This window comes from Candidatus Marimicrobium litorale, from assembly GCF_026262645.1.
GTDB classification, from domain to species: Bacteria; Pseudomonadota; Gammaproteobacteria; order Pseudomonadales; family Halieaceae; genus Marimicrobium; species Marimicrobium litorale.
Genome location: NZ_SHNO01000003.1, coordinates 1 through 57,671, shown reverse-complemented (window position 1 = coordinate 57,671; position 57,671 = coordinate 1). Strand labels below are relative to the sequence as shown.

Sequence of the window (57,671 nt, the reverse complement as noted above, 5' to 3'; positions counted from 1 at the left end):
TTTGCGCTCTGTGCGAGCGAGAGCGTATTCCTCTTTGGTATCCGGGTGCAGAAATACGGGGAAATCCTTGCCGACCTGCTGAAAGCCCCGCGTCAGCAAGTCCTCTGGTCGCGCACCGACCACCACCCAGTCGCGCTCGGCGACCGGGTAATCGAGCAGGCTATCACGCACTGCGCCACCAACAAGATAGGTTTCCATCGTTGCAGTGTACCTTTCCACTTGGTCTGCGTCATGATGTGTGCGCCTCTTGGCACTTTCCATCTTCACAGCGGCAACGGGTCCACTGCCCGCTGTCGAGGTCGTAAAGCGACAGGGCACCACCCCAGACACAGCCCGTATCGAGAGCTATTGCGCGGGGGTTATCCGTGACGCCTTCAAGGCTGGCCCAGTGGCCGAAAAGAATGCGGTCCTTGGCGGCCTTGCGGCCCGTGTGATGAAACCACGGAATCATGGCGGATGGGGATCGATCGCTTTTTTCTAGCGGCGGCCCTTTGCTTTTGAAGTCAAGGGTGCCGTCTGCACTGCAGTAGCGCATTCGGGTGAAGTAGTTGGTGATAACGCGCAGGCGCGCGGTGCCTGCCAGGTCATCGGACCAGCAATCCGGTTGATTGCCGTACATATCGGTGAGAAATGCCAGCTTGTCTCGGCCCTGCAGGGCGGACTCTACTTCGCGTGAAAACGCCAGCGACTGTTTGACACTCCACTGGGGGGGGATGCCCGCATGAACCAGGGTATAGTCTTTTTCCCGGTGAACGAGGGGCAGGCTTGCCAGCCAGTCGAGTAATTCGTCTTTATCCGGTGCATCGAGAATCGCGTCGAGCGTGTCCGACGAACCGGGTTTTCGAACTCCGGCCGCGACCGCCAACAGGTGCAAATCATGGTTGCCCAGTACCGCCACTAACTGATCGCGCATGCGGTAGAGAAAACGCAGCGTCTTCAGAGATTTTGGCCCTCGGTTGACGAGGTCACCGACGCACCACAGGGTGTCGCGACCGGCTTTGAAGGAGACGGCTTCGAGAACGCATCTGAGGGGCTGCAGGCACCCCTGTATGTCGCCAACGACATAGGTAGCCATTTAGTTGAGCGCCGTCGGAGTGTGCAGGGAAAAAGCGGGAATTGGCACCTCGAAAGTGGGCAGGTCTTGCGGAGAGATCTCCGGGGGCTCTCGCACGACCATAAAATAGCGGCCCTCCATATATCCCACAGGCGTCTCCAGTGTCGCACCGCTGCTGTAGTGAAACGAGCCATTGGGTGCAATAACGGGCTGCTCACCCACGACACCGTCCCCTTTCACTTCCTGCACCCGACCTCCGGCATCAGTGATCACCCAGTGGCGTGACATTAACTGAACCGGCAGGTCGCTACCGTTACTGATGGTGATGCTGTAGGCAAAGGTATATTGATCATACTGGGGGTTTGAGTGGGCGGGCAGGAACGCCGTTTTCACGTGAACTCCTACCAGTGACGGCTTGAAGGTTTTATCAGACATCGATGGCATTGGTTATGCTGATCAGCTGCTCCAGATCGAGTGTTTCGGCTCGTGCGCCGGGATCAATGCCCAGTCGCTCCAAGCCCGCGCTATCGATAAGTCCTTTCAGGTTATTGCGCAAGGTCTTGCGGCGCTGGGCGAACGCGGCTTTGGCCAGTTTGCCAAGGGCAGCAGCATCACATTCGGGCCACGGCGATGTGTTCCGAGGCGTCATCCGCACAACGGCGGACTGTACTTTCGGCGCTGGCCGAAACGCCTCCGGTGGCACATCGAACACGTGTTCCACGTTGCACAAATACTGGGCCATGATGCCGAGGCGTCCCCACTGTTTATTGCCTGGTGTTGCCGCAAGTCGCTCCACGACCTCTCGCTGCAGCATGAAGTGCATGTCTTTGATGATGGCACAGTCCTCGAGAAGCTTGAAAATCAATGGAGTAGAAATGTTGTAGGGCAGGTTGCCCACCACCCGCAGTTGTTCCCTGTGGTCGGCCTGCAGCAGGGAGTGGAAATCAAAATCGAGCGCATCGGCGTTGTGCAACTGGAACCTTGGTTTGAGGCTGAACGCAGCCAGTAGTCCGGGGATCAGATCCCGATCGAGTTCTATTACATCCAACGCGCAGTCGCTCTCGAGCAAGACGCCGGTTAGAGCACCCATGCCGGGGCCAATTTCGACCAGACGCTGCCCGCTCAGCGGATATATTGCCTCGTTAATTTGCTCAATGACAGCGTGGTCGTGCAGGAAATTCTGCCCGAAGCGTTTACGTGCCCTGTGCTGTCTGGGTGCCTTGCTCATAGGTACCATTGTAATGCTTGTGGTGGGTATTAATACCGTTGACTGGTTCTGATATGGCGGTTTTTGTTACACTCAGAGAGATTCTAACAACCACAGTAGACCGCCAAGCAATGCCGCTTTTGCAATATTTTCGCCTGATAAACATCATGGCGCGCATGGCCCTTCGGGCCGATGCGTCAAGACTTTTCCTTGGCTATATCTGGTGGGTGCTAGAGCCTCTGCTGTGGGTCGGGGTGTTTTATGTGGTCTTCGTGATTATTCTGGGCACGCGCGAGGCAGATTTTTTGCCCTTCCTGATGGTAGGCAAACTGAGTTTCGTCTGGTTTTCCAAGTCGGTCACCCAGGCGTCCAACAGCATCGTTGCAAGCAAGGGCTTGGTGGGTAAAATCAATGTGCCAAAGTCCCTCTTCCCCATGGCAGCGGTGCATGAGGGCCTGTACCGTCAGGCCGCTGTTTTTGCCATGATGTTTACCTACGTGCTGATTGACGGCTACGCGTTCACCGCGACCTGGGTTTACCTCATCCCAGTCATGTTGGTGAACTATGTGATGATCATCGCCTGCGCCCTGATCGGTGCCTGCGCGGTCTGTATGGCAAGAGATTTCGCTCCGCTGATCGGTCTGAGCATGATGTTTCTGATGTTTACCTCCGGTGTATTCTGGGATGTTCGAGAGCTTGCTGATACCGCCACCGCGGACATGGTCCTGACGCTCAACCCTTTGGCCTTTCTGCTGGATGCATACCGACAGGTCTTGATGTACGGCGTGCCGCCGGATATCGGGCACTTGTTGTCAATTGGCGCGGGTTTTGGTGCTGTCTTGTGTGTCACGGTGCTGGTAATGCGGCGCGCATCCCACTACCTGGCTCTGAAGGCGTTGACGGCATGAGTACCGAAGCACAAGAGGTGATGCTGGAGATGGAGTCGGTGTCCTTGAGCTATCACACCGGCAAGAAAACATTCGATGCGGGCACACACCATGTACTCAACAATGTGTCGCTGACGCTCTGCAAGGGTGAGGCCCTTGGAGTGATCGGCCGCAATGGTGTGGGCAAGACCACGACGTTGCGCCTGATGGCAGGCATCCTCGCGCCGACCAGCGGGCGGGTCAAGGTGGCGGAGGGTAAATCTGCGTCATTGCTGACGCTCGGTCTGGGCTTCAAACCCGATCTGTCTGGTCGTGACAATGCTCTGTTAGCAGCCATGTTGCAGGGCTCCTCGCGGAAGGAGGCAGAAGCCTTTCTGGGCGATATCAAGGCGTTTTCCGAGCTTGGAGAGTCCTTCGAGCTGCCAGTTAAAAACTACTCCGCAGGTATGCGGGCGAGGCTGGCGTTCACTGCCGCGCTGATGACCCACGTTGATATTCTTTTGATTGATGAGATTCTCAGCGTGGGTGACGCCCAGTTTAGGGGCAAGGCACTCAACGCCATGCAGAACCGTATCAGCGGGGAGCAGACGGTGGTGTTCGTGTCGCATATGACTGATCAGGTGAAAGTGCTGTGTGATCGGGTGATATGGCTCGAACACGGCAAGGTGGTTGCCGAAGGGCCTGCAGAGGAAGTCGTCGACGCCTACACGAGGCAGGTAAGCATAGAAAATAAATACGTGCCTGAGGACGAAGAGGGTGGGCAAGCTTCCGGATAATTCAGCGCCGGGCCGCATGCCGAATCATTCAAGGACGCCACTCTTTAACGCCGCGTATTTTGACCCTGCGACAGTTCACAGGCGATTAGAATCGCCTGCTCCAGACTGCGCCAGTCAGCCTCACCGCTTCCTGCCAGCTCCAACGCTGTGCCATGGTCTACCGATGTGCGCACCAGGGGAAGGCCGAGTGTGATGTTGATCGCCTCGCCAAAGCCTGCGTATTTCAACACAGGCAGGCCCTGGTCATGGTACATCGCAAATACCGCATCGCTGTTGTCCAGCACCTTTGGGTTGAAGGCGGTGTCTGCGGGCAATGGTCCTGTCAAATCCATGCCGTCGGCCCGCAGGGCCTCCATGACCGGAATCAGTGTGTCAATCTCCTCGCGGCCCATATGCCCGCTTTCTCCGGCGTGAGGGTTGACACCCAGCACAGCAATTCTGGGTGAGGGGATACCGAATTTATCTCGGAGATCGGTGTGCAGTATGTTCAGTGTGCTCGTGAGTAGTTCAGGCGTAATGGCGTTGGCTATTTCACGCAGTGGCAGGTGAGTGGTTGCCAGTGCGACGCGCAGTTGCCGTGTAGCCAGCATCATGACGACCTGCGGTGTCCCGCAGGCCTCCGCCAGAAACTCAGTGTGGCCAGTGAAGGGAATCCCCGCGTCGTTGATCACCGATTTTTGCACCGGGCCTGTGACCATCGCCTGGTAGATATGTTTCTGGCAGCCTTTGACGGCCTCGCGTAACGTCTCGATAACGTAGGGCGCGTTCGCCGGATCCAGCTTGCCGGCACGGGTGGGGTGGTGCAATGGAACGGGCTGGATACCGAGGGTGCCTGCCGGCCGGATTTCTGCTGGAGCGTTTGGGTCCAGTGGTGACAGCGTGATGTTAAGCCCCAATGCCTGCGCTCGTTCGTGCAGCAAATCCGGATCGGCAATCGCGACCAACTCGGCATCCCAGGTGTGTTGTGCAGCTGTGAGAATGACGTCCGGCCCAATCCCGGCTGGTTCACCGGCCGTGAGCGCTATCCTCGGGACGTTCACGGGATCACCTACTTGATGTCGACGAAGGCTTCGTCGCGAATTTGTCGCAGCCAGGCGTCGAGCTCTTCCTGGTACTTGCGGTTGTGCACGTAATCCATAGCCTTATTGCGCGTTGCCAGGTCAGACATGTCCTCGTCGCGTCGGCCCTCCACCTTAACGACGTGCCAGCCGAACTGGGTGCGCACGGGTTCTGCAATCTCGCCAACTGGGGTTTTTTGCACAGTGGCCTCGAATTCGGGCACCATTTGTCCGGGCGTGGTCCAGCCCAACTCGCCTCCCTCCTGAGCGGAGCCGATATCCTCTGAATACTCCTGCGCCAATTCACTGAAATCCTCACCTGCCAGCACTCTGGCGCGCAGGTTGGCTGCCAGTGCTTGAGCCTGTGCGTCTGTCATTATCTCTGAGGGCTTGATCAGAATATGGCGTGCCTTGGTCTGTGTGACAACCTGCTCGCGCCCCCTGACTTCCACGAGGTTGATGATATGAAAACCGCTGTCAGAGCGAATCGGTTCTGAGGTTTCTCCCGGCTTGAGAGCCGGGGCGACATCACCGAACAGTGAGGGCAGATCTGCCAGTTTGCGCCAGCCCAGGTCACCACCGGTGAATTGGTAGGGGTTGGTACTGTCTTGCACCGCCTGTGCGAAATCCGTGCCCGAGCGAATGCGACTGAGCACAGCCTCAGCTTGGCGGTTGGCGGCTGAAACCTGTTCGGGAGACGCATCAGAAGGCAGCGCAATCAGCGCGTGGAGCAGGCGGAACTCCGGTTGGGTCAGGTTTTGACCCTCGCGAGTCGACATGAAGTTCCCGACCTCCTCCTCGGTAATCTGAACGCGCTGGTTGATATTGCCCATTTGCACGCGTCTGATCATCATTTCGCGGCGCACCTGCTCCCGCATGTTTTCGTAGGACTGACCCCGCGACTGCAGTGCTGCCTGAAACTGTTCCAGGGTCATGCGGTTTTGGGCTGCGATGCGCTGGGTGGCGCGATTGATCTCTTCGTCGGAAATGCGAACGCCTGCACGCCTGCCCATTTGCAGCTGGATATTTTCGAGGATGAGTTGATCCAGGGTCTCGCGAATCAGGGTGTCTTCCGGCGGCATCTGGACGCCTCGCGATTGCAAGCTCTGGGTCAAAGCGCTGACCCGTTCGCGCAGCTCACTTGCCATAATGATGTCATCATCGATTATCGCCACGACCTGGTCGATGACCTCAGTAGCGGCCTGTGCAGGCGCCGTTGCCAACAGAGCGAGCAGCAGGCACAGCGAGAGGTGCAATAGTCTAGTAATCACGTTCTTCATAGCCTCGAATCATGTCGTCCATAACTTTAGTTACGCGGTTGCCAAAGCCCCCCATGCCCTTCAGGACAAACTGGAACTGGATGGTATGTTCCCGTTCCAGGTCGGGATCGTTGAAATTGGTAAATGTGGAGACGTTATTGTAGTAACGCAGCTGCAGGAGTCGAACTGTCCAGCAGCAACTATCATATTCGACCCCGATCATATCTTCTATGCCGATACTGTTTTCCAGTGAATAGCGTATAGCCCCAAAGATACTCCAGTTATTGTCCAGGGGCAGGAAACTCGATGCGCTGGCCTCGTCTGTCTTTGTTTGCGCGAAAATGCCTGTGCCAGTGGGGCGTCGGAAAGTGTAGCCGAGGTTAAATACGCTGCCATTATCAGGCTTGTAGCTGGCCAATGCGAATCCGGAATCGACCTGATCCTCGTTGGGATCCCAGACCAGGCTGGATCGCATTACGAGGTCGCGGGTGGGCGTTATTGTCAGATTGCCCGCTATCTCGGAGCTTTTTTCGTCCAGAGGTTCTGCCACGCGGTTTAGTCTCACCTTGCGGTCCTCGAAATAATAGATTTGTCCAACGCTTGCTGACAGCAATGCGCGGCCGGAGTGATCATCAATCAGCCGACTGGTCACCCCAAGCGATATCTGGTTAGCGTCATCCAATCGGTCGTGGCCGGAGAAGCGCGTATCGCGGAATAACTGGGAGTAGCCGAAGGTAAGCTCTGCACTGTCGAAGACGGGCTGGTCAGTCTGGTCTGCGCGCTCGCTGTAAAGATAGTAGACGCGAGGCTCAAGCGTCTGCAGCAGGCTTTTGCCGGCAAAACGCATATTGCGCTCGAAAAACAGCCCACCGTCGAGGTTGGCCACCGCTGAGCCGGCAGACGGGGTGTTGTCGGGAAAGGTGGTCGCGTCGCTCAAGTCGTAAGCCACCTGGCGGTATTTCAGCTCCGGGGTCAGGAAGCCGAAAGGCCAGGCCATTGGGTAGCTCATGCCCGCTTCCCCGTAAAGACGCTCCCCTGTGACCACGTCGCGGTCAGCGCCAAAATTGGAATACTGCGTCATCGCTATAGGTTGCAGCGAGAAGGGTTGACCACTGCCGCGATACCGGGTGGTGATTTGAGGCAGGATCTCGTACTGGTTGGAAATATCGTCTGCCAGGGACTGGAAGCTTTGTACTTTCGCGTTAGTGAGCCAGTTGTCACCCAGATAGTCGATGGCGCCCAGTTGCAGCAGGTTGGTTCTGCGCAGATCGTCGATATTGGCGGTCTCCAGATCTTGCATGTAGTCGACGTCGCTGGCCTTGCTGTAATTGATTCTGGAGCGCCAGCGTTGCTGGAACAGGCCGCTTTGCCTGAGGACCCCAAGCCAGCGATCTGAACTTGCGTCGGGGACCCTGTCTTTGTATTTGTCGTCATCGTGCAGATAGGCGCCACCGGCGAACCAGTCACCCACCAGGGGGTTGGTGTAGCGCAACTGGAGCTGGTGATCCAGTCCTCGCTCCTCGATATAGCGAGGCGCGTAGGTGGCGTCGTAATTGGGCGCCAGATTGAGGTATATGGGTACGCTGACATCCAGCCCCCCGTTGGAGTCGTTGCCCCACGAGGGCCACAACAGACCAGTGCGTCGCCTGTCATCCAGTGGGATGCGCAGCCAGGGGGTATAGAAAACCGGGGTGCCAGCGGCTTCGATCCGCGCACTGCGTGCGGTGGCCAGGCCTTCTTCCAGGTCGATCACCATGTCCTTGGAGTAAACCACCCAGTCGTCCTCACCGGGCGGGCAGTAGGTGAAGCTGCCATTGTGCACATGAATCAGGCCGTCTTCATCTCGCTCCAGGATGTCTGATGTGCCGCGCATGTGTTCCCGGTGCAAAACGAATTCACCATTAAAAACGGTTGCTTCCCCCGTCCGGGACTGGATTTCTGCACTGTCGCCACGCACTTTGATGCCCGGTTCTCGCAGAATCACATTGCCGCTGAGTATGGCGGACTCTTCCTCACGATCGACCACCAGCTTGTCGGCGCGCATGTCACGAGCACCCTGCGTGGCGTTCGCATTGCCGATGAGGATGACTTCGCTGCCCTTCAACCAGGAGCTGTCTGCATCCGCGTTGATGTCTCTGGGGCGGTCTGTTGGAACGGCATCCTCAGCGAGAGGATCGATATACCGACCGCCACAGATGATGCACTCTCGGTCTATCAGGGACTCGGGTACGGTATCCAGGGACCACCAGTCCAGCGCTTTGAAAGTGGCGGCATCCGCGTGCTGTCCGCCTGTATCGCAGCCCTGCAATTTGCCTGCATCGGTAGCGTTACAGTCCGGTTGCTTGTTATCCTCGGCGCGGGCTAACAGGGCAATCATCAAGCCCAGTGCCGCCAGGGCCAGATGCAGGGCCGCACGGAGAGCATAAGAATGGGGGCTGGCACAGGCTGGTGTCATTAATGAAAAAGTCAGGTTACTTACCAGAGGGGAAGTCTAAAGCATCCCCTTTGCCTTGTCCGTCAATTTTTGCGGGGTCGTACTGAATGGCCGGACCTAGCGTGCCGAGCGCGTTGCTGCCCTGGGGCTTATCCATGCTGGGCGTGGACGAGTCGTCAGGCGGACTGATGCCTGTGGCTGGAGATGCCAGTACCAGGCGCTACTTCCGTTTCGTTCATGGCGGCGTCAGCTACGTACTGGCCGAGGCGCCGCCGGCCAGTGAAAACAACGAGGCTTTTGTGCGGGTGCGGGCTTTGCTGGCGCAAGCCGGTGTGCGTGTGCCTGCTTTGCTGGGGGTGGATTACCAGCGAGGTTACTTGTTGCTGGAGGATCTGGGTGATCGCCTGCTGCTGCCGGCGCTGACGCCGGAGGCCGCAGCAGACTGCTATCACCGCGCCTTTGACGTGTTGTTGCACCTGAACGCTGCCGGTCTTAAGGGCAGCGGGCTGGGTGCCTACGACCGCACTCTTTTGGCTGAGGAATTGAGTCGCTTTCCTGAGTGGTTTGCTGAGGGGTTGCTGGGTTGTCGGCTGGATAAGACTGAGAGCGGCCTGATAGAGGCGCTTCACCAACAGCTCATTGGCAGCGCTCTTGAGCAGCCCACAGTGCTGGTACACCGGGATTTTCACAGCCGCAATCTGATGCTGCTGTCTGCGGATGAACTGGCGTTAATTGATTTTCAGGATGCGGTAATCGGACCGGTGACTTACGATCTCGTGTCACTGCTGCGCGACTGTTATATCCAGTGGCCACCCGCGCAGGTCGAGGCGTGGGCATTAGCCTACCGTGAACGTCTGCTGGCCCGTGGACAATTGTCGGGAGTGAGCGAGGAGACCTTTTTGCGCTGGTTCGACTGGATGGGTTTGCAGCGACACTTGAAGGTGTTGGGCACGTTTGCGCGTCTGTACCTGCGAGATGGCAAGGCAGCTTACCTGGCGGACTTGCCACTGGTCATGGCTTACGTCCTGCAGATACTGGACCGCTACGCTCCCGAATTACCCGTTTTTGCCACATTTGCACACTGGTTCAGGCAGTCCCTGTTGCCCCTGGCTCAGGCTCAGGACTGGGGGCCTTCCTCATGAAGACCATGATTCTCGCTGCGGGCAGAGGGGAACGCATGCGCCCGCTGACGGACAACACACCCAAGCCACTGCTGCCGGTGGCGGGCGTGCCGCTGCTTGAGCGCCATATTCGTCGTCTCGCTGCAGCGGGCTGCGCGGAGCTGGTGATCAATGTTTCTCACCTCGGTGAGCAGGTGATGGATTTCTGCGACGATGGCTCGCGATGGGAGGTGGACATTCGCTATTCTCCGGAGCGAGAAGCACTGGAAACCGCGGGCGGTATTATCGCAGCACTGCCACTGCTAGGAGACGAGCCGTTTCTCGTGGTCAACGGGGATATCTGGACGGACTTTCCTTTTACGCGTTTGCTGAACAGCGATTTGGCCCCCTCTGAGCGGGCGCGGCTGGTGATGGTTGATAATCCCCCACAGCACCCACGGGGTGATTTTCAACTGGACGAGTCCGGTTGGTTGCATCCCGTGCCCTTCGGGGGGCGCGGCTGGACTTATGCCGGTCTCGGTATTTACACGCCCGCTTTCTTTGCGGGGGCGACGCCGGGCAGGTTACCCCTGCGCCCCTTGCTGGAGAGTGCGATGGAAAAAAATGCGCTGGGTGGCGAGGTCTTTCGAGGAGCCTGGCACGATGTGGGCACGCCAGAGCGACTGCTGGCGTTGGATGAATCCCTGTCGGGGGCGCGCTGACCGTCGCGAGTGTGTATATAACCGTGTCTCCAATCGGTTTAGCCGTTAGAATAGGCAGCGCCTACTGACCGGAGTGCCCTATGGCCGACTACCACATTGCACCTTCTATTCTCTCCGCCAATTTCGCCCGCCTGGGCGAGGAAGTCGATGCGGTGCTGGCCGCCGGTGCCGATATTGTGCATTTCGACGTCATGGATAATCACTACGTACCCAACCTCACTATCGGGCCTATGGTGTGTAAGGCCCTGCGGCAACATGGCATCAGCGCACCCATCGATGTGCACCTGATGGTCAGCCCTGTAGATCAACTTATCCGTGACTTTGCGGAGGCGGGTGCTACCTACATCACGTTCCACCCGGATGCGTCCACTCATGTAGACCGCTCGCTGCAATTGATTCGTGATGCGGGCTGCAAGGCGGGCCTCGTGCTGAACCCGCACCAGGGTCTGTATCCCTTGCGCTATGTGATGGACAAGCTGGACATGATCCTGCTGATGTCGGTTAACCCGGGCTTTGGCGGCCAGTCTTTTATTCCTTCGACCTTGTGTAAGCTGAGCGAGACCCGCGAGCTCATTGACGCTTCAGGGCGCAACATCCGCCTCGAAGTAGATGGTGGCGTGTCCCCCGCCAATATTGCGGAAATAGCTGCTGCCGGCGCCGATACGTTTGTCGCTGGCTCGGCCATCTTCAACCAACCCGATTACGCCGCTGTGATTGATGAGATGCGCTCAGCCCTCGCTGGAGTGGCGGTCTAGCCACCCTTCCGGCGGGCGGAGACCGGGCGTGAAATTGCGCGGTTGCTGCGCGGCCTCCCCGGCAGGGCTCACTGGCGGTATCATTGTCATGCAAACGATTGCCGTTCTAACCCGATTGCGATCGTGCGACTGTTCTGTACAATAATGGCTCGTTTATCCTGGAGAGCGCTGTGAAAACAGCTATGCGTCATCGCGTCGGCCTGCTGTCGATGCGCGAGGTCACCCGCTGGCGATGGTAGCCCGGGCTTTTGCACGACCTGAAAACGCAACCCTAATCTCCGAGGACACCCCATGAATCAGCAGGATTTTGCTGCGCTCGCGGCGCAGGACTACAATCGCATCCCGGTCAGCACCGAAGTGTTAGCCGACCTTGAGACCCCGCTCAGTGCCTATCTGAAGCTAGCGGAGGGGGCCTATTCTTTTTTTCTTGAGTCGGTACAGGGTGGTGAGAAATGGGGCCGATACTCGATCATCGGCATGCCCTGCCGCACGGTATTTAAAGCCTTTGGTCATCGGGTGGAAATCTGGGTTGATGGTGAACTGAGTCAGGTCGAGGAAGTTGACGATCCTCTGCGTTTCGCCGAGGAATTTCAGCAGCGTTTTCGATGTGCCCCCAGGGAGGAGCTGCCTGTGTTTCACGGTGGCCTGGTGGGTTACTTTGGTTATGACACGGTGCGCTACGTAGAACCTCGATTGCAGCCGGGCATGCCTGAAGATCGTCTGGGAAACCCGGATATTCTTTTGATGGTGTCGGAGGAAGTACTGGTTTTTGACAACCTCGCGGGAACGATTCGTCTTGTCGTTAACGCAGATCCGGCACAGCGGGATGCGTTGTCCTGCGCCAGGGTCCGTCTGGACGAGTTGGTGTTGAAACTGCGGCAACCGGTGCCACCCCTGCCTGATCTGGACCTCGCGGCTGCCGGTAGCGCCGAGCTGGAAAAGAGTGCGGCGTCGGATTTTACCCAGGCGATGTATGAGACAAGCGTAGAGCGGATCAAGGAGTATGTGTTAGCGGGAGACGTGATGCAGGTGGTGCCCTCCCAGCGCATGAGTATTCCGTTCGCCGATCCGCCGCTCAACCTTTACCGCGCCCTGCGTAACCTTAACCCGTCGCCCTACATGTTTTTTCTGGATCTCGATGATTTTCATGTTGTCGGGTCCTCCCCGGAGATTCTCGCTCGCCTCGAGCAGGGTGAGGTGACCGTAAGGCCCATCGCCGGCACCCGGCGCCGGGGGCACACGGAGGAAGAGGATCGGGCGCTGGAAGAGGAGCTGCTGGGCGATCCGAAGGAAATCGCTGAACACCTGATGTTAATCGATCTGGGTCGCAACGATGTGGGTCGCATTGCTGAGACAGGTTCGGTGGTGTTGAGCGATAAAATGACCGTAGAGCGTTATTCGCATGTCATGCATATTGTGTCGAACGTCACCGGCGAGCTGAAGGCCGGTAAATCAGCTTACGATGTGCTGCGTGCCACGCTGCCGGCGGGCACGCTCAGCGGCGCCCCCAAGATACGTGCCATGGAAATTATCGATGAACTGGAGCCCGTCAAGCGGGGTGTTTACGGTGGCGCCGTCGGGTATATCTCCTGGGCGGGCGATATGGATACGGCCATTGCCATCCGCACTGCGGTCATCAAGGATGACACCCTTTACATACAGGCCGGTGGTGGCGTTGTGGCCGATTCGATACCGGAGCTGGAATGGAAGGAAAGCCACAACAAGGCCCGCGCTATGTTTCGTGCGGCGTCCATGGTGACGGGAGGGAGCGACGATGCTGTTGATGATTGATAATTATGATTCCTTCACTTACAACGTGGTGCAGTATCTCGGTGAACTGGGTGCCGAGGTTGTGGTGGTGCGCAACGATGAAATTGCAGTGACCGACATCGCTGCGATGGACCCCGAAAAAATTGTGATCTCACCGGGACCCTGCACTCCCAATGAGGCGGGTATTTCCATGGAGGTGATCCGCGAATATGCGGGCAAGGTGCCCTTGCTGGGTATTTGTTTGGGTCACCAGAGTCTCGGCCAGGTGTTCGGAGGCGAAGTTGTGCGTGCGCGTCAGGTGATGCACGGCAAGACATCCCCGATATACCACCGAAGTGAGGGTGTTTTCGCGGGTTTGAGCCAGCCCTTTGAAGCGACCCGCTACCACAGCCTGGTAGTGGAGCGCGATAGTCTGCCGGATTGCCTTGAGGTGACGGCGTGGACCCAGAACGAGGCGGGCGAAGTGGATGAAATTATGGGATTGCGTCACCGCGAGTTGGCGGTGGAAGGGGTGCAGTTTCACCCGGAGTCTATCTTGACCGCGCACGGGCACGACCTGCTGCGTAATTTTTTGGAACAGTAGGGGACTATCCCATGGATATACAACATGCTCTGGTAAAAGTCGCGGAGGGTGAGAGCCTTAGTCGGGACGAAATGCAATTGGTCATGCGGCAGGTGATGAGTGGCGATGCCAGCGATGCGCAGATAGGGGGCTTGCTCGTCGCGTTGCGTATGAAAGGCGAGAGCACCGAGGAGATAGCGGGAGCGGCGCAGGTGATGCGAGAGCTGGCTACTCCGGTGCAGGTCAGCGATCCGCACCTGGTCGATCTGGTGGGTACCGGCGGCGATGGGGCCAATCTGTTCAACGTATCAACAGGGTCCTGTTTTGTCGCTGCCGCGGCCGGCGCGAAGGTGGCCAAACACGGCAACCGCGGTGTATCGAGCACCAGTGGCAGCTCCGATGTATTGGAAAACCTTGGTATGCCGCTTGATCTTTCGCCTGAACAGGTTGCCCGCGCTATTAATGAGGTGGGCGTCGGCTTTATGTTTGCCCCTTCACACCACAGTGCGATGCGCTATGCCATTGGTCCCCGGCGCGAACTCGGTATGCGCACGGTCTTCAATATTTTGGGCCCGCTTACCAACCCTGCGGGGGTAAAGCGGCAGGTTATCGGTGTGTTCTCCGCAGACTTGTGCCTGCCCCTGGTGGAGGTATTGAAAATGCTCGGTGCCGAGCATGCGATGGTGGTGCATTCCGATGACGGGCTGGACGAGATATCCATTGCGGCGGCCACGCATGTCACAGAACTACGCGATGGCAGCATTGAAAGTTACCAGATTTCCCCGGAGGATTTTTCCCTCGAACCACAGGACCTCCAGGGGCTGTCAGTCGCCAGTGTGGGCGCTTCTGCGGACCTTATTCGCCGGGCGCTTTCTCCGGATGACGACCCCGTTGCTCGCAAGGCCTCAGCCATGCTGGCGTTGAATGCGGGTGCGACTATTTATGTCAGTGGAATTGCTGCCACGCTGGCCGACGGCGTGGCGATGGCGGAGGACGCATTGGCCTCTGGTCTGGCCGGAGAAAAGCTCTCCCAGTTTGTTGATTTCACCCAGATGATGCGCGGTCAGGGGTGAGCAGAGTATGAGTGCGCCAACAATTTTGCGTGAAATATTGTCGCGCAAAGCCGATGAGGTGATGCAGTGTAAATCGCGCCGCACTTTATCGCGCTTGCAGGAAGTCGTGAACGAACAGACAGCGCCACGAGGTTTTTTGCGTGCACTGCAAGTACCTGTTGCAGAGACCAGACCCGCGGTCATCGCTGAAATAAAAAAGGCTTCGCCCAGCAAGGGAGTTATCCGTGAAGATTTTTATCCAGCGGAAATTGCCCGTAGCTACAGTGAGGGCGGTGCAGCTTGCCTCTCGGTGCTGACTGACCGGGATTTCTTTCAGGGAGCAGACGCCTATCTGCAGGAGGCCCGTGCAGCGTGTAACCTGCCGGTATTGCGCAAGGATTTCACCATTGATCCCTACCAAGTGGTAGAGGCCCGGGCGTTGGGTGCTGACGCCGTTTTGCTCATTGTCGCTGCGCTGGAGGACGGACAGATGGCCGAGTTGTATGCCGCCGCATGTGAACTCGGGCTGGATGTGCTGGTAGAAGTGCACAACCGTGCCGAGTTGGACAGGGCGCTGGATCTGCCCCTGTCTATGGTAGGCATCAATAACCGTAACTTACATACGTTTGATACCAGTCTCGATACCACGATTGATTTGCTGCCGCATATACCGAAGGATTGTCTGGTGGTGACGGAAAGCGGCATTCACACGGCGGATGATGTATCGCGAATGCGTTCTGCCGCCGTCTATGCTTTCCTGGTGGGCGAGGCATTTATGCGTGCAGAGGAGCCGGGGGCCAAACTCAGGGCGCTTTTTTCCTAGCACAGGCCGCACAGTCTGGCTGGCTTCGCCGCGCGCCCTAGCGGGTACCGAAGACGACCATGGTTTTACCGGACACTGACACCAAACCATCCTGCTCGAGGTTTTTCAACACGCGGCCCGCCATCTCGCGGGAGCACCCGACGATCTTGCCCAGTTCCTGACGAGTGATCTTGATTTGCATGCCATCCGGATGGGTCATCGCGTCGGGTTCCTTGCAGAGGTCCAGCAGCGTGTGCGCGATGCGCCCGGATACGTCTACGAATGCAAGGTCCGCCAGTTTGCGAGTCGTCTGGCGCAGGCGTGAGCCCAGTTGCCGGGATACCGCATACAATATGTCGGGAAACTGTTCGCGAACCTTGTGAAACTTCTCGTAGCTGATTTCAGCCACCTCGCACTGCGTCTTGGCTACGACCATGGCGCTGCGTTGCGGTGGTACGGCGTCGAACAGGCCCATCTCGCCGACAAAGTCTCCTGGGTTGAGGTAGGCCACAACCAGCATGTGCCCGGGATCCGATTGATCTTCGATCTGCACGGAGACAGAGCCCTCGAGAATCAGCAGGAGTGAGTTGCCTGTTTCCCCTTGTGTCAGAACGGTGCTCTTGGCCTTGAAGTCCCTGCGCTGGCAATGTCGCAGGAAGTTTTCCGCATTGGGCAGGTTCTGGATTATTTGTGGTTTGAGCAAGGTAGAGCCCTCTCAGTATTTGTATTATCTACCAGAGTCTAACGTGCTGGCGGGTCAAGTAAAATGTAACTTGTTGTGCTAACATTTTGCGCCTTTTTGGCTGGAGCGGTTAATAGGAGCAATCAGCGAGTGAAAGCGACAGTTAAATGGTCCGATGGGGCCATGTTCGTCGGTGAGTCAGGCAGCGGGCATACCGTAATCATGGATGGGCCGCCAGATCTGGGTGGCCGTAATCTCGCGGCTCGACCCATGGAGATGTTGTTATTGGGCACCGGTGGCTGCTCTATCTACGACGTGCTGAGTATGTTGAAAAAATCTCGCCAGCAGGTGGTGGATTGTCGTGTAGAAATTGAGGCAGAGCGCGCCGATGCGGTGCCCGCTGTATTTACACGGATTAATCTCCACTTTTTGGTGACCGGCATTAACCTGAAAGAGAGTCACGTCAAGCGAGCGGTAGAATTATCGGCTGAGAAATACTGCTCTGCCTCCATTATGCTGGGCGCAGCCGGAGTAGAAATTACCCATAGCTACGCGTTAATTGAAAGTGATCCTGCCGGCAAGCTGGCAGCGGCCTTGCCCGCGCCAACCGGTTAGACGGAGGCGCGCGACACGGCCCACTGTCGTCAGAAGGGGTGTGAGCGATAAGGTTAAATACGATAGCTGGCGCTTGTCATCACTGTCGCTACCGCACTCATGGCGTCCTTTACCGGCCTGGGGAAATCCCGGCCTCCGGCCTCAAGTGCCTTGTCACCATGGTGCTGTTCGTCTGCCAGCATTTGCTGCAGAATTAATTGCGACTTGCGGTCATCGTCGGGAAGTTGCTGCAAGTGGTCCTTCAGGTGTTTGCAAACGCGCTCTTCGGTTGCTGCGACAAAGCCCAGGCTGACCTCGTCACTGATTGCGCCTGCCAGCGCACCGAGAGCAAATGACAGACCGTACCAGGCGGGATTCAGGTAGCTGGGTTGGCTGCCCAGTTCTTGTAGTCGCTCCTCGCACCAGACGAGATGGTCGACCTCCTCGCGGGCGGCCTGTTGCATGTCGTCCCGTACGTCCGGCAAACGGGCGGTCATTGCCTGCCCCTGATACAGTGCCTGCGCGCAAACTTCCCCTGTGTGGTTCACCCGCATCAGCCCTGCGACGTGACTGCGCTCGGTCTCCGTTAGCACGGTATCCTCGTGATGCAGTGCGGGAGAGGGGCGCTCGGCCTGATTGGCTTGACCGGAAACGGTCCTCAGCACGGCGTCCGCTTCGCTGATAATACGATCCAGCAGGGAAAGGCGACGGTTTGTCATGGCGGTTTCTCTCAATACACAAACTAACTATAGCGTTCTATGGCGCGCCAACCAATGTCCCGGCGCAGGGTGACCCCCTCCCATGAGATGCGGTCGACCGCGAGGTAGCAGCTTTGCTGGGCTGCGGCGATATTTTCACCCAGTGCGGTAACGCACAGAACCCTGCCTCCGTTGGTGACAGCGTGTCCATTCACGCTTCGAGTGCCCGCATGGAATACCTTGACGGTCTCGCTGTCCACGTTATCCAGTCCACTAATGACGGCTCCCCGGTCATAGTCGCCCGGATAGCCGCCAGCCGCCAGAACCACCCCGATGGCGCAGCGATCGTCCCATCGGGCCTGAACCTGGTCGAGTCGACCCTCAAGGGCAGCCTCGCAGAGAGCGACCAGGTCGGATTGCAGGCGCATCATGATGGGCTGGGTCTCGGGGTCGCCAAAGCGGCAATTGTATTCAATGACTTTGGGTTGGCCCTCTCCGTCAATCATCAGGCCCGCGTAAAGGAAACCGGTGTAGTCGTTACCCTCAGCGGCCATGCCCCTGACGGTTGGCATGATGACCTGGTCCATGACACGCTGGTGCACGGTCTTGTCGATGACCGGGGCAGGGGAGTAGGCGCCCATGCCGCCGGTGTTTGGCCCGGTATCACCTTCGCCAATGCGCTTGTGATCCTGGCTGCTCGCCATCGCAAGAACGTTTTTTCCATCTGCCAGAACGATGAAGCTGGCCTCCTCTCCCGCCAGGAATTCCTCGATCACGACGCGACAACCCGCGTCGCCGAACGCGTTGCCGGACAGCATATCGGTCACTGCGGCCTCGGCCTGCTCGAGCGTTTCTGCGACGATCACGCCTTTGCCCGCTGCAAGGCCATCTGCCTTGACGACGATAGGAGCCCCTTGCTCGCGCAGGTAGGTCAGCGCTGGCTCCAATTCTGTAAAATTGGCATAGGCCGCGGTGGGAATGTTGTGCCTGGCCAGAAAATCCTTGGTAAACGCCTTGGAGCCCTCCAGTTGAGCCGCGCCTTTCCCTGGGCCGAAGCAGCGCAATTTTCGCGACTGGAAATAGTCCACAATGCCGTCCACCAGCGGTGCCTCCGGTCCGACAATCGTGAGCCCAACCTCATGCTGCTCGGCAAAGTCGGCAAGCCCTGCAAAATCCATCGTATCGATCGCTACGTTTTCGAGCCCCGCCTCTCGCTTTGTGCCGGCGTTACCCGGTGCCACATAGACGGTGTTTACGTTGCTGGCCTGCGAGGCCTTCCAGGCCAGCGCGTGTTCGCGACCGCCATTACCAATAACCAAAATATTCATCAGCGTTTACTCGTCGTCCGCGGTGGAAGTGGAAGATATCCCGTCGCAACCTGACCTGACCTGACTGGCAGGAGCGTTAATGCGGGGCTGGCGTGTCGCGGTGGTGGCGGTCAGCCCCTTGTTATCGGATGCCGTGATGGGCCGATTACCGCGCCCTAGTGGCGGAAGTGTCGCATGCCCGTGAATACCATGGCCATGCCGTGCTCATCTGCTGCTGCGATGACTTCCTCATCCCTGATCGAGCCTCCGGGTTGAATAACTGCGGCGATGCCTCGCTCGCCGGCACTGTCAATGCCGTCGCGGAACGGGAAAAATGCATCAGAGGCCATTACGGAGCCCGCGACTGCCAATCCGGCGTGCTCGGCCTTGATTGCTGCGATCCGGGCGGAGTTGATGCGGCTCATCTGACCGGCGCCCACGCCTACGGTCTGGCCCTCCCGGGCGTAAACAATAGCATTGGACTTTACGAACTTGGCCACCTTCCAGGCAAACAGGAGGTCCTGCAGTTGCTGGTCTGTGGGTGCGACCTTGCTGACGACTTTTAGATCGGCGGCGGAAATCATTCCGAGGTCCCGATCCTGTACCAGGAGTCCGCCGTTGACGCGTTTGTAATCCAGCGCAGCTCCTGGCTGTGACCACTCGCCGCAGGCCAGCAGTCGCACGTTCTTTTTCTCTGCGACCAGCGCCGCTGCCTCATCACTGACGGTGGGGGCAATAATGACTTCCACGAACTGCCGTTCCACGATGCATGCTGCGGTCACCGCATCCAGCTCCCTGTTGAAGGCGATAATGCCGCCGAAGGCGGATTCGCTGTCGGTAGCGAAAGCCAGCTCATAGGCCTGGTCGATAGTGGAGGCGACTGCCACACCGCAGGGGTTGGCATGTTTGACAATGACGCAAGCGGGATGGTCGAAATTTTTGACACATTCAAGTGCCGCGTCTGTGTCTGCCACGTTGTTATACGACAGCGCTTTGCCCTGTATCTGGGTTGCCGTTGAAATGCCGGTCTCGCGAGGCGAGGACTCGACGTAAAACGCGGCTTGCTGATGGGGGTTTTCGCCGTAGCGCATCTCCTGCACCCGGTGGAACTGGGCGTTGAAGGTGCGCGGAAATTGCGCTGAGCCCCCGGAGACTTTGCCGCCAAAGTAATTGGCAATGGCACCGTCGTAAGACGCGGTGTGCTCATAGGCTTTAATGGCGAGATCGAAGCGCGTGGCCAATGAAGTGCACCCATCGTTATTTTTCATTTCAGCGATGATGTCGGCATAATCGACGCTGTTTACGACAATGTTAACAAAAGCATGATTTTTTGCGGCTGCGCGCACCATGGTCGGACCGCCGATATCGATGTTTTCAACGGCGTCCTCCAGCGTGCATTCAGGGTTGGCTACGGTGGCTGCAAACGGATAGAGATTGACGATTACCATGTCGATCGCGTCAATACCGTGTTCGGCCATCACGGCGTCGTCTTTGCCCCTGCGACCGAGGATGCCCCCATGAATCTTCGGGTGCAGGGTCTTGACTCGACCATCCATCATTTCCGGGAATCCGGTGTGGTCGGCTACTTCGGTAACGTGCAGGCCAGCATCCTGCAGCAGCCTGTAAGTGCCCCCGGTGGACAGGATTTCCACGCCCATGTCCTGCAGGGACCGGGCGAAATCGGCGATGCCTGATTTATCGGAGACGCTGATCAGGGCGCGCCTGACCTTGACGAGATTCTGTTCGCTCATGAGGGTACCGGCTATTAATCGCGGGAGGAAATGAGGTGGTATTGCTTGAGCTTCTTACGCAGCGTGCCACGGTTCAGGCCTAGCATCAGAGAGGCTTTGGTCTGGTTGTTGCGTGTGTAGCTCATAATTTCTTCCAGCAGCGGTGCCTCGACCTCTGCCAGCACCATCTGATAGACGTCGGTAGACAGTTGTCCGTCGAGCTCGTCCAGGTACGAAGCGACCGCGGTTCTAACAGCGTCCTTGAGATTATTGGTTTGCATGGCGGCCTGTGTGTCGTCAGCGGCGGCTGCAAGCGTGTCTTCCTTGGGGGGGTGGAGGGGTTCTACCCGTGTCATGCTGCAAGTTCCTTTTTGTGTTGAAATCCGATGTGCCGGTCTATGTAGTGTAGCTGTTCTTTGGGATGTGCAAGTTGATTGAATAGTCTGCGTTGTGTTTTCGGGTAGCCGTGCGCGTCCAGAAACCACCCAACGTGTTTTCGCGCGGTGCGCACGCCCAGATACTCGCCATAAAAAAGATGTAACTCGGAAACATGCCGGCGAATGATTGCCAGCTTGCTCTCAGGCGAGAGGTCTGCCGGGGTGACGCCGGTTTCGAGATAGGTGGCGATTTGTCCGCATAGCCAGGGCCTGCCCTGAGCGGCTCTGCCAATCATTACGCCTGCGGCGCCGGTATAGTCCAGAACGGCGGCTGCCTGTTGTGCGCTATCGATATTGCCATTGGCGTAAACAGGGATGTCCACCGCCTCTACCATGCTCGCCAGGGTGTCGTATTCCACAGGGCCGGTGAAGGCGCAGGCCCGGGTCCGGCCATGCACTGCAAGTGCCGCCACGCCCGCGTCCTCCGCCATGCGGGCGATACTGACCCCGTTGCGCCGCTGCGGTGAAACACCGGTGCGCAACTTCAGCGTCACGGGAACCGTGACGGCACCGACAACCGTGCGCAAAATGGACTGGACCAGCGATTCGTCGGCCAACAGGGCGGACCCTGCGGCCTTGCGGCAGACTTTTTTAGCCGGACAGCCCATGTTCAGATCGATGATTTGTGCGCCGCAGGCAACGTTGTAGCGCGCAGCTTCTGCCAGCAACTGTGGATCACTGCCCGCAATTTGCACGGAGCGCGGCTCAATTTCCGGATCGTGCCGACTGCGCCACCGAGTTTTTCTCGAATCCCTCAAGCGCGGGTTAGCGCTGATCATTTCCGAGACCACAAGGCCCGCGCCGAATTCGGAACACAGACGACGAAACGGCAAATCAGTCACACCCGCCATGGGAGCGAGGGCGACTCGGTTGGGCAATGTGTAAGGGCCGATTTGCAACATGAGTGGCGTTTAAAAATCGTATCGAAAAACAGCCGGCTATAATACTCGCTCACTGTCGCGCGTGGAAGAAATTCAGCTCAAAAAAACAGCACTATTTTTTGTCTGGCTCAGTCGGCGGACGGGCGTTTTCCGCGCAGGCATACCCAGTCGTCCTGCTGGTCAACCACCGAGAGCTGAACGACGGGTGTGTAATGTGCGCGAAGAGTTTCAGACTGGCTGCTAAGCAGGCCGGCTATGAGAAGGTCTCCACCGGGTTTCAGGAATGAAATCAGGGTATCGGAGAGGTCGACCAGCGGACCGGACAGAATATTGGCGACGACCAGGTCAGCTTGCTGGCCCCAGTCCGCCATTGCGACCCGTTGCGGCAGTGCGACCTTGAATTGTGCCTGCTGCACCCCATTGCGCCGGCTGTTCTCCGCACTGGCGGTGAGTGCTTGGGGGTCGTTGTCCACGCCCAGTGCGCGGGCGGCGCCCAGTTTAAGGGCGGCAACCGCGAGGATGCCGGAGCCGCAGCCATAGTCGACTACTGTCTGGCCTCGCAGGGGCATGCCATCCAGTTGGCGCAGACACATGGCGGTGGTTGGATGGGTGCCCGTGCCAAAGGCAAGGCCAGGATCCAGCAGCAGGTTGACCGCTCCGGCGTGCGGGGGCTCCAGCCAGCTGGGGCAGACCCAGAGCTGCTCTCCGAAACGCATGGGTTGGAAATGTTGCATCCATTCCCGCGCCCAGTCTTTGTCTTCAAGAATCTCGACGCGATGATTTTCGAGCACTTGGGCAGGCAATTGCGCGAGGACCGCATGCATGTCGGAGTCAGCGGGGTACAGACCCGTCAGGCGCGTCTGGTTCCACAGGGGCGTTTCACCTACGCCCGGTTCCAGCAGGGGCTGGTCTGCATTGTCTTCCAGTGTGACAGCGACGGCACCGCAAGCCAGCAGCTGATCCTCCAGAGTGGCAACCGAATCGCGCTGTGTATACAGGCGCAGTTGTAGCCAGGTCATGGGTGGCTCAGTGTCAGCAGACGTAGTGGGCGCCTTGCGCTAAGTGGGCTCAACGGCGAAACACGCCTAGCCTTCCAGAAGTTTTTCGAGATAGTGAATGCTAACGCCACCCGCTTTGAACGCGTCGTCTCGCACCAGGTCCCGGTGCAGGGCGGTATTGGTGCGGATACCCTCAACTACTAACTCGTCGAGGGCCTGCCGCATCCGGGCAAGGGCGGTCTCGCGGTCGTCTCCGTAGCTGATCACCTTGGCGATCAGTGAATCGTAATAGGGGGGTACGGTATAGCCATCGTACAGGTGCGAGTCTACCCTTACGCCGAGCCCGCCGGGTGCGTGGAACGTGGTGACCGTGCCGGGACTGGGCATGAACGTGGTCGGATCTTCGGCGTTGATGCGGCACTCGAAGGCGTGCCCGCTAAACTTGATATCCTGCTGTGTCACGGACAGGGCGCGGCCACTGGCGATGCGCAGTTGCTCGCGCACAATGTCGAAATTGGTGACCATCTCCGTGACCGGGTGCTCTACCTGCACCCGCGTGTTCATTTCAATAAAGTAAAAACCACCATCCTCGTAAAGGAACTCGAAAGTGCCTGCGCCCCGGTAACCAATTTCCAGGCAGGCATTGATGCAGGATTCAGCAACTTGCTGCCTCAGGTCCGACGGAATATCGGGTGCTGGCGCTTCCTCCAGTACCTTTTGGTGGCGGCGCTGCAGTGAGCAGTCCCGGTCACCCAGGTGAATTGCATTACCCTGGCCGTCTGCCAGAACTTGTACTTCGACATGTCGGGGGTGTTGCAGGAATTTTTCCAGGTAGACCACACTCGAGCCAAATGCCGCTGCAGCCTCTGACTGGGTGACCTGCACGGCGCCCGGCAGTGATTCTTCGTCGTGCACGACGCGCATGCCGCGACCGCCGCCACCGGCGGCGGCTTTGATAATCACGGGAAACCCGATTCGACGCGCGATCTCCAGCGTTCTGCCGTCATCTTCCGTCAGCGGGCCATCGGAACCCGGCACTGTCGGCACGCCTGCTTTCTTCATCGATTGAATCGCTGAGACCTTGTCGCCCATGAGGCGGATCGTATCGGCTTTGGGGCCAATAAAAATAAAACCACTTTTCTCAACCTGGTCAGCGAAATCAGCATTTTCTGCCAGGAAGCCGTAGCCCGGGTGAATGGCGGTGGCGCGAGTGACTTCCGCCGCACTGATGATGGCCGGTACATTGAGATAGCTCTCTGTTGATGGCGCAGGCCCTATGCATACGGCCTCGTCAGCAAGGAGTACATGCTTCAATTCGCGGTCTGCCTTCGAGTGCACCGCCACTGTAGCGATATCGAGCTCTTTGCAGGCTCTCAGCACACGCAGCGCGATTTCACCTCGGTTGGCGATGAGTACTTTTTCCAGTGTGGGCATGCTTGCGTCCTCTGCTGGGCTGTACTTGCGACTAGGCGATGGTGAACAGGGGTTGGTCGAACTCAACCGGTTCGCCGTTTTCAACCAGGATCGCGGTAATCTTGCCCGACTTGTCGGCCTCGATCTGGTTCATCATCTTCATCGCCTCGACGATGCAAACAACATCTCCCGCTTTTACGGACTGGCCTACCTCGACAAAGGAGGGTGACGTGGGGGACGGTGAGCGGTAGAAAGTGCCGACCATAGGTGATCGCAGATGATGTCCGTCGCTGGCCGCTGCAGGCTCAGCGGATGGCGGCGGGGCAACGGGCGCGGCGACGGGTGCCTGTGGCATTACCGGTGGTGCCTGTAACACCTGCGCCGGCGCGGCGGCCATAGTCAGGGCTTTAGCGCCGTTGCGACTGATGCGCACCGACTCCTCGCCCTCTTTGATCTCGATTTCGTCGATATTGGACTCTTCCAGTAATTCGATCAGTTTTTTTACCTTGCGAATGTCCATAGCTCAGTCTCTTTGGTAGCTGTTAGTGTGAATCCAGTGTGTCGAGTGCGGCCTGCAGTCCAAGGCGATACCCGGCAGCGCCCAATCCGCAGATAACGCCGCTCGCGATGGCAGAAAAATAGGAGTGATGCCGAAACTCCTCTCGCGCATGGGTGTTTGACAGGTGTATCTCGATGAAAGGAATGTCGACGGCGGCCAGCGCATCGCGCAGGGCAACACTGGTATGGGTAAACGCGGCGGGGTTTATCAGGATGAATTTCACTCCTTCTTGTCGGGCTGCCTGCACCCGGTCAACCAGTTCGGCCTCGGCATTACTCTGGAAGTGGAGCAACTGGTGATGGCGCTCGGCGGCTAGCTGCTCCAGCGTGCGGTTGATGTCATCCAGGGTGGTGCTGCCATAGACATCGGGCTCACGCTCGCCGAGGAGATTGAGGTTGGGGCCATGCAGTACAAGAATTGCGGCCATTGTCTGGCTCTCCCGGGGGGCGCGATCTGTGGAGAGTCTGGCGCAAATCGCAGGGGCTGTCTATATTTTTTGGTGTTTTGTGACATTTGGCAGACTATAGCGTCTTTTTTTCAGAAGTTAGCTAGTTTTAGCGTTCGCCAGGTGCGGCGCCTGCGGTGCAAGCGTAAGAGCGACTGAAAATACCGAATTGCAGGGAAAAGCGCGAAAATCAGTCGTAAATTGCGACAATAGGGGAGCTTTTCACCGAAACCTCTTCCAGCGCATCAATTACCATCCGTTTGGTGAGCAGTTGTGGCAGGATCAGGGGCGCGGCAGTAGGGTCTGCAGGGTACATTAGGTACAATGGAATGCCATTTCGCTGATGTTTTTTCAGAAGTTCGGCGATTTTAGGGTCTTCATTCGTCCAATCGGCAATCATGTAGACGACACCGTGCTCGGCAAAGGCCGTCGTTATATCATCGGTGAACAAGACAGTCGTCTCGTTCGCCTTGCAGGTAATGCACCAGTCCGCCGTAACATCGACAAACACCGGTCTGCCAGACTGCCGCAGGGCGGCCACTTCGCTCCCGGACCAGGGCAGGTAGTCGGCGGACAGCGCGGTCGAGCCCGTGTCCGCTCCATCCAGCCCGCGCATCGAAGCCAGCGCAATCGCCCCCGCTAGGCAAGCCAAGGCCAGGCTGCGCCGCCACCAGTTTACGCGCCAGAGCCACAGTCCGAGTGCCAGCAGCAGCGCACCGAGGAGAGCCGCAGCCATGGTGTTGACGCCGGTTTGCCGTCCGGCGACCCACAGAAGCCAAATAGCGGTGGCATACAGGGGGAAAGATAGAAACTGCTTAAGCGTTTCCATCCAGGGGCCGGGCTTGGGCATGATGGCGCGTGCCGCGCCGCTGTAGCTGAATACAAGCAGGGGCGCGGCCATGCCGGCGCCCAGTGCGGCAAAAACGGTTAGTCCGATGAGGGGAGGCTGGCTTACGGCGAAGCCGAGTGCCGTGCCCATGAAGGGCGCGGTGCAAGGGCTTGCGACCACAACGGCCAGCACACCGGTAAAAAAACTACCGCCAAGGCCGCTTTGATCCGCAAGGCCGCTGCCCGTGTTCATAAGGTTGCTGCCCAGTTCAACCATACCGGTTAGCGAGAGGCCCATAGCGATGAACAGGTAGGCCAGGGCGATGACGAATCCAGGGGATTGCAGTTGAAAGCCCCAGCCGATGGCTTGTCCGGCCTGCTGCAGAACGATAAGCAGCGCTGCGACCGCGACAAAACTGCTGATAACGCCCGCGGTGTAGACCCAGCTGTGCAGGTGACGGTCGTGGTCAGTGTTGCGGGCGAAGCTCAGTACCTTGAGCGACAGCACGGGGAAAACGCAGGGCATCAAATTGAGAATAGAGCCGCCCACGAATGCCAGTATCAGCATGTAGGCCAGTGTAGCGCCGGTGCTGGCGGGTGATGTATTGGGTGTGTCACGCGGCTGTGGGGCGTCAGGTCTCGGCGCAGGGATTACCGGCGTTACTGCGCCGGTCTCAAAATTCAGGTCGAAATGGAGCGTGTAGGGCGGATAGCACAGCCCTGCATCCGCGCAGCCCTGGGAAGTCGCGGTCAGAGTAGCGCGCCCGGCATCTCGCGACAGATCCAGTGTCATGTCTACGCCGTGATAATAAATCTGCACTTCACCGAAGAAGTCGTCGGTGTGGGTAATGGCAGCGGGTAGTTGAGCCTCGACACCAATGTCGCCTTGTTCATCCTGCAGTGTGAAGTCGAATCGATGCTGGTACAGGTAATAGTCGGGTGCGATACGCCAGAACAGACGCAATTGGCGCTCGCTGATGACCTCCACCTCAAGTCCATAGGCCTCTGCAACCGGAAGAAACTCGGACGTCGCCGGCCCCTTGAACGGATCCTGGCTGCTGCTGTCGACGGCCTGGGCGAAGCAAACTGTGCTGGCTAGCAGCAAGCCCGCGAGAATCAAACGCATGGTGGCTCCTGTGGGAAAAGGGCACCGCGCGCGGCGCTCAATGGGTATTGTATCAATAGTTGCGATAGTTTCGATAGTTGGCGCAGACCGGTGTCAAATCGTTCATGAGTGGTACAATACGCCGAGATGGTGGGTCGGTCGAAGTGTCCTTGTTGGAGTCGCAAATTGAAACGGATATGGTTAACGGTTCTGGTCGCTGGCCTGTGTATGCCCGCCCTGGGGGCTGAGCCTGCAGCGGGCGTTGTCTTTGAGGATGTATGGATCAGAGCCATGCCGCCTTTCCAGCCTAACTCTGCGGGTTACATGACGATCAGCAATAGCAGGGAGACTGCCATCGGTATAGTCGGCGCCAGCTCCAATGTGTCGAAGAAGACCGAGATACACACGACGCGGCAGGTCGATGGTTTGATGCGTATGGAGCAACTTGACGGTGTGGCTCTGGCGCCGGGCGAGCGGCTCGAACTTGCCCCCGGGGGCACGCACCTGATGCTGCTGGGCCTTGAGTACAGGCCTGTGGCGGGTGATGACATCGAGCTGTGCCTGCACCTCGTGACCGAGGAAACCCTCTGCACCTCCGCGGAGGTGCGCAAGAGCGCAGGCTCATCCGCGGGCGGGCACGAACATCACTGACAGGAACGTTCTATGAATTCAGCTAAAGAGGCCAGCGTTGGCTGGCGAGATACGCTTTCGGGCCTTATGCCGGTTGGCGGCAAAAGTAAATTAGTGGCGCTCGCTCTGGTTCTGTACCTGCTTATCGCCATCATATTGGGTATGTACTGGAGCATCATGCCAGGCCCCGGCGATGTTAGGGCGGAGGCACAGGCTTTGGCTGCCGAGGGTGGTGGCACGGTGGTGACGGGTTCGGTTACCACAGCAGCCCTGATTTCGGTGGTAGAAAAGATGCTGCATAAACCCGGAGGATACATTCGTAACGACCGCTTCCCCCCTGGAGTATGGTTGGACAATATTTCCAATTGGGAGTTCGGCGCCCTGATTCAGGTGCGTGATCTGTCGCGGGCCATGCGTGAGGCGTTCAGCCGCTCCCAGTCACAGTCGAAAGAGGATGTGGATTTGGCCGAGATGGAACCCAAGTTCAACTTCGATTCCACCAGCTGGATACTGCCCTCGTCCGAGTCGGTGTATGAAGACGGGCTGACCTATGCGTATCGTTATTTTGAGCGACTGTCCGATGACAAAGCGCCCGAAGCGCAGTTTTATGCCCGCGCAGATAATCTACGTTATTGGTTGGCCACCGTGGAAACTCGTCTGGGTAGTTTGTCGCAACGTTTGAGCGCCAGTGTCGGAGAGAGACGTATCAACACAGACCTGGCCGGGGATGCGGAGGCCAGCCAGTCGACCCGGACCGCTGCGGAGCAGTATATCCAAACGCCCTGGACCGAGATCGACAATGTGTACTTTGAAGCACGGGGAACCGCCTGGGCACTCATTTATTTTCTCAAGGCAGTGGAAGTGGACTTTGAGGACGTCCTGCGCAAGAAAAATGCACAGGTGAGTTTGCAGCAGATTATTCGTGAACTGGAGGCAACTCAGGAAATGCTGTGGAGTCCCATGGTGCTTAACGGCAGTGGCTTCGGTCCCCTTGCCAACCATTCCCTGGTCATGGCGTCCTATATCAGCCGGGCCAATGCCGCGATCATCGATTTGCGCGATCTGTTGTCTCAGGGCTAGGCGTCTTCAGCGACGATGGTAGCGCAGCCGGGTGCCTGTCTCGAGGGACAGGCGCAATTCTTGCGGGTCGATTTCTTCCGGGAAGTAAGTGCCTGACAGCTTTGCATCCAGCAGGCTGGCACCTTCCAGATCTGTGTCGCGGAAGTCGATACCGCTGAGGTCGGCGTTGCGAAAATAGGAATTGCTGAAATCCAGGCCTGCGGCGTTCATGTTGCGCAGATCGCGTCCGCGATAATCGCCACTTTTCAGTTCGCTGGTATCCAGTTGATCGCGCTGCTCGTTGAAGCTCTTGATGTCCTCATTACGCAGCAACTGGTACAACGGGTCCTGCTTGATGACGGGCTTGTCCATGGGATTACCTGTTTCGTTGCTGTGGGGAGCGACTGCCTGGCATGCTGATGTCACAATGACCTGGCAGCTAAAGGATACAGCTTAAGCTACCGGGAGGGGCAATCCCAGCCCCCGTCATGAAACTAAAGGTGCAGTTTGACTGAGCGGACTTTTGAGGGCTTTCTACTGACGCGCAATTGGCGGGACACCTCGGACGGTGTCGAGCTGGAATTCTGGTTCAGCAGCCCTGACGGCCCTCTGTGCATTATGGTCTCTGGAGAAAACAGTGTCTTTTTCCTCGCCGCGTGTGACTTGCCCCGCGCTCGGGAGGTGCTGGCACGCACGCCGTATGTGGATTTTCGCGCACTCTCTCTCAGAACGTTCGGTATGCAGGCGGTGACAGGTGTGTATTTCCGCCAACATCGCGCTGCGCGGCGCGCTGCTGATGCATTGCGCGAGGCGGGTTTGGAGCCGCTGGAGGCGGATATCAACCCCGCCGAGCGCTACCTGATGGAGCGTTTCGTCGCGGGCTCAGCGTTGATCCGTGGCCGTCCAAGGCGCCGGGGCAGGCACTGGTTACTGCAAGACCCAGCGGTGAAAACGGGCGATTACAGGCCGACACTGCGGGTAGTGTCTTTTGATATTGAAACCGCGATGAAGGGGCATGAGCTCTACTCGATCGCGGTGCATGGCAAAGAAGAGGGCGGAGAGGCTCGCAAAGTATTTATGGTGGGCAAGGGCGCCCGGCAGGACTTTGTCGAGGCATGCGCCACCGCCGATGACGCGCTTCAGTGTTTCCTTGACTGGATAGACGAATTCGATCCCGATGTGCTGATCGGGTGGAATGTGGTGAATTTCGATACCCGCTTCCTGCAGCGTCAGGCGGACCGGTCCGGTCGTCGGTTGCTGTTGGGTCGCGTGCGGCGCGGAGGCTACTGGCGAGAGCTCGATGAAGAGGGTGAGCGCTTTACCGTGAACTTTCCGGGGCGCGTCGTACTCGACGGCATTGAGTTGCTGCGCGCGGCGTTTTATCGCTTCGAGAGCTTCTCCCTCGAAAACGTTGCCCGCGAACTGTTGGGCGAGGGTAAGCTTTTGCAGGGTGGTGGGCGCGGGGAACAGATTGGCCACCTCTTTAGTGAGGACAAGAGTCGACTTGCGGCCTATAACCTCAAGGATTGTGAGTTGGTGTCTGCTATTTTTGAGACTACTGCCCTGATGGATTTCGCGGTAGCACGCAGTGCCATGACTGGCCTCAATCTGGATCGTATGGGCGGCTCGGTGGCGTCGTTTGATAACCTGTATTTAGCTCGCCTGCACAGGGCGGGTTACGTCGCGCCAAACGCAAGCCGCGAGCAGACTGCCAGCCCCGGTGGTTTTGTGCTCGACTCACGGCCGGGCATTTACGACCACGTGCTCGTACTGGATTTCAAGAGTTTGTACCCCAGCATTATCCGTACCTTTTGTATCGACCCCCTCGGTCTGGCGCTTGGACTCTCGGATGAATGTCCTGAAGGGGAGACTGTAGAGGGTTATGTCGGCGGACGATTTGCCCGCCGCGGACACATCCTGCCTGCGGTGATCAAGGCGCTATGGCAGCAGCGTGATCAGGCGAAGTCAGTCGGGGATGAGCCGCTATCTCAGGCGATCAAGATTATTATGAACAGTTTCTATGGCGTGCTGGGCACCCCCGGCTGTCGCTTCTTTGATTCGCGGCTCTCCAGTTCGATCACTCTGCGGGGACATCAGATACTGGGTCGTACCCGGGATTATATTGAATCGCGGGGGCATCGGGTCATATATGGCGATACGGATTCTGTTTTTGTCTGGATTCAGGACGCGACGTCGGACGCCGCTGCTGTCAGCGCTGGTCAATGCCTCGAATCCGACTTGAATGCTTGGTGGCAGGCTCAAGTTCGCGAGGAATTTCAACTCGAAAGTGCGCTGGAAGTACAGTTCGAAACCCACTACAAACGATTCCTGATGCCCACCGTGCGCGGGTCCGACAAGGGCAGCAAAAAACGCTACGCGGGTGTAGTTGAGACCCGAGGGGGTGACCGGCTGATATTCAAGGGACTGGAGACTGTGCGTACAGACTGGACGAGGCTGGCACGGGAGTTTCAGGAAGAGTTATACCGCCGTATTTTTATGCAGCAGGATTACGCTGACTATGTCAAAGCTCTCACGGCCCGGGTGTTGGCGGGTGAGCTTGATGACCAGCTTGTCTACCGCAAACGCCTGCGCCGAAAACTGGCGGACTACGAGCGCAATATTCCTCCTCACGTGCAAGCCGCGCGCCTCTGCGAGGTGCGTGGCATAGCCGTGCCTCAACGTGGTGACTGGGTGGAGTACGTCATGACCACCAGCGGTGCAGAGCCGGCGACGGCACCACTAGCGCCCATCGACTATCAGTACTATGTCGATCGTCAGTTGGCGCCGGTGGCCGATGGTATTCTGGGTTTCGTAGATGCATCGTTTGCCGACCTGACGGACAAGCAATTCGGATTGTTCGGACAACCCGAATGAGACGCTGCGGACATTCTTGTTCACCAATTACTTGACAAAGAATTCCTCTCGCAGGGCCTTGTAATCTCCGGCGGGCAGGCGTGGACCGAAGTTAGCCACAATTTTACCGGCCGCGAGGCTGGCGAAGCGCCCCGCGGTAGGAAAATCTTCGCCGTTGGTGATGGCATAGAGAAAGGCGCCCGCAAACATGTCGCCCGCACCATTGGTGTCCACTGCGTCTACCTTGTTCGACGGTATTTCGGCGAGCTCTTTGCCGTCAAAGGTCAGTGCGCCCTCGGCGCCCCGCGTGATTACGAATGTCTCGGCAACTTCCTTGATTTTCTCTACCGCGACATCGATGTCATCGCTTTGCGCCCAGCCCAGCGCTTCGTCCTCATTACAGAACACAAGGTCCAGTCGACTGCCAATGATCTCCGCAATACCCTCCCGGAAAAATTCCACCATACCCGGATCTGAAAAACTCAGGGCTGTTTTAACACCGGCAGCCTCGGCGATTTCGCGAGCCTTGACGGCGGCTGCCAGGCCGGTCGGAGAGGTTACCAGGTAGCCTTCGATGTAGAGGTATTCGGAATCGGCTATGGCGTCGGAGTCCAGTTGCTCGGTGGACAGTGTTTCACTGATTCCGAGATAGGTATTCATGCTCCGCTCCGCATCCGGTGTAATCAGTACGAGGCATTTACCGGTTACGCCATCGCTGCGCTCACCACTGAAACAGTGGTCGACGCCCGCTGCTTCAAGGTCTGCGATATAAATATCGCCGTCGCTATCATTCGCCACCTTGCAGGACATGAACGTCGGGCCGCCAAATTGTGCTGTCGCAATCATGGAGTTGCCGGCACTGCCGCCACTGGCGTGGCTTGCCTTGACCAGATGCCCTTTCAGATGCCCCAGCAATTCCTGCTGCCGTGCCTGATCAACGAGGGTCATCAAGCCCTTTTCAACACGCATCGTGTTGAGTTCGCCATCGTCTACCTTTATTTCTGTATCTACGAGCGCCGCGCCGATGCCATAGGCTTTATATTTTTTCATTGTTTGGATTTTCCGCTAAAATAAAGTCAACGCCCATTATCCTGATTCGACGCTGTATTAAAAGCATCGAGTGTTCATTCGTACGATTCGATCTCCGCCGGGTTTCTGTTCTATCTGCTAATCAGATGCCAACGTTTCGCGGCAGCTGGTGTACACTCGAGTCCCATGTTTCGTACCAGCCACCTGTTCCTCAAACTCAGCCTGTTCTTCGCGGTAATCGGTGGATTGTTTGTTATTTACCTCGACGCGCGGATCACGGCAACATTCAGCGATAAAATGTGGGATTTGCCCGCCAGGGTCTATGCCAGGCCGCTTGAGCTTTTTGAGGGTGCGCCTGTAAAGGCGGATGATTTTGCCTATGAGTTGCGCGTACTGGGCTATCGTGCCGTCAATTCACCCCGTAATCCCGGCGAGTTTTCCCGTTACCGCGACCGATTTGACCTGTACACACGTGGTTTTGACTTTCCAGGTGAGCGAGAGGCGTCGCGTCGCGTTCTGATTGAATTCGCTGATCGAAGAGTCCAGCGTCTCTCGGCGGCAGGCAGTGGAGTGGATCTGATGCGCCTCGACCCGGTGCACATTGGCGGTATTTACCCGCAGCACGGTGAAGACAGGGCGCTGGTCCGGCTGAACGAGGTGCCCGAGACGCTCACGCTCGGTCTGATGGCAGTTGAAGATCGCGACTTCTATCAGCACTGGGGCTTTTCGATCACCGGAATAGCACGAGCGGCCTGGAGTAATCTGCGTTCAGGGCGTGTTGTGGCCGGTGGCAGCACCATCTCTCAGCAACTGGTGAAGAACTACTACCTGACCTCTGAGCGCACCATTGTGCGCAAGCTGGTAGAGGTCGTAATGGCGGTGTTGCTTGAGCTGCACTACGACAAGGATCAGATACTCGAAAGCTACATCAACGAGATTTACCTCGGGCAGGAAGGGCGTCGCTCGGTGCATGGTTTTGAACTCGCGTCGCAACACTACTTCGATGCGCCCCTGGCCACGCTGGGGCTTGCTCAACAAGCGCTTTTGATTGGGATGATCAAAGGTCCTTCCCTGTATAACCCCGAGCGTAATCCCGAGCGTTCGATTGAGCGTCGTAACGTGGTGCTGGGCGTGATGGCAGAGCAGGGTGTTATCTCCGTCGAGCAGGCGGCTGTGGCGAAAGCCATGCCCCTGGGGCTCAACCGGCAGCACAGTATTCGGGGTTCATTTCCCGCATTTCTGGACCTGGTGCGCCGACAACTGCGCCGCGAGTACCGGGATGAAGATCTGGCCACCCGGGGGCTCAGTATCTTTACCAGTTTTGATCCTGTACTGCAGCGGCAACTAGAGCGCAGCACTATCGCGGTGATGGATCAGCTGGACAGCAGCGGCGAATTACAGAGCGCCGCTGTGGTGACCCGTTTTGATACAGGCGAAGTGGCGGCATTGCTTGGCGGGAGGCGGGCAAAGTTTGCGGGCTTTAATCGGGCGCTGGATGCCAGGCGTCCGGCCGGTTCGCTACTTAAACCAGCGGTTTATCTGGCGGCGCTGGAGAAACCTGCTCAATACTCACTGGCCACTGAGTTGTCCGACACGCCCCTGACGGTCAAGACGCCCGGATCGACACCGTGGCAACCACAAAATTTTGACCGTCGATCACACGGGTCGGTGACACTTTACGAGGCGCTGGCCAAGTCCTATAACCTCGCCAGCGCAAGGTTGGGTATGACATTGGGACTGGCAGACGTAACGGACATGTTGGCGCGTTTGGGGGTTGAAAAGGGTGTGCCGGCGGTTCCTGCCCTGCTGCTGGGCGCGGGTGAGTATGCGCCTATCGATATGGCGGTTATGTACCAGTCTATTGCGGCAGGCGGTTTTCGTATGCCCTTGCGCAGCATCCGGGATATCGTTGACGCCAATGGCGAGCCCCTGCGACGCTATCCGCTGGAATATGATCGCACCGCGAGTCTGCAGTCCGTGCACCTGCTGCACTATGCATTGAGGGCCGTTATGCGTGAGGGGACCGGGCAAGGCGCTTATCGCTATCTTGGGGAAGGGTTTGACGTTGCCGGCAAGACGGGCACTACCAACGAGGGTCGGGACTCCTGGTTCGCGGGATTCTCGGGTGATTTACTCGCCGTGATTTGGATCGGTCGTGACGACAACGGGAGTACCCGGCTCACTGGCAGCAGTGGTGCATTAAAAGTCTGGGCGCATTTCATGTCGCGCTCCAGTCGCCAGCCTCTGGCCTATCGCATGCCAGACGGTGTTGAGCCCCATTGGGTTGATGAGCGCAATGGCTTTTTGACCGGCAAGGGTTGCCCCCGTGCCAGACTGCTGCCCTTCATTAAGGGCTCGGAGCCTGACTCGCGCACTGATTGCGCCGGTGCACAAAAGAATAATGGCATTCGAGACTGGTTTGATACCTTGTTTGGGGGAAAAGATTGATGACGTTTATACGTGCGATCACGGGCTCGCTGATCCTCGTTTACGCTGTGGTGTTGGCTGGTTGTTCCAGTCTTACCAAGCCAACTGATTCTGTGCCCGTGAAGACGCCAGCGGGTGAGGGTGTCCCCGCCCCAATGCCGGAGGCGCACAGGTCAGGGTCGCCCTCGGCCAGCGCTGCATGGAAACCCCTGCTGGAGAAGGCGCAGTACGCAACGCGTCGGGGCGACTACGAACAGGCCTTTGCCTACCTGGAGCGCGCGCAGCGCATTGACCCGGACAGCGCGGAGGTCTACCTCGGCATGGCACAAGCGCATCGTGCACGCGGTGACAGTGCGCGAGCAAGCGCGACCGCAGAACGCGGGTTGTTGTATTGCACAAGCAATCGGTTGTGCGACGCACTGCGTGGGTTCGTGCAGTAGCGGGTAGTCAGCTTTCCACTGACCAGCCGCCACCCAGCGCGGCATACAGTCTCACAATCGCGGTGTAATACCGTTGCAGGCTCTGCGATTTATCAAGCTCCGCGTTAAACAGGGTGCGTTCCGTATCCAGAACCTCGAGATAGTCTACAACGCCACCGTTATAGCGTGCCCGGGAGAGTTTGGCCGCCTGGGTCGCAGAATGAGCCCGGCGGGATTGTGCGGCGTGCTCGTCGCGATAGGTGCGCACCGCGACGAGGGAGTCCTCCACCTCGCGGAAAGACTCCTGCAGGGTTGCCTCATAAATCAGTAACGCCTGCTCCGCTCGCTGTCGGGCCGCCTCAGCCTGGGCCTTCAGCAGCCCCGAATTAAAGATCGGCGCGAGGATATTGGCGCCGATATTCCAGGTTTCCGCATCGCCGGAGTTGAGGTCTGAAAGGTCAGTACTCTCTGCGCCAAATCGACCGGTGAGGGAAATGCTGGGGTAGCGCAGCGCTTCTGCCACACCCACCCGGGCTGTCGCGGCTTCCAGTTTTGCTTCTGCGCTCACTACGTCTGGGCGTCTCTGCAGCAGCGCCGAGGGTAGACCCGCGGGGATTACGGGGGGGAAAATCTGGCTATCGAGGGCTGCGCCGCGGGTGACGGCACCCGGATTCCGCCCCAGCAGGATACGCAGCGTGTTTTGTGTCTGTATGACCTGTCTCTCGAATGAGGCGATAGCGGCCTCAGCAACGAAGACCTCAATTTGCGCTTGATGTACATCGAGTTCAGAGACAGTGCCTTGCTCGAAGCGAGCCCGGATGATGCCCAGGCTTTGCAGCCGGGTTTGCATTGTGTTCTCGGATACCGCCAGGCGCGCATCCAGATCGCGCAGCAGCAGGTAATTGCTCGCTACATCGCTCACCAGGGTGATCGTAATATTGCGGTAGGCAGATTCCGTTGCCAGAAGGTCGGCGCGTGATGCCTCGGTCGCCCTTTGAAACTCACCCCACAGGTCGATCTGGTAGCTCAGGTCGCCGGATATCAGAAAGCGGTCGTTGGAGCGCGCGCCGGGCACCAGTTCACGACTGAGTCGATCACGTCCTAGCAGGCCCGACATATTCAAAAAGGGGAACTGATTGGCCCTGACTGCAATAACGTTCAAGCGCGCCTCTTCAATGCGCGACAAAGCTACTCCCAGGTCCTTGTTTTCCTCGAGTGCCGAGCTAATGAGCAGCTGCAACTGTTCGTCCTGAAACAAATTCCACCATTCCATGTTGGCAATAGATTCCCCTGAAGGATCCTCTGGTCCAAAGGTCTCGGGAACGTCGAGTTCGGGTCGCTCGTAATCCGGTGTAAGGGTACACCCACCCGACAGGGTTGCCAGTAGCAGGAATGCAGGGAGCCTCCACATATTAGCCACTCTCCGCTGCGTCGTGCGCAGGTTTAGGTCGCGCAATGTAGCGTTCCACGATGACGTAAAGCGCGGGCACCACTAACACGCCGATCAGTGTGGCGACGAGCATGCCACTGAATACTGTCATGCCCATTACCTTGCGAGCTTCCGCGCCGGCGCCGCTGGCGACCAACAGGGGCAGTACGCCCAGGATAAAAGAGAAAGCCGTCATCAGGATTGGGCGGAAACGCAGTCTGGCGGCTGTCATGGCAGCCTCTACAGGGTCTTTGCCTTTTTCCGTTTCCAGCTTGGCAAATTCGACGATCAGGATCGCATTCTTGGCGGCGAGACCAATTAGCATCACCAGCCCGATTTGCGCAAAGACGTTGTTGACGTAGCTTTCGCTGAACAGTCTGGCAATCCATAGGCCACCGATAGCACCGAATACGGCGATCGGTGTTCCCAGTAGCACAGACAGTGGCAGAGACCAGCTCTCATACTGCGCAGCAAGAATAAGGAATACAAACACCAGTGCCATGATGAAGACGACGGAGCCCGAACCTTCCGCCGCTTTTTCCTGGTAAGACATATCTGACCAGCTGTAACCCATGTCGCCAGGGAGTGTTTCGTTCGCGACCTCTTCGAGCGCGGCCAGTGCCTGGGACGAGCTGTAACCCGGTGCTGGTTGTCCGGTTAACTTGGCGGAACGGAACAGGTTGAAGCGATTGGTGAATTCCGGACCCCAGGAGCGCGAGGTTTCAACGAGAGTAGACAGCGGTACGGAGTCACCCTTGTTGTTGCGCACGTAAAACATATTGATGCCATCAATTGAATTCCGGTACTCGGGCTCTGCCTGCACATACACTTTATACAGTCGGCCAAACCGGTTGAAGTCATTAACATAGGCACCGCCCAGGAAGGCGCCCACCGACGTATTGATGTCGCGCAGGGGAACGCCCAGTTTGAGTGCCTTGCCGTCGTCAATATCGAGAAAGATCTGTGGTGAACTCGGGCGGAACAGCGTCTGGATGCCGCTGATCTCCGGGCGCAGGGCCGCGGCCTCGATAAAGCGCTTGGATTGTTCGAACAGGTATTGCGGTGAATTGCCGCCTCGGTCTTGCAGCATGAGTGTGAAGCCCGAGCCCGTGCCGAGTCCGGGAATCGCCGGTGGCCCGAACGCAAAGGCCGCGCCTTCATTGATGTGCATGGCCAGGTCAACATTCAGTCGTCGCACCAGTTCCGTGGCGTGATCCTCGGCATCGGGGCGCTCATCCCAATCTTTTAGCTGGATAAAAGCCATGCCGGCATTGGGTTGCAAGGTGCCTGACATAATACTGTAGCCCGCGATCACAGTGGAGTTCTGGATGGCATCGTATTGATCAAGGATGTCCTCTACCTGCTTCATGACAACGCTGGTACGCTGCAGTGAGGCGCTGTCGGGCATGATCACGCCGGCCATGATATAGGCCTGGTCTTCCTCGGGTACGAATCCGCTTGGAACAATTTGGAAGAGCAGGATGACACCGCCAACCAGCGCCAGCAGTAAGCCGCCGGCGCGCCCGACTTTATGCGTAAAGTAACCGGTCAACACCATGAACTTTTCGGTAGCAATCTCGAAGTAGTGATTGAACCATCGGAAAAACCGGTCGAAAACGCTCTTCGCCTCACCGGGCGGTTTTAGTAGTGAAGAGGCCAGTGCCGGGCTCAGTGTCAGTGCGTTAATCGAGGAGATCGCCACGGAAATCGCGATGGTGATGGCGAACTGCTGGTACAAGGCGCCGGTAATGCCGCCCATGGCGGCCACTGGCACGAATACCGCAATCAGCGCCAGCGAGGTGGCCACGATCGGTCCAGAGACTTCACGCATCGCCTCGACGGTGGCTTCTCTGGCCTCCATCCCTTTATCCATTTTTGCTGCCACTGCTTCCACCACTACAATCGCATCGTCTACGACGATACCGATCGCCAGCACAAGGCCAAGCAGTGACAGGGTGTTGATGGAAAAACCCAGCAGCGGAAAAACGGCGAAAGCGCCGATCAGTGAAACCGGAACGGTAAGAGTGGGTATGAGCGTGGAGCGCGCGTTCTGCAGGAAAATATAGACTACCAGGATGACCAGGGAGACCGCCTGAAACAAGGTGATGACGATTTCTCGAATGCCAGCGATAATGGGCTTTGTGGTGTCCAGTGAAATAACGTACTGCACATCGTCCGGGAAGCGCTCTGAAATACTATCCATGGTGGCGATGACCTTCTCGGCGACATCGAGGCCATTGGCGTCTGGTAACTGAAAGACCTGCACCAGTGATGAGGCCTGTCCGTCGAGGCGCACGTTGTACAGGTAGTTTTGTGATCCCAGCTCAATTCTCGCAATGTCCCTCAGTAGTACCTGAGAGCCGTCGGGGTTCGCGCGAACCACGACCGCACCAAATTCTTCGGGCGTTTCAAAGCGACCGCCAGTATCTACGGTATAAGTGAATTCGGTGCCCGGCGGTGCGGGTTCGCCACCGATCTGCCCCGCAGGTACCAGTACATTCTGGTTCTGGATAGACTGAGTGATGTCGGAAACGGTCAGACCGAGCTTAGCCAGTTCGTCCGGACGTATCCAGATGCGCATGGCGTATTCCGAGATGCTGCCACCAAGGACTTCGGCCAGCCCAACCCCCCGAATTCTTGCAATTTCATCAACGATGTTAATGGCGGCATAGTTGGAGAGAAAGCTTTCGTCATAGGTTCCATTGGGGGATATGAGAGAAACCAGCAGCAGTGGGAATGACAGCCTCTTCTTCACAGTAACGCCCAGTCGCTTGACCTCCTCAGGCAATGTCGCCTGAGCCTCTGACACGCGATTTTGCGTGAGCACATTGGCCATATCGAGATCTGTTCCTACCTCGAAAGACACGTTCAGACTCATGCGGCCGTCACTGGAGTTAGTGGAGTCCATATAAATCATGTTCTCCACCCCATTAACTTTTTGCTCGATGGGCGTGGCGACTGACTGCTCGACATTGATGGCGTTGGCGCCGGTGTAGGTGGCCGATACATTGACCATCGGGGGTGTGATCTCGGGATACTGTGCAACCGGCAGTCGACCGAGGGCGACAAGGCCAACGATCACTATGATGATGGCAATGACCATGGCCACGATAGGGCGTCGAACGAAGAACTCAGCCACGGGCTATGCTCCCGGCTTATCGATGGCCCCAGGTGTTTCCGGGAATTCCACTACCCTGGGCTTGACCACCAGGCCATCTCCAAGTCTCAACAGGCCCTCGATAGCAACCTCTTCCCCCGCCTGAAGCCCGGAGTTGATGACGGTTAGCTGCCCGACCTGTGGCCCCGGTTCGACCGCACGCAGTGTCACCGTGCCATCGGCGTTTACGACAAACACGCGGAAGTTTCCCTGCAACTCCGACAGTGCCCGCTGCGGTATAAGCAGAGCGTTTTTTCGGTCATCGATAACAATGCGTACACGGGCAAACTGGCCGGCGATGACAATCGAGTCTGGATTGGGAAAATCAGCTTCCAGTTTAAACGTGCCTGTTTGTGGGTTGATAGAGGCATCGGAGGCAATCACCCTTCCGAACTGCTCGTGTACGCTGCCATCGGCGAGGATCATGGTCACGTCGGGGCGTTCGGACTCGTCACGCTGGTCTTTACCCATACGCCGCTCCTTCGCCAGCGAGCGACTGAGTCGCAAGAAATCGCGCTCGTTGATGGAGAAGCGCACACGTATGGGGTCGGTGAGAGAAACGTAATTCAAAATGAAGGTATCGGGGTTGGACCCCACGACTTCACCGACCTCTGCCTCGGATATTCCGATGATGCCGTCTATAGGCGATTGAATGCGGGTATAGCCAAGCTCAATATTGGCCAGGTCCAGCTGCGCCTCTGCCGCTTTGACAGAACCTTCAGCGGCGTCTCGCTGTGCAACGGCACCGTCGAGATCCTGCTGGCTGACGGCATTCATTTTTGCGAGAGGTTCAATGCGGTCGAGGTCTGCCTTGGCCTTGGCTAATTTAGTACGCGCCTCTGCAAGACGCCCCTCCGCCTCAAACACTTTGGCCTTGAACGGAAGAGGGTCGATCGTATAGAGCAGTTGTCCCTGAGTGACTTCACCACCCTCTCTGAAGTTGCGGCTCTCCAGAAAGCCCTCGACGCGCGCGCGAATCGGGATATCGGTAGATCCGCGGGTCTGTCCGACAAAATCCTGTGTGATAGGTGTATCGCGCTCTACAACTTTGACGACCGCGATCTCCGGTACGGGCGCCTTCAGAGTGTCTGAGTCGCCGCAGGCCGTCAGCAAAACCGTCAGGACTGCCAGCCAGTTGCCCGGCTTAGTGTGATGCATCACGGATGGAAATCTCCTAGTCTTAACGCCGCTTTTTAGCTTGTAGCGGATCGCCGCAATATAAAGGTGGAATTTATCACGCCTTTTGTGTCTGCACTAGGCGTACTGTCAATCTAGTGGTGATGAAGTCTAACCTTATTTCGCTCCAGCGCTGTGTTTCCCTTGATTTATCGAAAGGTGTCAGCGGCAAACAAGATCGAAGCCTGAGTCGTGGGGCGAAAATACCAGGTACTGATTAATACAGGCTGGCGTTTCCCCGACGGAATGACTGACAAAAATGATGCTGGTATCGCTGTGTTGTGCAATATGATCAATAGCGCTCAACATAAGCATGCGATGATGGCCGTCCAGGCCGAGCGTAGGTTCGTCCAGCAACAGGATGAGCGGTGATTTCACCATGGCCCGGGCGAGCAGCACCATGCGCTGCAAGCCGAACGACAAGGTATCGAAACCCTGGCCTGAAAAATGCTCCAACCCGAGTGCTCGCAGCCACTCCATTGCCAGCTTGCGCTGCTTGTCTCCCCACTCATCGTATAGGCCTACGGTATCAAAAAAGCCAGAGACAACCACCTCCACCACTCGCATTGTCCTGGCGAAGTTCAGCTGTAATTGAGTGTCAATCTGCCCGAATTTCTGCTTTATTTCCCAGACGCTTTCGCCGCTGCCGCGCCTCCTGCCGAACAGGGTAATATCCTGACCATAGGCCTTGTGGTTGGCGCCGGTTATCAAGCTTAACAAGGTGGTTTTTCCGCAGCCGTTGGGCCCAGCTATGCAGCAATGGTTGTCCCGTGCCATTGTCCAGTTAATTCGGTCCAGAACAGTGAGGTTGCCATAGCGTACAGTGACATCCCTCAATTCGAGCAGCGGCGCATTGTCAGGGATGGAATACGCACGCGGCGCGGGACTTGGCAAATCCTCGAATGACCCCGCAGGTGGAGACATCAGCGCTCTAACTGGACCGCTCTCGACCACCTCCTGGCGTGGTCCCTGTGCGAAGACTTTCCCCTGGTCCAGCACCAGGACATGGGAGGCCCCCTCTGGAATATCATCAAGCTGGCGACACAGAACCAGCAGGTGCATACTCGAGTGCAATAGCTCATCCATGACGAGGCGCATCTCGGCCTGACTTGTGCGATCCAGTCCATCCAATGGGCTGTCCAGTATCAGCAGGGCCGGGTCATGCAAAATGGCGCTGACCAGCAGCGCCTTGCGCATTTCACCCGTAGAAATGTAGCGTAGCCCTCGGTCGAGGAAGTGTGTCATGCGCAGTCGTTCTGCCCAGGCGTCGAGACGGTTGTCGGAGACTGCTCCTGCGAGTATTAATGCGCGAACCGATGTTCCTGGGTCGTTGGCTGTAGGCCGGAACTCCGAGTCGTCGAGTTTGCGATCCCTGTCGCAGAGGGCCTTGGCCTCCTCAAAGCAAACATAGGCGACGCCCTGTTTTCCCAGAGCAGCGGCGCGGAGCACCGAGCCAGAAAAATGCGCCTCCATGTCGCATATGATCCGCGCCAGGCTGGTCTTGCCGGCGCCGTTAGGCCCCAGCAGGGTCCACTGCTGGCCTTTTTGAAGAGTCCAGTTGACCCTCGTGAGGGCGGGTTGGGCACGGTATACGAGGCTTACATCCTCTAACGTGAGGAGGTCGCCATGCCCCAGATTTTTACTCGTCATTATTTCCACGCTCAAAATGCATGTGTTAGGTTGTCATCCGTTCGGTCTGTAGATCACGGTGTAGTGATGTCTTATGTCCGGCAAACAAGAGAAGCCAGGTCCTCCAGAACTGTAGAAGAGCTCCCATTGTCGGTATCTCCCTTGCAATTAATCGAAACACGGCTCGGTCGTCATCGTCCGGGAAAAAAGTGGCTGCGGCAATTTATGAAGCGCTCCGCGGTGGCCATGATACTGCAAGTTCACGATGATGAACCTCATATTCTGATGATCAAGCGAGCGGAGCGGGAGGGTGATCCCTGGTCAGGGCACATGGCCTTCCCCGGTGGGCGAATGGATGCAGTGGACCGCAACGGATTCGCTGTCGCAGTGCGAGAAACAGGCGAAGAGATTGGTCTGCATCTCGGCGAGAGTGACCGGTGCATTGGTCGCCTGTCGGAGCTCAATGCGAGACCGCACAGAGGGGCCCTTGGGATGGCGGTAAGCCCGTTTGTATTTCGGTTGGAGCGCGAGGCCGCTTTGTCGCTCAATCACGAGGTGGACGAGGTGATCTGGGTGCCATTCACATTTTTGATGAACGAAAACAACCTGGAGGAAATGCTCTGGCAATATAGGGGCGCTGACATCCCCGTCCCCTGTTATAACTACCAAGGGCGATGTATCTGGGGGTTATCTCTTATGATGCTGGGAGAGCTGCTTGATATTGCAGGAAACAGACGACTCGATCGCTCGCGCTGGCGGGTGCGCTTGAGACGATAAGCGGATTAGAGACGTGTAGTGGGTGCCCGGGCGGGTGTCGGTACGTCGGATGGCTCGAGGCTGGACAGTGCAATAGGAATGCCCCGTTTTTTTGCCAGGTACATTGCCCGGTCTGCTTTTTCTTCCAGTTCCTGTTTTTGTCGTCCGTCCAGCGGGAATATCGATACGCCGATGCTGACGCTGAACGTCAATACTTGCTGCCGTACATGCAAGGGCTGCTCAATCGCATGGGATACTTTGTGCGCGATGCGGGTAATTTCCTCGGTGGACTGCAAGTCTTCCAGTACGACGACGAATTCGTCCCCACCGAGGCGGGCGACAAGATCTGTTTCTCGCAGGCTGCCTTGCAGGCGCTGCGCCACTGTGACCAGCAATTTGTCGCCCGCTCCGTGGCCGTGAGAGTCATTGATTTTTTTAAAGCCATTGAGATCAAGTAGCATGATGCCGACCAGGTTGTTGTTGTCTACCGCGCGGTGTAAGGCATAACCCACACGTTCGTCGTAGAAACGGCGGTTGGGCAAGCGGGTCAATTGGTCATGTGATGACAGGTGTTCCAACTCGGCATTGGTCGCCTGCAGGTCCTTGCGCAGCGCCTTGTTCATCTCGGCGTAAATCAGAATGATGCTGACAATGGATAGCGACATGGCAGCGTAGGCCAGCAACATCGCCAGCGAGTAGTTGTGCGCATCGATGATTTGCAGTGGCTGTATACCATGGCGTTCCGCCTGGAACATGCCGATCCAGAAAGCAAGTACCAGACTACTCCAGGCCAAGCAGAGTGGAACGCTCCCGACAATGCCGGCCATGGCGGGGATCAGCAGCAGCATAGGAAAGGTGGGTGAGCTTGTTCCGCCTAAAACCAGGCAGGCGAGGGCAAAAGCGCCACCATAAACCAGCAGCATGATGTTCAGCGCAGCAATGCGGTCGCCACGCAAGCGCAGTAGCATCATGCTCGACAACACGCCGCCTATCGTGGCGATAAAAAGACCATTCGCGGCGATTTTCCCTTGGGCGCTCAGAGGGATAAACAGGGGAACGAGCGCGGTGAAAAGAAGAACCAGTAACAGCAGGAAGGCGCTGGTCATGACCAGAATGCGCTGCCGGTGGTGTTCCTCATCAGCTCCGTCATAGACCGAACGCCCGGTACACAGGTAAAACCACCCGGTGCGCGCCTTACGAAGCTGAACGAGCAATGGAAACATAATCTTATTCTCGTTATGGTTTTCCTGTTGATGTTATAACGCAGCTAGAGGGCGGTTGTCCGAAAATGGTTTGCTGCGGCGTGTGGTATTACTTCTCGTTTTTTATAAACGAGCGCGTATCGAGCATCAATTCCCGCAGCTTTGGGTCGATTGCGCTGGCTCGCTGAAGCGAAGCGCGGCCGAGATCGCCCCGAACATAGTCGGCAACCAGGTCAAGCAAAACCGGCGTCATGGGAGGCTCGTAGTCCCAGCGGGGCCCGTCTACAAGATTGCCCGTGACTCGATCTCCCCGGCTGCGCAACCAGTAGCCGCCGCAACTGGAGAGACTGTAGTCCCCCACGCGACCGTAGCTTACATTGGGTGTGCCAGGGTTGAATCCTCCCGGTATTGCCTCCGTTATGCGGTTCAATGCCATGACCCAGTCGCTTTCCAGTGGGAACAATGTGGGTTCGGGTCGGCAGTAGTCCGCCGTTTTGAGCCACACGCGAATCGTCTCATGGTGCGCCTCGCCGCGCAGTAACCGTGAAATGCGCAGGTCAATTGAGTTACCTGCGGCAGCGACGACGCGGCCGCTGACCACTAAATCTGTAGCGGCCTGCACCTCGCTGAAAGAACCCCGCCACAGGCAATCGCACTCGGCGTGGCTTTGCTGTGCGCACAGCAACAGGATGAAGATTGCGAGTAAAAGACGCACAGCCCGGTTTACTGCAGCGCCCTGGCAGCATCGAGGGCAAAATACGTCAATATTCCATCACAGCCGGCCCGTTTAAAAGACAGTAATGACTCGAGGATGACAGGCTCGCGGGGCAGCCAGCCTTGCTCAAAGGCCGCGACGTGCATGGCGTATTCTCCGCTTACCTGATACGCAAACGTCGGAACCTTCAACTCTTCTTTTACCCGCCTGACAATATCAAGGTAGGGCATGCCGGGTTTGACCATGATCATGTCCGCGCCCTCCGCGAGGTCCAGTGCACACTCGTGCAGCGCCTCATCACTATTGGCGGGGTCCATCTGGTAGCTGAACTTGTTGCCGCCCTTGAGGTTTCCCGCCGAACCAACGGCATCCCGGAACGGACCATAGTAGGCGGACGCATACTTGGCAGAGTACGCCATGATCGATGTAGTGTGGAGGCCTGCGCTTTCCAGCTCCAGTCGAATGGCGCCCACCCGGCCGTCCATCATGTCCGAGGGTGCTACCACGTCTGCACCTGCCGCTGCGTGCGACAGCGCCTGCTTCACGAGTACTTCACTGGTGATGTCATTCATTACATAGCCGTTGTCGTCAATGATGCCGTCCTGTCCATGCGTCGTGAACGGGTCCAGCGCAACGTCGGTGATCAGTCCCAGTTCTGGTACCGCCTCTTTCAGGGCGCGCACCGCGCGTTGTACAAGGCCATCCGGATTGAAAGCCTCGTCTGCACGCAGGCTTTTTTGATCAGAGCCCACCACCGGGAACAGGGCGATCGCGGGTATCCCCATTTGCCTGATTTCCCGGGCCTGGGCGACCAGTAAATCGATGCTCAGACGCTCTATTCCGGGCATCGAACTGATGGCCTCACGCTGACCGCTGCCCTCGAGTATGAAAACCGGGAATATAAAATCGGCCGGGCTGAGCAGGCTCCCGCGGACGAGCTGACGAGAGAACTCGTTTGCGCGCAGTCGCCGCATACGTGTCCGGGGGAACTCGCCGCGTTGTGTCGTGAAAGCCATGGGCTACTCCTCGATCATAGGCTTGCAAAAGCAGTATGTGCTGCTGCCACTGTTTCGGCAATATCTGCATCCGAGTGCGCGGCGGAGAGAAAGCCCGCTTCGTAAGCCGCCGGAGCCAGGTATACACCGTTATTGAGCATGACGTGGAAAAACCGGTTGAAGGCCTCCGTATCGCATGCCATAACCTGTTCGTAGTTTGTCACAGACTCGGCATCGGTGAAGAAGCCGCCGAACATGGTGCCGGCGTGGTTAGTGGTGAAGGGCACACCTGCGCTGTCTGCTGCACTCTGCAGGCCTTCGGTGAGTTCACTGGTGCGCTTGAAAACAGGCTCGTAGAAGCCCTCTTGCGAAATAATATCCAGCGTTGCGAGCCCTGCAGTCATTGCGATGGGATTGCCTGACAAGGTACCTGCCTGGTAGACAGGGCCCAGCGGTGCAATTTGCTCCATGATGTCGCGTTTACCCCCGAACGCCCCCACGGGCATGCCGCCGCCGATCACCTTCCCAAGCGTGGTGAGGTCCGGTTCTATGCCGTAAAAACCCTGTGCCCCATGAAGTCCAAAGCGGAAGCCTGTCATGACCTCGTCCAGTATTAGCAGCGCACCGCCCCGGGTGCACTCCTCGCGCAGAGCCTCAAGGAATCCCGGAGCAGGCGGGATGCAGTTCATATTACCCGTGACGGGCTCCACGATGACACAGGCGATCTCGTCGCCGTGTTCGGCGAACGCCTGGCGCACACCTTCGATATCGTTATAGGTGAGTGTCATGGTGTGATCAGCCAGCGCTGCGGGGACGCCGGGGGAGCTTGGCACACCCAGTGTCAGTGCGCCGGAGCCCGCTTTGACAAGCAGGGAGTCAGAGTGCCCGTGATAGCAACCCTCAAACTTTACGATGGTATCGCGTGCGGTATAACCACGTGCGAGGCGGATTGCGCTCATGGTGGCTTCTGTACCGGAGTTGACCATACGCACCAGATCCATACCCGGAAGCGCATTACAAATTCGCTCCGCCAGCTCTATCTCCAGTTCCGTGGGCGCGCCGAAGCTGAGGCCCTTTTCGCATTGGCGTTGCACTGCCTCGCGCACGGTGGGGTGATTGTGTCCCATGAGCATTGGACCCCAGGACAAAACATAATCGGTATAGCGTTTGCCTTCGCAGTCGTAGATATAAGCGCCTTCACTGCGTTCGATGAAAACAGGTGTACCCCCGACCGCCTTGAATGCGCGCACTGGAGAATTTACCCCGCCGGGGATGGACACCATGGCCCGTTCAAATAATTGTTTTGATGATTTCATTGAAGTCTGGTCCTGATTGTAGATTTTAGCCAGGGGTTGCTGATCAGTATGAGGATCGAATTATCAGTGCTCTCACGTTCAATATCCAGTCGTCTAGAAGGGCTTGAGTACAACCAGTATCACTATGGCGAAGAGAAACAAAACCGGTATCTCGTTAAAAAAGCGGAAAAAAATGTGACCGTGGGGCAGGCGATTTTCGACTGCAGCCCTCACATAGCGGCCGCACAGTATATGGTAAAAAACCAGAAAGGCGACGCCTGCGAGCTTCAGATACATCCACGCGGAGCTGAGGTAGTACTCGTAATTATGTGCGATCAGCACTAGTCCGAGCGCGAGCGTGATGTACATGAATGGCGTGACAAATCGATACAGTCGACGTGCCATGACCGCCAATTGCTCTCGAACTGTCTCACTATCGCTGGCAGCGTGATAGACCAGTATACGCGGCAGATAGAATAGTCCTGCGAACCAGCAAACTACGAAGATGATATGGAAGGCTTTCAACCACAACATACTAAGTCCTCAAAAGTCGGTACATACCATTATCAGAGCATGCTGCCGAGCGTGTATTTTTCGATATCTTCGCGCGTGATTACCCCGTGCAGTAAAGGTTTGCCAGTGTTGTGACTGTATTCGATAATGCAGGCAGCCTCGCTGGTTTCCTCCTGCATTATATCCATGGCCTGACGAAGCGTTGCTTGCAGGGGTATTGACGAGATCGTCCAGCGCCGCAGGCTGGCGTTGGTCAGATCCGTGAGTCCGTCTTCGAATTCAACAGTTTTTAGCCACTGCATCAGGTCAGTGCCGTCCACGAGGTAAAGGTCATCGTCTGCCAAGTGTATCAGGCACCATACCGGGGTAGCATCGATCAGTGTTGCAAGGTCATCCTGGGGGAACGTCGCTGGCACTCGGACGACGCGCGTGTCCATGGTCGTACTGACACTGGTGCGGTGCAACAACTGGTTGAGAGGGTCTTGCGGTGCTCTGCGCTTTAACTGATGCAGTGCCGTCTGGTGTGCAGAGCGCTGCTTGAACAGGCTGCTATTGGTCAGGGTGGCCGTCACAATGGCCAGCATTGCCGCCACGCTGATGCTCAGCGATTGGGTCATTTCGATAATCGCCAGAACCGCCGCGAGGGGTGCATTGAGCACCGCGCCCATCGCTGCGCCCATGCCGATAACGACATACAGGGTTGGATCTGAAACCCACTGCGGGTTCAAGGCCATCCCCGATAAGCTCAGGACGCCGCCGATGCAGGCACCGATTAATAGGTTGGGCCCTATAAGGCCTACGGGCATGCCGACGCCGCAACTGACCGCAGTGGTGAGGAGTTTGCAAAGGGCGATCAGTATCAGGCTCGAAAGGGCCAGCTTCCCATGGAGTGCCAATGAGAGTGTGTCGTTGCCCATGCCGAGAACTTCCGGCACCAGCAGTGCGAGCAAACCGGTGAGCATGCCGGCCATGGAGAAGCGCAGTATGACCGACCGATTTGGAAACTGTGCAGCGACTTTGCTGATGCGGATAAACATCGCTGCGGCCGTGCCACAACAAAGACCAAGGAACACAATGAGCGGAAGCTCCAGCAGTGAATTGAGCTGCAGTGCCGGCAGTTGGAAAAGGGAATCGCCAGGTGACAGCGCGTGGCTGATCGTGGAGGCGGCAACAGCCGCCAGCATCACCGGGATAAAACTGACAACCGTGTATTCGCCCAGGATGACTTCCAGAGTGAACAAGACCCCGGCGAGCGGTGTCTGGAAAGCGGCAGAAATACCTCCCGCAGTACCGCAGGCGATCAACATACGTAAGCTGTTGTTCGGCAGTCGTAGCCACTGCCCCAGCAGACTATTTACGGCGCCACCCAGGTGTACCCCTGGCCCTTCTCTCCCGCCGGACTGACCTGTCGCCAGAGCGAAGGTGCCAGCGATAAACTGTAGACAGGTGTTGCGCCAGGGCAGAATACTGTAGTGGGAATGCATACGGCTCAAGATGTGCACAATACCTGTCTCGCGGTCCCGTGGCTTCAGTGTGGCATAGACACAGCCCAGCAGAACTGCACCACCCACGGGCAGGGCGAAATGCAACCAGCGCGGCAAGCTCTCGAAATCTCCACCCGACGATCCGATCCCCCAGAGGCTGCCCAGCTCGTCAATGGATAACTCAAATGCAAGCACCACCAGACCTGAGGCCAGCCCGCCCAGAATGCCCAGTAAGGAGTAGGCCAGTACTGATTCATAGTTAACCAGTTGTCGCCGGTAATGGGAGAGGAGTAGGCGCAAGGCGGGTTCCAATGGTGCCAAAAAGACAATATTAACAGTTATCTTGCGTGCTAATACTTTTATACTACGCGGCTTTATGCGCCGGCGTTGTTTTTGTGGCATCGAGGCCGGCGCTGGCCAAAAGTAGGTTCAGTCTTGGGTAATAGCGATGCTTAGTGTTGGTATTGTTGGGGGTACCGGGTATACCGGTGTAGAGCTGTTACGTCTGCTGGCGTCTCATGAGGGTGCGGCGGTGACCGTGCTAACGTCCCGTGCTGAGGCGGGCCGCCGGGTGGACGACCTCTTTCCCAATCTGCGCGGGCTGTATGACCTCACTTTCACTGAGCCGGATGCGCGGGCGCTTGCCGCGTGTGACGTGGTGTTCTTCGCCACCCCGCATAACGTGGCCATGAATATGGTGCCGGAGATTCTCGCAACCGGCAGCCGTGTGATTGACTTGTCTGCAGACTATCGGATTCGTGATGCCGATCTCTGGTCCACTTGGTACGGTGCGACGCATGCCAGTCCGGAGCTTCTTGAAGCGGCCGTTTACGGTTTACCGGAATACAACAGAGAAAAAATGGTCACGGCCCAGCTGGTGGCATGCCCAGGATGTTATCCCACGTCTGTGCAGTTAGGTTTCATGCCGCTTCTTGCAAAGGGGCTGATTGATCCTTCTCACTTGATAGCAAGTTCTGCTTCAGGGGTAAGCGGTGCCGGCAGGCAGGCAAAGATCGACAATCTTCTCAGTGAAGCGTCAGACAGCTTTAAGGCTTACAGTGTCAAGGGACACCGGCACCTGCCGGAAATAGAGCAGGGGCTCACGGATATCGCCGGGGAGCGCGCCCAGATAACATTTGTACCCCATCTGCTGCCTATCGTTCGTGGTATCCAGTCCACTCTGTTCGGGCGACTGCGGGACAGGGGGGCGGATCTCCAAGCCGTGTTCGAGGACTACTATGGCGATGCTCCCTTCGTGGATGTGTTGCCGGCAGGCGTGCTGCCCCAAACCCGCACCGTCAAGGGAGCGAATCGGTGTCAGCTAGCAGTAGTGGTGCCCCAGGACAGGGATACGGTCGTCGTGCTCAGTGTGATAGACAATCTGGTAAAGGGCGCATCCGGACAGGCTCTGCAGGCGATGAACATCATGTTTGGCCTGGATGAGTCCGCGGGCCTGCGGCAGGTTGGGCTGCTGCCCTGAGGTAATAGAGTAATGGGCAAACCCCGCTCCCGATTAGTGCCGATCCGACAGGCCGGTGCGCTTAATCTCATTGTATTACTACTGCTTTTTGTCGCGGCGACCTTGGCGGGCATTGCGCTTGGACGCTACAGCGCCGAGCGGGGCGTTCGAGTAAGCCCGGCGGCATTGGCCTCTGTTCAGGTCCGCCTGACTGAGACGCGCGACTCTCTGGATGTGGCCCTCGATGAACTCGAGGTGCTGCGTACGCAGCGTGAAGTCGATAAGCAGGCTTTGGAAATGCTGCGTGCGGAAATGGCGGCAGAAAGGGAGCGCACCGCGAAGATCGAGGAAAGTTTGAGTTTCTATCGCAGCCTGATGGGCTCTGACGGCGCCAAGGGGCTGCAGTTGCGCAAGCCAGAATTGGTCCCTGTTGGCGATGGGAGAATTGCATACCGGTTCTTCGTGCAACAGCGGGAGAGAGAGTACGACCTGTTAACTGGCTCGCTCTCTGTGCAGATTCGCGGGCAGCAGGCGGCTGAGCAGGTAGATTACACTCTGGCGCAATTGTCAGAAGATTTTCCCGATGCGTCTGCCGCGCTGCAGTTTCGGTATTTTCAGGCCGTCGAGGGAGAGTTGTTGCTGCCCGCAGGCTTCAAGCCCAGTGAAATCATTGTGTCAGTTAGTATCGATAAGCCTCGTAAGACCGAAGTGAGCGAGGTGTACCCGTGGGCATTGCAGGAGCGATTTATCAATGTGGGGCAGTAAGAAAAACATCGCCGTTGCAGGTGCTACCACGCTTATTTCAAGTGACACGGTGGTCGTGGGCGACCTGCGGTTCAGTGGTAATCTGGACGTCGAGGGTCTGGTCCAGGGAAATATCGTCGCCCATCCCGATAAGGAGGCCCTGCTCAGGATTATCGGCAAAGGACGGGTGGAGGGTGAAATTCGTGTGCCCAGCGTGGTCATCAATGGCGAGGTAAAGGGCAGCGTCTATGCGTCGAAGCAGTTGGACCTGGCCCCCAGGAGTCGCGTGGATGGCAACGTATATTACCATCTGGTCGAAATGGCGGCGGGAGCGGAGGTCAACGGCAGCTTGACGCATATGACGGATAGCGGCGAGGATTGCAGCCCCTCTGAGCACAAGCCTGCGCAGACTGGCGGTGAAAACGACGGGCAGGTCGCTATAGTTGACTGATTTGGTCGGATTTACGATAATACGGTGTCAAAACCGTCAACACGGGCCAACAGGCCGTCGGGAAAATACTGATGTCAGCTGCTGAAACATTCGATCCGTCGGGCATAAACCTGTCTGAACGTGCCGTGCACAAGGTGCAGGAGCTTGTCGCTGAAGAAGAGAACGACGAGCTGAAACTCCGTGTTTTCATTACCGGCGGCGGCTGTTCCGGGTTTCAGTACGGTTTTACGTTCGATGAACTGGTTGCTGATGACGATACCGCGTTGCAAAGCGAGGGTGTCACTTTACTGGTGGATCCGATGAGCCTGCAGTACCTTGTCGGGTCAGTCGTTGATTATACCGAGGGCCTCGAGGGGTCCCGCTTCGTCGTCGAAAATCCCAATGCCACCGCGACCTGTGGTTGCGGTTCATCCTTTTCTATCTAGAGACCTCCATGAGGGCGACTGCGACACGCGCCACTGCATGGCGGTGACGTGCAGTGCAGGTCGCCGTCAAAGCCTGTTAAGACTCTGGCCGTCAATATGGCGCTTGCTCCCATTGCTGAGCCCGCTGCGTAGTTCCGGTGTGAGGCGGTGGCAGAGCGGTGCGCGGTAACGCCATAAACAGTGCCTGCAGGTCTAGCTGGCACCCCGAGTGGGCTCGCCGCCCGGGTAAATGCCACCGAGTATCCGCTCGCCTGCAGCGCCTGTTACCACCGGGGCATTACCGGCACTGCTAGTAAGTGTTTGACAAGCCAGCCAGGCAAAGGCAGCGGCCTCCACCCAGTCCGGGTCCAGGCCGAGGGCCGCGGTAGTGTCCAGCCTTGCCGGTTCCGCATGCACCGCAAGGCGCTGCATTAAATGCGTGTTGTGCGCGCCCCCTCCGCAGACAAAGATCTCAGTGGGTAAGAGGGCGTGGTGTTTTATCGCGAGCGCGATACTTTTTGCTGTAAATTCCACCAGCGTAGTCTGTACGTCTCCCGGTGTTATCGCAGTGGACTGCACCAACAGCTTTTTCAACCAGGGCAGGTTAAAAGCTTCCTTGCCCGTGCTGCGGGGGCCCGTAAGGGTAAAGAATGGGTGATTTAGCAAGCGCTTGAGGAGCTGCTCGTCAATGTTACCGGCAGCGGACCACCGGCCCCCCCGGTCGCATTCTTCCCCCCGATTCTCCTGAATCCAGTGGTCCAGCAGTGTATTGCCCGGCCCGGTATCAAACCCTGCGAGCAACTCACTGCCCTCCAATAAGGTGACATTGGCAATCCCTCCGATATTGACAATGGCGCGGTTCACGCCCTCTGCTGACAGGGTCGCCGCATGAAATGCCGGTGCCAGCGGAGCGCCCTCGCCGCCAGCGGCAACATCCCTGCGGCGAAAATCAGCTACCGTGGTGATGCCGGTTGTCTCTGCAATCGTATTGGGGTCCCCTATTTGCAGGGTAAATCCTGGCTGTGTGTTCTCGGTGACAGACGCAGGTCTGTGGCGGATTGTTTGTCCGTGAGTTCCTATGGCGGCTACTTCACCTGGGTCAACGTGGGCATTTTTCAGCAGCGACAGGGCGGCACTGGCGAACAGGGCGCCGAGTTCTCGGTCGAGCACACCCATCCGCTCGATCTCATTTGCTCCGGGCTGGCTGAGCGCCGCTATCTCGTTCTTCAGGCGCTGTGGAATGGGGTATTCGTAGGTGGTCAGCACCTCCGCTTCACAGCCCTGGCAGGACACCAATGCGCAGTCGATAGCATCCACGCTGGTGCCGGACATAAGCCCGACATAAAGAGGCATTGCTGTCTTCAAAATCAGTTGGCGGAGAGGTTGGCGTCAGCGGGCGCGCTCATCGCGACCGAGTTGCCTGAGCGCAGTTTGATGAGTTGTTTGCTCGCTCGATTGACCGTCAGTTGGAAATTCTCCATCTCATCACGCGGTAACTGCTTCGCCTTGGGAAGTTGTTTTACAACGCTGCGCGGGTTGCGATGCACGCCGTTTACGAGGAACTCGTAATGCAGGTGGGGGCCGGTTGCAGTCCCTGTTGCGCCAACGGTTCCAATGATTTGCCCTTGAGTAACACGCCGGCCTGCGCTCACAGCGCGTTTGTGAAGGTGCAGATAGCGGGTGACGTAGCGGTCTCCATGGCGAATAAACACGTAATTACCGTTGGCTTTGGTATAGCCTGATTTTACGACTCTGCCATCTCCGGACGCGTACACAGGCGTTCCGGTGGGGGCGGCGTAGTCTGTGCCTCTGTGGGGTCGTGTTGTTTTGTAAATTGGGTGCAGGCGTCGCAGGTTAAAGTTGGAGCTTATGCGGGTGAAATCCAGAGGTGCCATGAGAAAGGCCTTACGCATACTGAAGCCCTCCTCGTTGTAGTAGTTGGTCTCTCCACGGGTGTCGGTATAGCGAAAGGCGTTGAATGTCTCACCCTGATTGGTGAATGAGGCGGCGATAATATCACCGTCCCTGATTTTTTTGCCGTCCAGGAACAGCTCCTCATAGAGCAGCTGCATGGTGTCCCCTCGGCGGGGGTCCAGGGCGAAATCTACTACGCCGCCGAAGATAGTTGCCATATTCATGATCATACCCTGGGACACACCGGCTTCCTGGCCCGCATTAAACAGGGAAGAGCGGATGACTCCACTGATCCATGCCTGTCGTGCATCCGGAGAGCGGGTTTCGACCTGGCGTTCAAAGCCGGAGTCTGTCAATCGGTAGGTGACTGCTTCCAGCGGTGAAACTATGTGTTTCACACCGGTCAGGGTACCAGAGCTGTCGGACTGAAAAGCAATCGTCTCGCCAGGGAATATTTTGGCTAGAGAGCGTCCATTCTCAGCTTCGTTAACGATAGTGTGCACGTCGCGCTCATCGTAACCCGCGCGTTTGAAGATGATCGATAGGGTATCGCCGCGGCTTACCTCCTGCTCAAACCAAGGGGGTGTAGCTGTTGCTACGGGAGTGTTGCTTGACGCCTCGGCGTCGTTTACCCGCTCGGTGAGTCCCGGGTCAAAGTGGGTCAGGCCACTGTCGAGGCGCTTCCACTGCTGATCATAGTCGTGTCGGGTACTGTTATCGAGATAGACGATGGCAAATACAAGGCCAAACGCGAGGGTAGCGAGTAGTGGCACGCGAGCGAAGCGCAAGCGCGGGTCGAGGAGATTCGATGTTCCCCGTGGTTGATTAGCTCCTGACATGGCCCCTAGGTAACTTGTTGTTATTAGTGCGCTAGTATATTAAATAGCAGTGATATTTCAAGGAAGAAGCGCACACAATCAGCCTGCCTACTTGCGCCGGGCAGCGAGGGCGCGTTGTCACGCAGTCGAGCGGCGCCCGGTAATGATCGCCGCTGTAAAGGCTTGGAGGCGGGACACGTGCGGGGCTTGCTTTTGGAGGGGGGTGTTGTATGGTTGGCGCCCCTTTTGCGCACGTAATAATTCAAGGACATTTGCCCCATGAGCAGTGCCCTGTTGCAGGAACTCCGCGACCGCGGGCTAATTTTTCAGATAGCCGGTGAAGACGATATCGACGAATGGCTGGAGGGTGCTGCCCGCACGTTGTATTGCGGCTTCGATCCAACTGCGGATAGCTTGCACATCGGTTCACTTGTCCCGCTGTTAATGCTGCGTCGTTTTCAGTTGGCGGGTCACAAGCCCCTGGCACTGGTCGGCGGGGCCACAGGCCTGATCGGCGACCCGAGCTTCAAAGCTCAGGAGAGACAGCTTAATACACCTAACGTGGTATCGGGCTGGGTAAATAAGCTCGAGGTTCAGGTAGCGCGCTTTCTCGATTTTGATGCGGGGGAGCTATCCGCCAAGGTGGTAAATAACCTGGACTGGACTGAGGGGCTCGATGTGCTGTCGTTCCTGCGCGATGTAGGCAAGCATTTTTCTATTAATGCAATGATCCAGAAAGAGTCGGTCAAGCAGCGTATAGAGCGGGAGGGTGAGGGTATTAGCTTCACCGAATTCGCCTATATGATATTGCAGTCTTATGACTTTGCAGAGCTCAATCGACGCTTCGGCTGTGGCCTGCAAATCGGCGGTTCGGATCAGTGGGGCAATATTACTGGCGGTATCGACCTGACTCGACGGCAGGAAAGCGAGCAGGTGTTCGGAATCACGATGCCCCTGATTACGAAGTCAGATGGCACCAAGTTCGGCAAGACAGAATCTGGAACTGTCTGGCTCGACCCTGTACGTACCTCTCCTTATGCCTTCTATCAGTTTTGGCTGGGAACGGCTGATGCAGATGTCTATCGTTTTCTAAAGTACTTTACGTTCCGCTCCGTGGCTGACATTGACGCGATAGAGCAAGTGGACGCAGAGCGTGACGGACGCCCCGAGGCCCAATCGATACTGGCCGCTGAAGTGACGAAGCTGGTACACGGGCGAGACGGGCTCGATGCGGCCAAGCGGATAACCGAGGCCCTGTTCAGTGGTTCGCTGGTGGATCTTTCCGAGAGTGATATGCAGCAGTTGCGCCAGGATGGTCTTCCCGCCAGTTCTTTGGGAGTGGAGGACTTCCCCGAGACTCTGATCCAGTTGTTGACGGATGTGGGCATGGCCGGGTCGGGTAAACAGGTGAAAGACGCCTTGAGCCGCGGCGCGGTGAAGGTCAATGATCGCGCGCTGAAAATGGAAGACAACGGCGATCCGGCCGGGTGTTTTCTGCCGGGTGAAGCGATTCATGGTCGATTTTATCTGGTCAAGTTGGGAAAAAAGAAGTACCACCTTTTCGAAATCAGCGGGGAGCATTGAGCGCTGTCGCACCGTCATAGGGCCCGGTCCCGTGTGGCGCGAAGTCCATCGAGGCACCCGGGGCTGCGGGCAGGACTGTTTCGGTTGACGCGCCCTGCCCGGTGTCGCCGGGAAAAGCGTGATTTTTCAGTTGGTTAAAGATAGTCCACGCGGTTTTCCGATGCTGCCAAAATAACCTTGTCAGATAGATAAACTTTTTGTTGCCTGAAAAACGGTGATGGGTATAATACGCCTCCTTGCTGAGGCAGGTCCTCAGTAGTTATCTGCGCCCGAGCGGTAGCAGACGTTGTTTAAAAACTTGATGAAGACAGATGTGTGGGCACTTGTTGGGATGGTTGTCACGACCATTCAGATACAACAAGTGACTCATTGATTCTTTTGAACATTGATTTCGAAATTGTATCTGAGCCCTTG

At 57.4% G+C, this 57,671-nt stretch carries 53 protein-coding genes (1 of these 53 running past the window's edge); 21 read left to right on the top strand and 32 right to left on the bottom strand.

Annotation, left to right across the window (positions count from 1 at the left end):
• The 4 genes in view from EYC82_RS17870 to rsmA are tightly spaced (at most 34 nt apart) and all read right to left on the bottom strand, a layout consistent with a single transcriptional unit that may run on beyond the window.
• A protein-coding gene (locus tag EYC82_RS17870; RefSeq protein ID WP_279251029.1) for a multifunctional CCA addition/repair protein crosses the window boundary here: on the bottom strand, positions 1-198 show its beginning. The gene continues 1,029 nt to the left of window position 1, outside the view; the window shows 198 of its 1,227 coding nt (coding positions 1-198); its start codon is at positions 196-198; its stop codon lies off the left edge, out of view.
• A 31-nt stretch (positions 199-229) separates the two neighbouring features.
• On the bottom strand, positions 230-1,075 hold the full coding sequence (locus EYC82_RS17865) for a symmetrical bis(5'-nucleosyl)-tetraphosphatase (protein ID WP_279250998.1): 846 nt from the start codon (positions 1,073-1,075) through the stop codon (positions 230-232).
• Positions 1,076-1,447, bottom strand: coding sequence for a Co2+/Mg2+ efflux protein ApaG (gene apaG, locus EYC82_RS17860; RefSeq protein WP_279250997.1), 372 nt, complete (start codon positions 1,445-1,447; stop codon positions 1,076-1,078). It lies immediately after the preceding gene.
• A 34-nt stretch (positions 1,448-1,481) separates the two neighbouring features.
• On the bottom strand, positions 1,482-2,282 hold the full coding sequence (gene rsmA / locus EYC82_RS17855) for a 16S rRNA (adenine(1518)-N(6)/adenine(1519)-N(6))-dimethyltransferase RsmA (protein ID WP_279250996.1): 801 nt from the start codon (positions 2,280-2,282) through the stop codon (positions 1,482-1,484).
• 53 nt (positions 2,283-2,335) lie between these two features.
• On the opposite strand from rsmA, the gene EYC82_RS17850 reads away from it, so the two are divergent.
• Together EYC82_RS17850 and EYC82_RS17845 are read left to right on the top strand one after the other, a co-directional pair.
• Positions 2,336-3,169: an ABC transporter permease gene (locus tag EYC82_RS17850; protein ID WP_279250995.1), complete on the top strand. Its 834-nt coding sequence runs from the start codon at positions 2,336-2,338 to the stop codon at positions 3,167-3,169.
• Entirely contained in the window at positions 3,166-3,924 is a 759-nt protein-coding gene (locus EYC82_RS17845; RefSeq protein ID WP_279250994.1) for an ABC transporter ATP-binding protein, read from the top strand. The genes EYC82_RS17850 and EYC82_RS17845 overlap by 4 nt, the downstream gene beginning before the upstream one ends.
• A gap of 44 nt (positions 3,925-3,968) precedes the next feature.
• Here EYC82_RS17845 and pdxA read toward each other — a convergent pair whose 3' ends face one another.
• The 3 genes from pdxA to EYC82_RS17830 are packed head-to-tail and all read right to left on the bottom strand — an operon-like array spanning position 3,969 to position 8,696.
• Complete coding sequence (gene pdxA / locus EYC82_RS17840; protein WP_279250993.1) at positions 3,969-4,964, bottom strand: 4-hydroxythreonine-4-phosphate dehydrogenase PdxA; 996 nt, start codon at positions 4,962-4,964, stop codon at positions 3,969-3,971.
• Between the two features lie 8 nt (positions 4,965-4,972).
• A complete protein-coding gene (locus EYC82_RS17835; RefSeq protein ID WP_279250992.1) occupies positions 4,973-6,262 on the bottom strand; it encodes a peptidylprolyl isomerase in 1,290 nt (429 codons plus the stop codon).
• A complete protein-coding gene (locus EYC82_RS17830) occupies positions 6,243-8,696 on the bottom strand; it encodes an LPS-assembly protein LptD (protein ID WP_279250991.1) in 2,454 nt (817 codons plus the stop codon). Before EYC82_RS17830 ends, EYC82_RS17835 begins: the two co-directional genes overlap by 20 nt.
• A gap of 86 nt (positions 8,697-8,782) precedes the next feature.
• Here EYC82_RS17830 and EYC82_RS17825 point away from each other — a divergent pair, with 86 nt between their 5' ends.
• From EYC82_RS17825 to trpC, 7 genes are all read left to right on the top strand, one after another.
• On the top strand, positions 8,783-9,817 hold the full coding sequence (locus EYC82_RS17825) for an aminoglycoside phosphotransferase family protein (protein WP_279250990.1): 1,035 nt from the start codon (positions 8,783-8,785) through the stop codon (positions 9,815-9,817).
• Positions 9,814-10,497, top strand: coding sequence for an N-acetylmuramate alpha-1-phosphate uridylyltransferase MurU (murU, locus tag EYC82_RS17820; protein ID WP_279250989.1), 684 nt, complete (start codon positions 9,814-9,816; stop codon positions 10,495-10,497). The genes EYC82_RS17825 and murU overlap by 4 nt, the downstream gene beginning before the upstream one ends.
• 80 nt (positions 10,498-10,577) lie before the next feature.
• Entirely contained in the window at positions 10,578-11,252 is a 675-nt protein-coding gene (gene rpe / locus EYC82_RS17815) for a ribulose-phosphate 3-epimerase (RefSeq protein ID WP_279250988.1), read from the top strand.
• Positions 11,253-11,543: 291 nt separating this feature from the next.
• Entirely contained in the window at positions 11,544-13,043 is a 1,500-nt protein-coding gene (gene trpE / locus EYC82_RS17810) for an anthranilate synthase component I (protein WP_279250987.1), read from the top strand.
• A complete protein-coding gene (locus EYC82_RS17805; RefSeq protein WP_279250986.1) occupies positions 13,027-13,605 on the top strand; it encodes an anthranilate synthase component II in 579 nt (192 codons plus the stop codon). Before trpE ends, EYC82_RS17805 begins: the two co-directional genes overlap by 17 nt.
• An 11-nt stretch (positions 13,606-13,616) precedes the next feature.
• The gene (gene trpD / locus EYC82_RS17800; RefSeq protein WP_279250985.1) at positions 13,617-14,657 is read left to right on the top strand and encodes an anthranilate phosphoribosyltransferase; all 1,041 of its coding nucleotides are present in this window, start codon (positions 13,617-13,619) and stop codon (positions 14,655-14,657) included.
• A gap of 7 nt (positions 14,658-14,664) precedes the next feature.
• Positions 14,665-15,459, top strand: coding sequence for an indole-3-glycerol phosphate synthase TrpC (gene trpC, locus EYC82_RS17795; protein ID WP_279250984.1), 795 nt, complete (start codon positions 14,665-14,667; stop codon positions 15,457-15,459).
• A gap of 37 nt (positions 15,460-15,496) precedes the next feature.
• Here trpC and crp read toward each other — a convergent pair whose 3' ends face one another.
• Complete coding sequence (gene crp / locus EYC82_RS17790) at positions 15,497-16,141, bottom strand: cAMP-activated global transcriptional regulator CRP (protein WP_279250983.1); 645 nt, start codon at positions 16,139-16,141, stop codon at positions 15,497-15,499.
• Between the two features lie 129 nt (positions 16,142-16,270).
• Here crp and EYC82_RS17785 point away from each other — a divergent pair, with 129 nt between their 5' ends.
• On the top strand, positions 16,271-16,735 hold the full coding sequence (locus EYC82_RS17785; RefSeq protein WP_279250982.1) for an OsmC family protein: 465 nt from the start codon (positions 16,271-16,273) through the stop codon (positions 16,733-16,735).
• A gap of 53 nt (positions 16,736-16,788) precedes the next feature.
• Here the strand turns inward: EYC82_RS17785 and coq7 are convergent, their stop codons facing one another.
• The 10 genes from coq7 to EYC82_RS17735 form a co-directional block, all read right to left on the bottom strand.
• Entirely contained in the window at positions 16,789-17,433 is a 645-nt protein-coding gene (gene coq7 / locus EYC82_RS17780; RefSeq protein WP_279250981.1) for a 2-polyprenyl-3-methyl-6-methoxy-1,4-benzoquinone monooxygenase, read from the bottom strand.
• A gap of 23 nt (positions 17,434-17,456) precedes the next feature.
• Positions 17,457-18,740, bottom strand: a complete 1,284-nt coding sequence (purD, locus tag EYC82_RS17775) for a phosphoribosylamine--glycine ligase (RefSeq protein WP_279250980.1) — start codon at positions 18,738-18,740, stop codon at positions 17,457-17,459.
• A gap of 155 nt (positions 18,741-18,895) precedes the next feature.
• Complete coding sequence (purH, locus tag EYC82_RS17770) at positions 18,896-20,470, bottom strand: bifunctional phosphoribosylaminoimidazolecarboxamide formyltransferase/IMP cyclohydrolase (RefSeq protein ID WP_279250979.1); 1,575 nt, start codon at positions 20,468-20,470, stop codon at positions 18,896-18,898.
• A 14-nt stretch (positions 20,471-20,484) separates the two neighbouring features.
• The gene (gene fis / locus EYC82_RS17765; RefSeq protein WP_279250978.1) at positions 20,485-20,805 is read right to left on the bottom strand and encodes a DNA-binding transcriptional regulator Fis; all 321 of its coding nucleotides are present in this window, start codon (positions 20,803-20,805) and stop codon (positions 20,485-20,487) included.
• Positions 20,802-21,788: a tRNA dihydrouridine synthase DusB gene (gene dusB / locus EYC82_RS17760; RefSeq protein ID WP_279250977.1), complete on the bottom strand. Its 987-nt coding sequence runs from the start codon at positions 21,786-21,788 to the stop codon at positions 20,802-20,804. Before dusB ends, fis begins: the two co-directional genes overlap by 4 nt.
• Positions 21,789-21,895: 107 nt before the next feature.
• Positions 21,896-22,786 (bottom strand): 50S ribosomal protein L11 methyltransferase, encoded by an 891-nt coding sequence (prmA, locus tag EYC82_RS17755; RefSeq protein WP_279250976.1) that lies wholly within the window; start codon positions 22,784-22,786, stop codon positions 21,896-21,898.
• Between the two features lie 66 nt (positions 22,787-22,852).
• The gene (gene accC, locus EYC82_RS17750) at positions 22,853-24,199 is read right to left on the bottom strand and encodes an acetyl-CoA carboxylase biotin carboxylase subunit (protein WP_279250975.1); all 1,347 of its coding nucleotides are present in this window, start codon (positions 24,197-24,199) and stop codon (positions 22,853-22,855) included.
• Between the two features lie 31 nt (positions 24,200-24,230).
• The gene (gene accB, locus EYC82_RS17745) at positions 24,231-24,698 is read right to left on the bottom strand and encodes an acetyl-CoA carboxylase biotin carboxyl carrier protein (RefSeq protein WP_279250974.1); all 468 of its coding nucleotides are present in this window, start codon (positions 24,696-24,698) and stop codon (positions 24,231-24,233) included.
• Positions 24,699-24,720: 22 nt separating this feature from the next.
• Entirely contained in the window at positions 24,721-25,164 is a 444-nt protein-coding gene (gene aroQ / locus EYC82_RS17740; protein ID WP_279250973.1) for a type II 3-dehydroquinate dehydratase, read from the bottom strand.
• Positions 25,165-25,372: 208 nt separating this feature from the next.
• Positions 25,373-27,136 (bottom strand): protein-disulfide reductase DsbD family protein, encoded by a 1,764-nt coding sequence (locus EYC82_RS17735; RefSeq protein WP_279250972.1) that lies wholly within the window; start codon positions 27,134-27,136, stop codon positions 25,373-25,375.
• A gap of 165 nt (positions 27,137-27,301) precedes the next feature.
• On the opposite strand from EYC82_RS17735, the gene EYC82_RS17730 reads away from it, so the two are divergent.
• Together EYC82_RS17730 and EYC82_RS17725 are read left to right on the top strand one after the other, a co-directional pair.
• A complete protein-coding gene (locus EYC82_RS17730; RefSeq protein ID WP_279250971.1) occupies positions 27,302-27,766 on the top strand; it encodes a copper chaperone PCu(A)C in 465 nt (154 codons plus the stop codon).
• Between the two features lie 12 nt (positions 27,767-27,778).
• Positions 27,779-28,825, top strand: coding sequence for a DUF2333 family protein (locus EYC82_RS17725; RefSeq protein WP_423243928.1), 1,047 nt, complete (start codon positions 27,779-27,781; stop codon positions 28,823-28,825).
• Positions 28,826-28,831: 6 nt separating this feature from the next.
• Here EYC82_RS17725 and EYC82_RS17720 read toward each other — a convergent pair whose 3' ends face one another.
• Positions 28,832-29,176 (bottom strand): pentapeptide repeat-containing protein, encoded by a 345-nt coding sequence (locus EYC82_RS17720; RefSeq protein WP_279250970.1) that lies wholly within the window; start codon positions 29,174-29,176, stop codon positions 28,832-28,834.
• A 135-nt stretch (positions 29,177-29,311) separates the two neighbouring features.
• Between EYC82_RS17720 and EYC82_RS17715 the strand changes: the two genes are divergently transcribed.
• Complete coding sequence (locus EYC82_RS17715) at positions 29,312-31,678, top strand: DNA polymerase II (RefSeq protein WP_279250969.1); 2,367 nt, start codon at positions 29,312-29,314, stop codon at positions 31,676-31,678.
• A 27-nt stretch (positions 31,679-31,705) separates the two neighbouring features.
• Here the strand turns inward: EYC82_RS17715 and EYC82_RS17710 are convergent, their stop codons facing one another.
• Entirely contained in the window at positions 31,706-32,707 is a 1,002-nt protein-coding gene (locus EYC82_RS17710) for an adenosine kinase (RefSeq protein ID WP_279250968.1), read from the bottom strand.
• Between the two features lie 165 nt (positions 32,708-32,872).
• On the opposite strand from EYC82_RS17710, the gene mrcB reads away from it, so the two are divergent.
• Positions 32,873-35,134: a penicillin-binding protein 1B gene (gene mrcB, locus EYC82_RS17705; RefSeq protein ID WP_279250967.1), complete on the top strand. Its 2,262-nt coding sequence runs from the start codon at positions 32,873-32,875 to the stop codon at positions 35,132-35,134.
• On the top strand, positions 35,134-35,553 hold the full coding sequence (locus EYC82_RS17700) for a tetratricopeptide repeat protein (protein ID WP_279250966.1): 420 nt from the start codon (positions 35,134-35,136) through the stop codon (positions 35,551-35,553). The genes mrcB and EYC82_RS17700 overlap by 1 nt, the downstream gene beginning before the upstream one ends.
• A 7-nt stretch (positions 35,554-35,560) precedes the next feature.
• Here the strand turns inward: EYC82_RS17700 and EYC82_RS17695 are convergent, their stop codons facing one another.
• From EYC82_RS17695 to EYC82_RS17680, 4 genes are all read right to left on the bottom strand, one after another.
• The gene (locus EYC82_RS17695; protein WP_279250965.1) at positions 35,561-36,943 is read right to left on the bottom strand and encodes an efflux transporter outer membrane subunit; all 1,383 of its coding nucleotides are present in this window, start codon (positions 36,941-36,943) and stop codon (positions 35,561-35,563) included.
• Between the two features lies 1 nt (position 36,944).
• Entirely contained in the window at positions 36,945-40,100 is a 3,156-nt protein-coding gene (locus EYC82_RS17690) for an efflux RND transporter permease subunit (protein ID WP_279250964.1), read from the bottom strand.
• Positions 40,101-40,103: 3 nt separating this feature from the next.
• Positions 40,104-41,276, bottom strand: coding sequence for an efflux RND transporter periplasmic adaptor subunit (locus EYC82_RS17685; protein WP_279251027.1), 1,173 nt, complete (start codon positions 41,274-41,276; stop codon positions 40,104-40,106).
• Positions 41,277-41,456: 180 nt separating this feature from the next.
• Entirely contained in the window at positions 41,457-42,944 is a 1,488-nt protein-coding gene (locus EYC82_RS17680) for an ATP-binding cassette domain-containing protein (RefSeq protein ID WP_279250963.1), read from the bottom strand.
• Between the two features lie 141 nt (positions 42,945-43,085).
• Here EYC82_RS17680 and EYC82_RS17675 point away from each other — a divergent pair, with 141 nt between their 5' ends.
• Positions 43,086-43,700 (top strand): NUDIX hydrolase, encoded by a 615-nt coding sequence (locus tag EYC82_RS17675; RefSeq protein WP_279250962.1) that lies wholly within the window; start codon positions 43,086-43,088, stop codon positions 43,698-43,700.
• Between the two features lie 5 nt (positions 43,701-43,705).
• On the opposite strand, the gene EYC82_RS17670 is transcribed toward EYC82_RS17675, so the two are convergent.
• The 6 genes from EYC82_RS17670 to EYC82_RS17645 all read right to left on the bottom strand — a co-directional run bounded on the left by EYC82_RS17670 (position 43,706) and on the right by EYC82_RS17645 (position 50,183).
• The gene (locus tag EYC82_RS17670; RefSeq protein WP_279250961.1) at positions 43,706-44,902 is read right to left on the bottom strand and encodes a diguanylate cyclase domain-containing protein; all 1,197 of its coding nucleotides are present in this window, start codon (positions 44,900-44,902) and stop codon (positions 43,706-43,708) included.
• Positions 44,903-44,990: 88 nt separating this feature from the next.
• Positions 44,991-45,596, bottom strand: coding sequence for a delta-aminolevulinic acid dehydratase (locus EYC82_RS17665; protein ID WP_279250960.1), 606 nt, complete (start codon positions 45,594-45,596; stop codon positions 44,991-44,993).
• Between the two features lie 8 nt (positions 45,597-45,604).
• Positions 45,605-46,612: a porphobilinogen synthase gene (gene hemB / locus EYC82_RS17660; RefSeq protein ID WP_279250959.1), complete on the bottom strand. Its 1,008-nt coding sequence runs from the start codon at positions 46,610-46,612 to the stop codon at positions 45,605-45,607.
• A gap of 14 nt (positions 46,613-46,626) precedes the next feature.
• Complete coding sequence (gene hemL, locus EYC82_RS17655) at positions 46,627-47,907, bottom strand: glutamate-1-semialdehyde 2,1-aminomutase (protein ID WP_279250958.1); 1,281 nt, start codon at positions 47,905-47,907, stop codon at positions 46,627-46,629.
• Between the two features lie 93 nt (positions 47,908-48,000).
• Positions 48,001-48,420, bottom strand: coding sequence for a CopD family protein (locus EYC82_RS17650; RefSeq protein ID WP_279250957.1), 420 nt, complete (start codon positions 48,418-48,420; stop codon positions 48,001-48,003).
• Between the two features lie 32 nt (positions 48,421-48,452).
• Positions 48,453-50,183 (bottom strand): chloride channel protein, encoded by a 1,731-nt coding sequence (locus tag EYC82_RS17645; RefSeq protein WP_279250956.1) that lies wholly within the window; start codon positions 50,181-50,183, stop codon positions 48,453-48,455.
• A 148-nt stretch (positions 50,184-50,331) separates the two neighbouring features.
• Here EYC82_RS17645 and argC point away from each other — a divergent pair, with 148 nt between their 5' ends.
• The 4 genes from argC (at position 50,332) to erpA (ending at position 52,962) form a co-directional block, all read left to right on the top strand.
• On the top strand, positions 50,332-51,363 hold the full coding sequence (gene argC, locus EYC82_RS17640) for an N-acetyl-gamma-glutamyl-phosphate reductase (protein ID WP_279250955.1): 1,032 nt from the start codon (positions 50,332-50,334) through the stop codon (positions 51,361-51,363).
• 12 nt (positions 51,364-51,375) lie between these two features.
• Positions 51,376-52,107, top strand: coding sequence for a DUF6776 family protein (locus EYC82_RS17635; RefSeq protein WP_279250954.1), 732 nt, complete (start codon positions 51,376-51,378; stop codon positions 52,105-52,107).
• Positions 52,094-52,537, top strand: coding sequence for a bactofilin family protein (locus EYC82_RS17630; RefSeq protein ID WP_279250953.1), 444 nt, complete (start codon positions 52,094-52,096; stop codon positions 52,535-52,537). Before EYC82_RS17635 ends, EYC82_RS17630 begins: the two co-directional genes overlap by 14 nt.
• 71 nt (positions 52,538-52,608) lie before the next feature.
• Positions 52,609-52,962, top strand: a complete 354-nt coding sequence (gene erpA, locus EYC82_RS17625) for an iron-sulfur cluster insertion protein ErpA (RefSeq protein WP_279250952.1) — start codon at positions 52,609-52,611, stop codon at positions 52,960-52,962.
• Positions 52,963-53,154: 192 nt separating this feature from the next.
• Here the strand turns inward: erpA and EYC82_RS17620 are convergent, their stop codons facing one another.
• Together EYC82_RS17620 and EYC82_RS17615 are read right to left on the bottom strand one after the other, a co-directional pair.
• Positions 53,155-54,294: an anhydro-N-acetylmuramic acid kinase gene (locus tag EYC82_RS17620; RefSeq protein ID WP_279250951.1), complete on the bottom strand. Its 1,140-nt coding sequence runs from the start codon at positions 54,292-54,294 to the stop codon at positions 53,155-53,157.
• 14 nt (positions 54,295-54,308) lie between these two features.
• Positions 54,309-55,694, bottom strand: coding sequence for a peptidoglycan DD-metalloendopeptidase family protein (locus EYC82_RS17615; RefSeq protein WP_279250950.1), 1,386 nt, complete (start codon positions 55,692-55,694; stop codon positions 54,309-54,311).
• 258 nt (positions 55,695-55,952) lie between these two features.
• Here EYC82_RS17615 and tyrS point away from each other — a divergent pair, with 258 nt between their 5' ends.
• A complete protein-coding gene (gene tyrS, locus EYC82_RS17610) occupies positions 55,953-57,257 on the top strand; it encodes a tyrosine--tRNA ligase (protein WP_279250949.1) in 1,305 nt (434 codons plus the stop codon).
• Positions 57,258-57,671 lie beyond the last annotated feature (414 nt).

Coding starts and splice junctions, on each gene's coding strand:
- EYC82_RS17865 (WP_279250998.1), bottom strand. CDS start 1,075: ATGGCTACCTATGTCGTTGGCGACATACAGGGGTGCCTGCAGCCCCTC.
- rsmA (WP_279250996.1), bottom strand. CDS start 2,282: ATGAGCAAGGCACCCAGACAGCACAGGGCACGTAAACGCTTCGGGCAG.
- EYC82_RS17850 (WP_279250995.1), top strand. CDS start 2,336: ATGGCGGTTTTTGTTACACTCAGAGAGATTCTAACAACCACAGTAGAC.
- EYC82_RS17845 (WP_279250994.1), top strand. CDS start 3,166: ATGAGTACCGAAGCACAAGAGGTGATGCTGGAGATGGAGTCGGTGTCC.
- EYC82_RS17835 (WP_279250992.1), bottom strand. CDS start 6,262: ATGAAGAACGTGATTACTAGACTATTGCACCTCTCGCTGTGCCTGCTG.
- EYC82_RS17830 (WP_279250991.1), bottom strand. CDS start 8,696: ATGACACCAGCCTGTGCCAGCCCCCATTCTTATGCTCTCCGTGCGGCC.
- EYC82_RS17825 (WP_279250990.1), top strand. CDS start 8,783: ATGGCCGGACCTAGCGTGCCGAGCGCGTTGCTGCCCTGGGGCTTATCC.
- murU (WP_279250989.1), top strand. CDS start 9,814: ATGAAGACCATGATTCTCGCTGCGGGCAGAGGGGAACGCATGCGCCCG.
- rpe (WP_279250988.1), top strand. CDS start 10,578: ATGGCCGACTACCACATTGCACCTTCTATTCTCTCCGCCAATTTCGCC.
- trpE (WP_279250987.1), top strand. CDS start 11,544: ATGAATCAGCAGGATTTTGCTGCGCTCGCGGCGCAGGACTACAATCGC.
- EYC82_RS17805 (WP_279250986.1), top strand. CDS start 13,027: ATGCTGTTGATGATTGATAATTATGATTCCTTCACTTACAACGTGGTG.
- trpD (WP_279250985.1), top strand. CDS start 13,617: ATGGATATACAACATGCTCTGGTAAAAGTCGCGGAGGGTGAGAGCCTT.
- trpC (WP_279250984.1), top strand. CDS start 14,665: ATGAGTGCGCCAACAATTTTGCGTGAAATATTGTCGCGCAAAGCCGAT.
- coq7 (WP_279250981.1), bottom strand. CDS start 17,433: ATGACAAACCGTCGCCTTTCCCTGCTGGATCGTATTATCAGCGAAGCG.
- purD (WP_279250980.1), bottom strand. CDS start 18,740: ATGAATATTTTGGTTATTGGTAATGGCGGTCGCGAACACGCGCTGGCC.
- purH (WP_279250979.1), bottom strand. CDS start 20,470: ATGAGCGAACAGAATCTCGTCAAGGTCAGGCGCGCCCTGATCAGCGTC.
- fis (WP_279250978.1), bottom strand. CDS start 20,805: ATGACACGGGTAGAACCCCTCCACCCCCCCAAGGAAGACACGCTTGCA.
- dusB (WP_279250977.1), bottom strand. CDS start 21,788: ATGTTGCAAATCGGCCCTTACACATTGCCCAACCGAGTCGCCCTCGCT.
- prmA (WP_279250976.1), bottom strand. CDS start 22,786: ATGACCTGGCTACAACTGCGCCTGTATACACAGCGCGATTCGGTTGCC.
- accC (WP_279250975.1), bottom strand. CDS start 24,199: ATGCCCACACTGGAAAAAGTACTCATCGCCAACCGAGGTGAAATCGCG.
- accB (WP_279250974.1), bottom strand. CDS start 24,698: ATGGACATTCGCAAGGTAAAAAAACTGATCGAATTACTGGAAGAGTCC.
- aroQ (WP_279250973.1), bottom strand. CDS start 25,164: ATGGCCGCAATTCTTGTACTGCATGGCCCCAACCTCAATCTCCTCGGC.
- EYC82_RS17735 (WP_279250972.1), bottom strand. CDS start 27,136: ATGCGTTTGATTCTCGCGGGCTTGCTGCTAGCCAGCACAGTTTGCTTC.
- EYC82_RS17725 (WP_423243928.1), top strand. CDS start 27,779: ATGAATTCAGCTAAAGAGGCCAGCGTTGGCTGGCGAGATACGCTTTCG.
- EYC82_RS17720 (WP_279250970.1), bottom strand. CDS start 29,176: ATGGACAAGCCCGTCATCAAGCAGGACCCGTTGTACCAGTTGCTGCGT.
- EYC82_RS17710 (WP_279250968.1), bottom strand. CDS start 32,707: ATGAAAAAATATAAAGCCTATGGCATCGGCGCGGCGCTCGTAGATACA.
- mrcB (WP_279250967.1), top strand. CDS start 32,873: ATGTTTCGTACCAGCCACCTGTTCCTCAAACTCAGCCTGTTCTTCGCG.
- EYC82_RS17700 (WP_279250966.1), top strand. CDS start 35,134: ATGACGTTTATACGTGCGATCACGGGCTCGCTGATCCTCGTTTACGCT.
- EYC82_RS17695 (WP_279250965.1), bottom strand. CDS start 36,943: ATGTGGAGGCTCCCTGCATTCCTGCTACTGGCAACCCTGTCGGGTGGG.
- EYC82_RS17685 (WP_279251027.1), bottom strand. CDS start 41,276: ATGCATCACACTAAGCCGGGCAACTGGCTGGCAGTCCTGACGGTTTTG.
- EYC82_RS17680 (WP_279250963.1), bottom strand. CDS start 42,944: ATGACGAGTAAAAATCTGGGGCATGGCGACCTCCTCACGTTAGAGGAT.
- EYC82_RS17670 (WP_279250961.1), bottom strand. CDS start 44,902: ATGTTTCCATTGCTCGTTCAGCTTCGTAAGGCGCGCACCGGGTGGTTT.
- hemB (WP_279250959.1), bottom strand. CDS start 46,612: ATGGCTTTCACGACACAACGCGGCGAGTTCCCCCGGACACGTATGCGG.
- hemL (WP_279250958.1), bottom strand. CDS start 47,907: ATGAAATCATCAAAACAATTATTTGAACGGGCCATGGTGTCCATCCCC.
- EYC82_RS17650 (WP_279250957.1), bottom strand. CDS start 48,420: ATGTTGTGGTTGAAAGCCTTCCATATCATCTTCGTAGTTTGCTGGTTC.
- argC (WP_279250955.1), top strand. CDS start 50,332: ATGCTTAGTGTTGGTATTGTTGGGGGTACCGGGTATACCGGTGTAGAG.
- EYC82_RS17635 (WP_279250954.1), top strand. CDS start 51,376: ATGGGCAAACCCCGCTCCCGATTAGTGCCGATCCGACAGGCCGGTGCG.
- EYC82_RS17630 (WP_279250953.1), top strand. CDS start 52,094: ATGTGGGGCAGTAAGAAAAACATCGCCGTTGCAGGTGCTACCACGCTT.
- erpA (WP_279250952.1), top strand. CDS start 52,609: ATGTCAGCTGCTGAAACATTCGATCCGTCGGGCATAAACCTGTCTGAA.
- EYC82_RS17620 (WP_279250951.1), bottom strand. CDS start 54,294: ATGCCTCTTTATGTCGGGCTTATGTCCGGCACCAGCGTGGATGCTATC.
- EYC82_RS17615 (WP_279250950.1), bottom strand. CDS start 55,694: ATGTCAGGAGCTAATCAACCACGGGGAACATCGAATCTCCTCGACCCG.
- tyrS (WP_279250949.1), top strand. CDS start 55,953: ATGAGCAGTGCCCTGTTGCAGGAACTCCGCGACCGCGGGCTAATTTTT.